63 protein-coding genes and 1 pseudogene (1 of these 64 only partly in view) are annotated in these 55,959 nt (G+C 71.4%); 60 read left to right on the top strand and 4 right to left on the bottom strand.

Annotation, left to right across the window (positions count from 1 at the left end; translation table 11 throughout):
• The 15 genes from RF644_RS11655 to tuf all read left to right on the top strand — a co-directional run.
• Positions 1–617 carry the 3' portion of an IclR family transcriptional regulator gene (locus tag RF644_RS11655; RefSeq protein WP_368796634.1) on the top strand. It extends 148 nt beyond the left edge of the window, so 617 of the gene's 765 nt are visible here — the last part of the coding sequence; its start codon lies off the left edge, out of view; the stop codon is at positions 615–617.
• 134 nt (positions 618–751) lie between these two features.
• Complete coding sequence (locus tag RF644_RS11650) at positions 752–1,951, top strand: 4-hydroxybenzoate 3-monooxygenase (RefSeq protein ID WP_368796633.1); 1,200 nt, start codon at positions 752–754, stop codon at positions 1,949–1,951.
• Between the two features lie 257 nt (positions 1,952–2,208).
• Positions 2,209–2,931 carry a protocatechuate 3,4-dioxygenase subunit beta gene (gene pcaH, locus RF644_RS11645; protein ID WP_109222055.1) on the top strand — a complete coding sequence of 241 codons (723 nt, stop codon included), beginning with the start codon at positions 2,209–2,211 and terminating at the stop codon, positions 2,929–2,931.
• The gene (pcaG, locus tag RF644_RS11640; protein ID WP_017833283.1) at positions 2,924–3,508 is read left to right on the top strand and encodes a protocatechuate 3,4-dioxygenase subunit alpha; all 585 of its coding nucleotides are present in this window, start codon (positions 2,924–2,926) and stop codon (positions 3,506–3,508) included. The genes pcaH and pcaG overlap by 8 nt, the downstream gene beginning before the upstream one ends.
• Positions 3,509–3,600: 92 nt before the next feature.
• Positions 3,601–5,046, top strand: a complete 1,446-nt coding sequence (locus tag RF644_RS11635) for a lyase family protein (RefSeq protein WP_368796632.1) — start codon at positions 3,601–3,603, stop codon at positions 5,044–5,046.
• On the top strand, positions 5,043–5,876 hold the full coding sequence (locus RF644_RS11630; RefSeq protein ID WP_368796631.1) for an alpha/beta fold hydrolase: 834 nt from the start codon (positions 5,043–5,045) through the stop codon (positions 5,874–5,876). The genes RF644_RS11635 and RF644_RS11630 overlap by 4 nt, the downstream gene beginning before the upstream one ends.
• Positions 5,873–6,307 carry a 4-carboxymuconolactone decarboxylase gene (gene pcaC / locus RF644_RS11625; protein ID WP_109268118.1) on the top strand — a complete coding sequence of 145 codons (435 nt, stop codon included), beginning with the start codon at positions 5,873–5,875 and terminating at the stop codon, positions 6,305–6,307. The genes RF644_RS11630 and pcaC overlap by 4 nt, the downstream gene beginning before the upstream one ends.
• A 71-nt stretch (positions 6,308–6,378) precedes the next feature.
• Positions 6,379–7,572: an acetyl-CoA C-acyltransferase gene (locus RF644_RS11620; RefSeq protein WP_368796630.1), complete on the top strand. Its 1,194-nt coding sequence runs from the start codon at positions 6,379–6,381 to the stop codon at positions 7,570–7,572.
• 50 nt (positions 7,573–7,622) lie between these two features.
• A complete protein-coding gene (locus RF644_RS11615) occupies positions 7,623–8,315 on the top strand; it encodes a 3-oxoacid CoA-transferase subunit A (RefSeq protein ID WP_368796629.1) in 693 nt (230 codons plus the stop codon).
• Between the two features lies 1 nt (position 8,316).
• Positions 8,317–8,994, top strand: a complete 678-nt coding sequence (locus RF644_RS11610) for a 3-oxoacid CoA-transferase subunit B (RefSeq protein ID WP_368796628.1) — start codon at positions 8,317–8,319, stop codon at positions 8,992–8,994.
• A gap of 76 nt (positions 8,995–9,070) precedes the next feature.
• The gene (locus RF644_RS11605) at positions 9,071–9,883 is read left to right on the top strand and encodes an IclR family transcriptional regulator C-terminal domain-containing protein (protein WP_368796627.1); all 813 of its coding nucleotides are present in this window, start codon (positions 9,071–9,073) and stop codon (positions 9,881–9,883) included.
• Positions 9,884–10,197: 314 nt separating this feature from the next.
• Positions 10,198–10,572, top strand: a complete 375-nt coding sequence (rpsL, locus tag RF644_RS11600; RefSeq protein WP_017833291.1) for a 30S ribosomal protein S12 — start codon at positions 10,198–10,200, stop codon at positions 10,570–10,572.
• Positions 10,572–11,042, top strand: a complete 471-nt coding sequence (gene rpsG, locus RF644_RS11595; protein ID WP_017833292.1) for a 30S ribosomal protein S7 — start codon at positions 10,572–10,574, stop codon at positions 11,040–11,042. Before rpsL ends, rpsG begins: the two co-directional genes overlap by 1 nt.
• Before the next feature lie 69 nt (positions 11,043–11,111).
• Positions 11,112–13,226 carry an elongation factor G gene (gene fusA / locus RF644_RS11590; protein ID WP_133409338.1) on the top strand — a complete coding sequence of 705 codons (2,115 nt, stop codon included), beginning with the start codon at positions 11,112–11,114 and terminating at the stop codon, positions 13,224–13,226.
• Between the two features lie 159 nt (positions 13,227–13,385).
• Entirely contained in the window at positions 13,386–14,576 is a 1,191-nt protein-coding gene (gene tuf, locus RF644_RS11585; protein WP_368796626.1) for an elongation factor Tu, read from the top strand.
• An 88-nt stretch (positions 14,577–14,664) separates the two neighbouring features.
• On the opposite strand, the gene RF644_RS11580 is transcribed toward tuf, so the two are convergent.
• Positions 14,665–15,048 carry a VOC family protein gene (locus tag RF644_RS11580; RefSeq protein ID WP_368796625.1) on the bottom strand — a complete coding sequence of 128 codons (384 nt, stop codon included), beginning with the start codon at positions 15,046–15,048 and terminating at the stop codon, positions 14,665–14,667.
• Positions 15,049–15,539: 491 nt separating this feature from the next.
• Between RF644_RS11580 and rpsJ the strand changes: the two genes are divergently transcribed.
• From rpsJ to glmM, 34 genes are all read left to right on the top strand, one after another.
• Complete coding sequence (rpsJ, locus tag RF644_RS11575) at positions 15,540–15,848, top strand: 30S ribosomal protein S10 (RefSeq protein ID WP_003803825.1); 309 nt, start codon at positions 15,540–15,542, stop codon at positions 15,846–15,848.
• A gap of 16 nt (positions 15,849–15,864) precedes the next feature.
• Positions 15,865–16,521, top strand: coding sequence for a 50S ribosomal protein L3 (rplC, locus tag RF644_RS11570; protein ID WP_017833296.1), 657 nt, complete (start codon positions 15,865–15,867; stop codon positions 16,519–16,521).
• A gap of 7 nt (positions 16,522–16,528) precedes the next feature.
• Complete coding sequence (gene rplD, locus RF644_RS11565) at positions 16,529–17,152, top strand: 50S ribosomal protein L4 (RefSeq protein WP_017833297.1); 624 nt, start codon at positions 16,529–16,531, stop codon at positions 17,150–17,152.
• Entirely contained in the window at positions 17,149–17,454 is a 306-nt protein-coding gene (gene rplW / locus RF644_RS11560) for a 50S ribosomal protein L23 (RefSeq protein ID WP_017833298.1), read from the top strand. Before rplD ends, rplW begins: the two co-directional genes overlap by 4 nt.
• 30 nt (positions 17,455–17,484) lie before the next feature.
• Complete coding sequence (gene rplB / locus RF644_RS11555; RefSeq protein WP_017833299.1) at positions 17,485–18,324, top strand: 50S ribosomal protein L2; 840 nt, start codon at positions 17,485–17,487, stop codon at positions 18,322–18,324.
• A 12-nt stretch (positions 18,325–18,336) separates the two neighbouring features.
• Complete coding sequence (gene rpsS, locus RF644_RS11550; RefSeq protein WP_017833300.1) at positions 18,337–18,618, top strand: 30S ribosomal protein S19; 282 nt, start codon at positions 18,337–18,339, stop codon at positions 18,616–18,618.
• A 53-nt stretch (positions 18,619–18,671) separates the two neighbouring features.
• The gene (gene rplV / locus RF644_RS11545) at positions 18,672–19,037 is read left to right on the top strand and encodes a 50S ribosomal protein L22 (RefSeq protein WP_017833301.1); all 366 of its coding nucleotides are present in this window, start codon (positions 18,672–18,674) and stop codon (positions 19,035–19,037) included.
• A complete protein-coding gene (rpsC, locus tag RF644_RS11540; RefSeq protein WP_368796624.1) occupies positions 19,038–19,886 on the top strand; it encodes a 30S ribosomal protein S3 in 849 nt (282 codons plus the stop codon).
• Entirely contained in the window at positions 19,887–20,303 is a 417-nt protein-coding gene (gene rplP / locus RF644_RS11535) for a 50S ribosomal protein L16 (protein ID WP_017833303.1), read from the top strand. It begins immediately after the preceding gene.
• 2 nt (positions 20,304–20,305) lie between these two features.
• On the top strand, positions 20,306–20,581 hold the full coding sequence (gene rpmC, locus RF644_RS11530) for a 50S ribosomal protein L29 (RefSeq protein ID WP_017833304.1): 276 nt from the start codon (positions 20,306–20,308) through the stop codon (positions 20,579–20,581).
• Entirely contained in the window at positions 20,578–20,868 is a 291-nt protein-coding gene (rpsQ, locus tag RF644_RS11525) for a 30S ribosomal protein S17 (protein WP_017833305.1), read from the top strand. Before rpmC ends, rpsQ begins: the two co-directional genes overlap by 4 nt.
• A gap of 354 nt (positions 20,869–21,222) precedes the next feature.
• Entirely contained in the window at positions 21,223–21,591 is a 369-nt protein-coding gene (gene rplN / locus RF644_RS11520; RefSeq protein WP_017833306.1) for a 50S ribosomal protein L14, read from the top strand.
• A 2-nt stretch (positions 21,592–21,593) separates the two neighbouring features.
• On the top strand, positions 21,594–21,938 hold the full coding sequence (gene rplX, locus RF644_RS11515; RefSeq protein WP_109268117.1) for a 50S ribosomal protein L24: 345 nt from the start codon (positions 21,594–21,596) through the stop codon (positions 21,936–21,938).
• Positions 21,938–22,507 (top strand): 50S ribosomal protein L5, encoded by a 570-nt coding sequence (gene rplE / locus RF644_RS11510; RefSeq protein ID WP_017833308.1) that lies wholly within the window; start codon positions 21,938–21,940, stop codon positions 22,505–22,507. Before rplX ends, rplE begins: the two co-directional genes overlap by 1 nt.
• A gap of 85 nt (positions 22,508–22,592) precedes the next feature.
• Positions 22,593–22,991 (top strand): 30S ribosomal protein S8, encoded by a 399-nt coding sequence (gene rpsH, locus RF644_RS11505; RefSeq protein ID WP_017833309.1) that lies wholly within the window; start codon positions 22,593–22,595, stop codon positions 22,989–22,991.
• A gap of 23 nt (positions 22,992–23,014) precedes the next feature.
• Positions 23,015–23,551, top strand: a complete 537-nt coding sequence (rplF, locus tag RF644_RS11500; protein ID WP_031282950.1) for a 50S ribosomal protein L6 — start codon at positions 23,015–23,017, stop codon at positions 23,549–23,551.
• 2 nt (positions 23,552–23,553) lie between these two features.
• Positions 23,554–23,925, top strand: coding sequence for a 50S ribosomal protein L18 (gene rplR / locus RF644_RS11495; RefSeq protein WP_017833311.1), 372 nt, complete (start codon positions 23,554–23,556; stop codon positions 23,923–23,925).
• Positions 23,922–24,653 (top strand): 30S ribosomal protein S5, encoded by a 732-nt coding sequence (gene rpsE / locus RF644_RS11490; protein ID WP_017833312.1) that lies wholly within the window; start codon positions 23,922–23,924, stop codon positions 24,651–24,653. The genes rplR and rpsE overlap by 4 nt, the downstream gene beginning before the upstream one ends.
• On the top strand, positions 24,653–24,862 hold the full coding sequence (gene rpmD / locus RF644_RS11485; protein WP_017833313.1) for a 50S ribosomal protein L30: 210 nt from the start codon (positions 24,653–24,655) through the stop codon (positions 24,860–24,862). The genes rpsE and rpmD overlap by 1 nt, the downstream gene beginning before the upstream one ends.
• Positions 24,863–24,864: 2 nt before the next feature.
• Positions 24,865–25,353 carry a 50S ribosomal protein L15 gene (rplO, locus tag RF644_RS11480; protein ID WP_133409341.1) on the top strand — a complete coding sequence of 163 codons (489 nt, stop codon included), beginning with the start codon at positions 24,865–24,867 and terminating at the stop codon, positions 25,351–25,353.
• Between the two features lie 268 nt (positions 25,354–25,621).
• Entirely contained in the window at positions 25,622–26,932 is a 1,311-nt protein-coding gene (secY, locus tag RF644_RS11475) for a preprotein translocase subunit SecY (RefSeq protein ID WP_031282952.1), read from the top strand.
• A gap of 85 nt (positions 26,933–27,017) precedes the next feature.
• Positions 27,018–27,581: an adenylate kinase gene (locus RF644_RS11470; RefSeq protein ID WP_133409342.1), complete on the top strand. Its 564-nt coding sequence runs from the start codon at positions 27,018–27,020 to the stop codon at positions 27,579–27,581.
• A 117-nt stretch (positions 27,582–27,698) separates the two neighbouring features.
• On the top strand, positions 27,699–28,535 hold the full coding sequence (gene map / locus RF644_RS11465; RefSeq protein WP_368796623.1) for a type I methionyl aminopeptidase: 837 nt from the start codon (positions 27,699–27,701) through the stop codon (positions 28,533–28,535).
• 59 nt (positions 28,536–28,594) lie between these two features.
• Positions 28,595–29,758: a 23S rRNA (adenine(2503)-C(2))-methyltransferase RlmN gene (rlmN, locus tag RF644_RS11460; RefSeq protein ID WP_368796739.1), complete on the top strand. Its 1,164-nt coding sequence runs from the start codon at positions 28,595–28,597 to the stop codon at positions 29,756–29,758.
• A 262-nt stretch (positions 29,759–30,020) separates the two neighbouring features.
• Positions 30,021–30,242, top strand: a complete 222-nt coding sequence (gene infA, locus RF644_RS11455) for a translation initiation factor IF-1 (RefSeq protein ID WP_017833319.1) — start codon at positions 30,021–30,023, stop codon at positions 30,240–30,242.
• Positions 30,243–30,297: 55 nt separating this feature from the next.
• Positions 30,298–30,411 carry a 50S ribosomal protein L36 gene (gene rpmJ / locus RF644_RS11450; protein ID WP_017833320.1) on the top strand — a complete coding sequence of 38 codons (114 nt, stop codon included), beginning with the start codon at positions 30,298–30,300 and terminating at the stop codon, positions 30,409–30,411.
• A gap of 168 nt (positions 30,412–30,579) precedes the next feature.
• Positions 30,580–30,948, top strand: a complete 369-nt coding sequence (rpsM, locus tag RF644_RS11445) for a 30S ribosomal protein S13 (protein ID WP_017833321.1) — start codon at positions 30,580–30,582, stop codon at positions 30,946–30,948.
• Positions 30,949–31,030: 82 nt separating this feature from the next.
• Positions 31,031–31,435 carry a 30S ribosomal protein S11 gene (rpsK, locus tag RF644_RS11440; RefSeq protein WP_017833322.1) on the top strand — a complete coding sequence of 135 codons (405 nt, stop codon included), beginning with the start codon at positions 31,031–31,033 and terminating at the stop codon, positions 31,433–31,435.
• 137 nt (positions 31,436–31,572) lie between these two features.
• Entirely contained in the window at positions 31,573–32,580 is a 1,008-nt protein-coding gene (locus tag RF644_RS11435; protein WP_017833323.1) for a DNA-directed RNA polymerase subunit alpha, read from the top strand.
• A gap of 67 nt (positions 32,581–32,647) precedes the next feature.
• A complete protein-coding gene (rplQ, locus tag RF644_RS11430) occupies positions 32,648–33,409 on the top strand; it encodes a 50S ribosomal protein L17 (RefSeq protein WP_031282955.1) in 762 nt (253 codons plus the stop codon).
• Between the two features lie 103 nt (positions 33,410–33,512).
• Positions 33,513–34,481 carry a tRNA pseudouridine(38-40) synthase TruA gene (locus RF644_RS11425; protein ID WP_109222015.1) on the top strand — a complete coding sequence of 323 codons (969 nt, stop codon included), beginning with the start codon at positions 33,513–33,515 and terminating at the stop codon, positions 34,479–34,481.
• A 294-nt stretch (positions 34,482–34,775) separates the two neighbouring features.
• Positions 34,776–35,219: a 50S ribosomal protein L13 gene (gene rplM, locus RF644_RS11420; protein ID WP_017833326.1), complete on the top strand. Its 444-nt coding sequence runs from the start codon at positions 34,776–34,778 to the stop codon at positions 35,217–35,219.
• A 33-nt stretch (positions 35,220–35,252) separates the two neighbouring features.
• Positions 35,253–35,759: a 30S ribosomal protein S9 gene (gene rpsI, locus RF644_RS11415; RefSeq protein WP_031282957.1), complete on the top strand. Its 507-nt coding sequence runs from the start codon at positions 35,253–35,255 to the stop codon at positions 35,757–35,759.
• A 132-nt stretch (positions 35,760–35,891) separates the two neighbouring features.
• On the top strand, positions 35,892–37,247 hold the full coding sequence (glmM, locus tag RF644_RS11410; RefSeq protein WP_368796622.1) for a phosphoglucosamine mutase: 1,356 nt from the start codon (positions 35,892–35,894) through the stop codon (positions 37,245–37,247).
• Between the two features lie 73 nt (positions 37,248–37,320).
• On the opposite strand, the gene mscL is transcribed toward glmM, so the two are convergent.
• From mscL to coaA, 3 genes are read right to left on the bottom strand one after another with little or no spacing between them, the layout of a single operon-like run.
• Positions 37,321–37,686 (bottom strand): large conductance mechanosensitive channel protein MscL, encoded by a 366-nt coding sequence (gene mscL / locus RF644_RS11405; protein ID WP_368796621.1) that lies wholly within the window; start codon positions 37,684–37,686, stop codon positions 37,321–37,323.
• Between the two features lie 36 nt (positions 37,687–37,722).
• Positions 37,723–38,565 (bottom strand): M15 family metallopeptidase, encoded by an 843-nt coding sequence (locus RF644_RS11400; RefSeq protein WP_368796619.1) that lies wholly within the window; start codon positions 38,563–38,565, stop codon positions 37,723–37,725.
• On the bottom strand, positions 38,565–39,521 hold the full coding sequence (gene coaA / locus RF644_RS11395) for a type I pantothenate kinase (protein WP_031282962.1): 957 nt from the start codon (positions 39,519–39,521) through the stop codon (positions 38,565–38,567). Before coaA ends, RF644_RS11400 begins: the two co-directional genes overlap by 1 nt.
• Positions 39,522–39,693: 172 nt before the next feature.
• Between coaA and RF644_RS11390 the strand changes: the two genes are divergently transcribed.
• The 11 genes and pseudogenes from RF644_RS11390 to RF644_RS11340 form a co-directional block, all read left to right on the top strand.
• Entirely contained in the window at positions 39,694–41,775 is a 2,082-nt protein-coding gene (locus RF644_RS11390) for a PTS mannitol transporter subunit IICBA (RefSeq protein ID WP_368796618.1), read from the top strand.
• Complete coding sequence (locus RF644_RS11385) at positions 41,775–42,920, top strand: mannitol-1-phosphate 5-dehydrogenase (RefSeq protein WP_368796617.1); 1,146 nt, start codon at positions 41,775–41,777, stop codon at positions 42,918–42,920. The genes RF644_RS11390 and RF644_RS11385 overlap by 1 nt, the downstream gene beginning before the upstream one ends.
• A gap of 124 nt (positions 42,921–43,044) precedes the next feature.
• Positions 43,045–44,937 (top strand): glutamine--fructose-6-phosphate transaminase (isomerizing), encoded by a 1,893-nt coding sequence (gene glmS, locus RF644_RS11380; protein ID WP_368796616.1) that lies wholly within the window; start codon positions 43,045–43,047, stop codon positions 44,935–44,937.
• A gap of 77 nt (positions 44,938–45,014) precedes the next feature.
• A complete protein-coding gene (locus RF644_RS11375; protein ID WP_368796615.1) occupies positions 45,015–45,386 on the top strand; it encodes a holo-ACP synthase in 372 nt (123 codons plus the stop codon).
• Entirely contained in the window at positions 45,383–46,951 is a 1,569-nt protein-coding gene (locus tag RF644_RS11370; RefSeq protein WP_368796614.1) for an NAD(P)H-hydrate epimerase, read from the top strand. The genes RF644_RS11375 and RF644_RS11370 overlap by 4 nt, the downstream gene beginning before the upstream one ends.
• A 135-nt stretch (positions 46,952–47,086) precedes the next feature.
• On the top strand, positions 47,087–49,273 hold the full coding sequence (gene glgX, locus RF644_RS11365; RefSeq protein WP_368796613.1) for a glycogen debranching protein GlgX: 2,187 nt from the start codon (positions 47,087–47,089) through the stop codon (positions 49,271–49,273).
• 84 nt (positions 49,274–49,357) lie between these two features.
• The gene (treY, locus tag RF644_RS11360) at positions 49,358–51,715 is read left to right on the top strand and encodes a malto-oligosyltrehalose synthase (RefSeq protein WP_368796612.1); all 2,358 of its coding nucleotides are present in this window, start codon (positions 49,358–49,360) and stop codon (positions 51,713–51,715) included.
• 5 nt (positions 51,716–51,720) lie between these two features.
• Positions 51,721–53,595 (top strand): malto-oligosyltrehalose trehalohydrolase, encoded by a 1,875-nt coding sequence (treZ, locus tag RF644_RS11355; RefSeq protein WP_095650577.1) that lies wholly within the window; start codon positions 51,721–51,723, stop codon positions 53,593–53,595.
• Between the two features lie 107 nt (positions 53,596–53,702).
• A complete protein-coding gene (locus RF644_RS11350; protein WP_368796738.1) occupies positions 53,703–54,728 on the top strand; it encodes an aldo/keto reductase in 1,026 nt (341 codons plus the stop codon).
• 19 nt (positions 54,729–54,747) lie between these two features.
• Complete coding sequence (locus RF644_RS11345; RefSeq protein ID WP_368796610.1) at positions 54,748–55,425, top strand: LysE family translocator; 678 nt, start codon at positions 54,748–54,750, stop codon at positions 55,423–55,425.
• A gap of 116 nt (positions 55,426–55,541) precedes the next feature.
• Positions 55,542–55,959, top strand: a pseudogene (locus tag RF644_RS11340) (inositol-3-phosphate synthase); the annotation flags it as partial.

The following is a 55,959-nucleotide window of genomic DNA, read 5'->3' as shown; positions in this document are numbered from 1 at the left end:
ACATGGCCCGCCAGGGCTGGCTCGAGCGGGTGGAGGGCGGGCACTACGTGGTCGGCACCCGGCTGTGGGAGCTGGTCAACCGCTCCTCGCGCGAGCTCGGCCTGGCGCGCGCCGCCCGCCCCTTCATGGGCGACATCCACGCGGTGCTGCGCCAGCACGTGCAGCTCGGCATCGTGGAGGGCCGCGAGGTGCTGCTCGTGGAGCGGCTCTCCCACCCCCGGGCGGTGCCCGTCCGGTCGGAAGTGGCCGGCCGGCTGCCCCTGCACCTGTCGGCCACGGGCCTCGTGCTGCTGGCGCACGCCCCCCAGGACTACCAGGAGGAGTACCTGCAGGGGCCCCTCACCGCGTTCACCGAGCTCTCGCCGACCGACCCCGCGGTGCTGGCGGCGGAGCTCGAGCGGATCCGCGGCGCGGGCCACGCCCTGCAGACCGGCTATCTCGAGGCCGGCACGGCGGGCATCGCCGTCCCCGTGCGGGGGCGCGGCGACCAGGTGGTGGCGGGCCTGGGCGTCATCACCCCGGCGGGCGACCCGGCCGCGCGGGCAGGGGCGATCGTCCAGGCGCTGCACACCGCGGCGCACGGCATCCGCCGGACCCTGCGGGACGCCCCCCGCTGAGACGGGCCGCGGCACCGGCTCCCGGGCTCACCGCGCCCGTCGCCCCCGCGTCCCGTTCAACGGGACGACTGTGGTGCCGCCCACAGGCCGCTGAGACACTGGACACGATTCCCGTCGTATCACCAGGAGCACTCATGAGCGCACAGCGCACCGTTCTCAGCACGCAGGTCGGCATCGTGGGCGGCGGCCCGGCCGGGCTGATGCTGGCCCACCTGCTCGGCCGCGCCGGCATCGACAGCATCGTGGTCGAGAAGCGCGACAAGGACACCATCCACGCCACCCACCGGGCGGGCATCCTCGAGGCGCCCACGGTGCGGATGCTGACCGACTCCGGCGTCGACGGGCGGGTGCTCACGGAGGGCCACGAGCACGAGGGCACCGTGCTGCGCTTCGAGGGGGAGAGCCACCGGATCGACTTCAAGGAGCTCGTCGGCGAGTCCGTGTGGCTCTACCCGCAGAACGAGGTGTTCCTTGACCTGGCCGACGCCCGGGAGCGCGACGGCGGCGACGTCCGCTGGTCCGTCACGGACACGGAGGTGGTCGACCTGACCACCGACCGGCCGGGCATCCGCTTCACCGACGCCGCGGGCGAGGACTTCGAGATCCGCTGCGAGATCCTCGTGGGCGCCGACGGCTCGCAGAGCATCTGCCGCCGCGCCATCCCGGAGCAGGAGCGCACCGACAACTTCATCGAGTACCCCTTCGCCTGGTTCGGCATCCTCGCCGAGGCCCCGCCGAGCGCCCCGGAGCTCATCTACTCGAACTCCGAGCACGGCTTCGTCCTCATCTCCCAGCGCAGCGGGACGGTCCAGCGGATGTACTTCCAGTGCGACCCCGAGGAGGACGTCGACGACTGGGACGACGAGCGGATCTGGGCCGAGCTCCAGCGCCGGGTCGAGGGCCCCGACGGGCTCCGGCTCCAGGAGGGCCCCATCTTCGACAAGACCGTGCTGAAGTTCCGCTCCTACGTCTGCGAGCCCCTGCGCCACGGCAACCTGTTCCTCGTCGGCGACGCCGGCCACACCGTCCCCCCGACCGGCGCCAAGGGCCTGAACCTCGCGTTCTGCGACGTCCGCGTGCTCGCCCCGGCGATCGTCGAGTTCCTCCGCTCGGGCGACGGCACCGGGCTGGCCGGGTACTCGGCCACGGCGCTGGAGCGGGTGTGGAAGGCGCAGAACTTCTCCTACTGGGCCACCCACCTCATGCACACCCAACCGGGGGAGAACCCCTTCAATCAGAAGCGCCGGCGCGGCGAGTTCAAGGCGATCACCGGCTCCGAGCGCGGCGCCGCCTACTTCGCGGAGTCCTACACCGGCTGGCCCGACGACCGCTGACCCCCGGCCCCGCCGGAGCCCTCCACTGTGACCTCACAATAAGTTCGCACAGTGAACACATGTGCGAATGCTGCACCGAATGCGCTAGCCTCGGAGAGTTCGCCGTGGGCACCACGCCCGCCGGTGCGGCAGCCACCTCGCAACAAAGGAGCTGAACCATGACCGACCAGGACCAGGGGCCGGAGGAGTCCTTCGTGCACCTCACCCCGAAGGGCCCCGACGACGCGGCGGACACGCAGGCCGACCTCGACCGCGAGATGGCCGGCATCAGCGCCGACTACAGCGCGTCCGGCCGCACCGAGACGCAGCCGCGGCTGGACTACGCGCCCTACCGCAGCTCGATCCTGCGGCACCCCACCAAGGACCTGCACCACGCGGACCCGGAGACCATCGAGCTGCACGCCCCCGCCTTCGGCGAGCGGGACGTGCACCGGCTCGAGTCGGACCTGACCATCCAGTCCGGCGGGGAGCCCATCGGCGAGCGGATCAAGATCCGTGGCCGGGTCCTCGACGGCGACGGCCGGCCCGTGCGCCGCCAGCTCGTGGAGATCTGGCAGGCCAACGCGGCCGGACGGTACATCCACAAGCGGGACCAGCACCCGGCCCCCATCGACCCGAACTTCACCGGCGTGGGGCGCTGCCTGACCGGCGACGACGGCTCCTACGAGTTCGTCACCATCAAGCCCGGGCCGTACCCCTGGAAGAACCACCACAACGCCTGGCGGCCCGCGCACGTGCACTTCTCCCTGTTCGGCACGGACTTCACCCAGCGGATGATCACCCAGATGTACTTCCCCTCGGACCCGCTGTTCGCGCTGGACCCGATCTTCCAGTCCATCGTGGACCCCGAGGCCCGCCGCCGGCTCGTGGCCGACTACGACCACGAGGCGTCCGAGCACGAGTGGCTGCTCGGCTACACCTGGGACATCGTGCTCAGCGGCTCGAACCGCACCTGGACGGAAGGCGACTCCAATGTCTGAGACCCCCGCGACCCCCGCACTCCCGGCCACCCCCGGCCAGACCATCGGGCCGTTCTTCGGCTACGCGCTGCCCTACGACAAGGGCGAGCTGCTCGTCCCGCTCGGGCACCCGCAGGCGGTGCGCCTGCACGGCACGGTGACCGACGGCCACGGCGACCTCGTGCCGGACGCCATGCTCGAGATCTGGCAGGCCGACGGCAACGGCGACGTCCCCACCGCGACCGGCTCGCTCGTGCGCGACGGCTACACCTTCACCGGCTTCGGCCGCGCGTCCGTCGACAACGAGGGCCACTACACCTTCACCACCGTGGACCCGGGGCCGACCGAGCCCGGCAAGGCGCCGTTCATCACGCTGACCGTCTTCGCCCGGGGCGTGACGAACCGGCTGTTCACCCGCATCTACCTGCCGGAGGACACCGAGGCCCTCGCGAACGACCCGCTGCTGCGCTCCCTGCCCGAGGACCGCCGCCGCACCCTGGTCGCCGAGCGGGAGGCCGACGGCTCCCTGCGCTTCGACCTCCGGCTCCAGGGCGAGGGCGAGACCGTCTTCCTCACCTACCCGAACCTCCAGGCGTGACCGCTGCCGTGCGGGGGCCCCGGCCGCCCCGGGGCCCCCGCACGGCACCACCCCGTCACGGACGACCCGACGACCACCGAAGGAGGACGCGCATGACCGACGCCGGGCTGCTCCGCCCCGGAGCCCACCGGGGTGACGCGCACACGGACGACACCGCGGTGCTCCAGGCGCTGCTCGACGTCGAGGCCGCCTGGGTCGCCGCGCAGGCGGACGCCGGGCTCGCCCCGCGCGCCGCCGCGGCGTCCGCGCGTGCGGCCGCCCGCGCCGCCGACTACGACGCCGGGGACATCGCCCGGCGCGCCGAGGGCGGCGGCAACCCCGTCATCCCGCTCCTCGCCGACTACCGGCGCCGGCTGGGGGAGCTCGACCCCGGCGCCGTGCGCTTCGTGCACCGCGGCCTGACCAGCCAGGACGTCATGGACACCGCCATGATGCTGCTGGCCCGGCGCGCCGCCGTCCCCCTCGCCGAGCAGCTGTCCGACACCGCCGACGCCCTGGCCCGGCTGGCGGACGCCCACCGCGGCACCGTCCAGGCCGCCCGCACCCTGACCCAGCACGCGCTGCCCACCACCTTCGGGCTCAAGGCCGCCGGCTGGCTGGCCGGGCTGCAGGACCTCGAGGCGGACCTCGCCGGGCTCGCCCGGCTCCCGGTGTCCTGCGGAGGCGCCGCCGGCACCCTCGCCGGCAGCCTCGCGCTCTTCCCGGGCGCCCCCGACGCCGCCGAGCAGGCCCTCGAGCTCGCCCGCCGCTGGGCCGACGAGCTCGGCCTGAGCCTGCCGCCGCACGTGTGGCACGCCACCAGGCGGCCGGTGCTGCGCACCGGCGAGACCTTCGCGGCGGTCTGCGCGGCCCTCGGCCGGATCGCCAACGACGTCCTGCTGCTGTCCCGCCCCGAGCTCGGCGAGCTGCGCGAACCGGCCGCCGAGGGGCGCGGGGTGTCCTCGGCGATGCCGCAGAAGCAGAACCCGGTGCTGTCCGTGCTGCTCAAGCGCACCGCCCTGACGGCGCCGCAGCTCGTGGCCCAGCTCCACGTCGCCGCCTCCCAGTTCGTCGACGAGCGCCCCGACGGCGCCTGGCACACGGAGTGGCCGGCGCTGCGGGGGCTCGCCCGGCTCGCCGTCGCGGCGTCGTCGCACGCGGCCGAGCTCACGGCCGGGCTCACCGTGCAGAGCGCCCGGATGCGGGCCAACCTGGACGCGTCGGGCCCCGCTGTGCTCGCCGAGCGGATCAGCGCGGAGCTCGCGCCCCTGCTGCCGCCCGCCGCCGACGGCGCCACGGGGCGGCAGCGCGTGCAGGCGGTCGTGCGCGAGCACGCGACCGACGGGCCGGGCATGCTCGACGCCCTCGTGGGCCTCGCCGCCGGCACCGCCCTGGCCGACGGCACCCCCGTGGACCGGGACGTCGTGGCCGGGCTGCTCGACCCCGCCGGGTACCTCGGGGCCAACGACCTGCTGATCGACCGCGTGCTCGCGCAGCACCGCCGGTCCGCGAACGACCGTCCGTCCAGCGCCCGGACCAGCCCAGGAGCACCCGCATGACCGTCCCCGTCCTGACCCTCGTCGAGTTCTCGACCCGCCGGGCCCCGTCGCCGCGGGCGCCCCTGCTGGTGCTGGGCCCGGGGCTCGGCACCTCCGCCGCCTCGCTGTGGTCCGCCGCGGCGCACCTGCTGGAGGCCGACCTGCGCGTGGTCGGCTGGGACCTCCCCGGCCACGGCGGCTCTGCGCCCGCCGACGAGCCGTTCGGCACCGCCGAGCTGGCCCGGGCCGTGCTCGACGCCGTGGACGGGTACCAGGAGGCCGCGGGCCTCGAAACCGGAGGTCCGTTCTACTACGCGGGCACCTCCCTCGGCGGCTGCGTCGGCCTCCAGCTGCTGCTCGACGCGCCGCACCGGCCGGCGGCGGCCGTGCTGGTGGGCACCGCCGCCCGGGTGGGGGAGCCCGCCGCGTGGTCCGAGCGCGCCCGGCTCGTGGCCGCCGCCGGCACCCCGACCCAGATCGTGGGCTCCGCGCAGCGGTGGTTCGCCCCGGGCTTCATCGAGCGGGACGCGGTCACGACCACCGGGCTGCTGCACGCCCTCCAGGACGCGGACCGGTTCTCCTACGCCCGGGCCTGCGAGGCCCTCGCCGGCTTCGACGCGACCGGGCGCCTCGGCACCGTCGACGTCCCCGTGCTCGCCGTGGTCGGCGCGCAGGACGCCGCCACGCCGCCCGGCGCCGCGGCGGAGCTGGCCGGGGCGACCGGCGGCCGCCTCGTGGTCGTCGAGGGCGCGGGCCACCTCGTGCCCGCCGAGGCCCCGCAGGACGTGGCGCGCCTGCTGGACGAGCACATCGGCGCCCACCCACCCCACCACGAAGGAGCACGAGCATGAGCGGCAACCCCCGGCGCACCGAGCAGGAGGCCCACGCGGACGGCATGGCCGTGCGCCGCGAGGTGCTCTCCGACGCCCACGTGGACCGCGCCGAGGCCGGCAAGGACGCCTTCACCGCCGAGTTCCAGGACTTCATCTCCCGCTACGCGTGGGGCGAGATCTGGACCCGGCCGGGACTGGACCGGCGGATGCGCAGCGCCGTGACCCTGACCGCGCTGATCGCCGCCGGGCACTGGGAGGAGTTCGAGATGCACGTGCGCGCCGCCCTGCGCAACGGCCTGGAGCGGGACGAGATCAAGGAGATCCTGCTCCAGTCGGCGATCTACCTCTCCGTGCCCTCCGCCAACAACGCCTTCAAGCACGCCAAGCAGGTCCTCGACGCCCTCGACGCCCTCGACGCCGAGGACTCCGCGGCGCCCCCGGCCCCCTGACCTGCCGGCCCTCCGACCACCCCATTCCGGCACCCCGTGACCGACGTGCAACGACGCAAGTGAGGAACACCATGACCGAGGCCTACATCTACGACGCCGTGCGGACCCCCTTCGGCCGCTTCGGCGGCGCCCTGGCGGGCGTGCGCCCCGACGACCTGGCCGCCCTGGTGATCGGCGAGCAGGTCCGGCGCGCGTCCGCGCTGGACCCCGCCGCGATCGACGAGGTCGTGCTCGGCAACGCCAACGGCGCCGGCGAGGAGAACCGCAACGTCGCCCGCATGGGCGCGCTGCTGGCCGGCCTGCCCGTCGAGCTCCCCGGCACCACCGTCAACCGCCTGTGCGGGTCGTCCCTGGACGCCGCGATCATCGCGTCCCGGCAGATCAACGCGGGCGAGGCCGACCTGATACTCGTCGGCGGCGTGGAGTCCATGAGCCGGGCCCCCTGGGTGCTCCCGAAGACGGAGAAGCCCTATCCGGCCGGCGACCTGACCCTCGCCTCCACCACGCTGGGCTGGCGCCTCGTGAACCCGAGGATGAACCCGGAGTGGACCGTGTCCCTGGGCGAGGCCACCGAGCAGCTCGCCGAGCGCCACGGCATCACCCGCGAGCGGATGGACGAGTTCGCGTTCCGCTCCCACCAGCTCACCCAGCAGGCGTGGGACGAGGGCTTCTACGACGACCTCACCGTCCCGGTCCCCGGCACCGAGCTGACCCGGGACGAGTCCGTCCGCGCGTCCTCGACGGTCGAGAAGCTGGGCGGGCTCAAGACCGTCTTCCGCCCCGCGGACCAGGGCGGCACCGTCACCGCCGGCAACGCCTCGCCCCTCAACGACGGCACCTCCGCGGCGCTGCTGGGCTCCGAGCGGGCCGCCGAGCTGACCGGCCTGCAGCCTCTCGCCCGCATCGCCGGGCGGGCCGCCGCGGCCAACGAGCCGCAGTTCTTCGGCTTCGCCCCGGTCGAGGCCGCGAACCTGGCGCTGCGCCGCGCCGGGATCACGTGGGACGACGTCGCCGCCGTCGAGCTCAACGAGGCCTTCGCGGCCCAGTCCCTCGCCTGCGTCGACGCGTGGGGGATCGACCCCGCGATCGTCAACCCGCACGGCGGCGCCATCGCCATCGGCCACCCCCTCGGGGCGTCGGGCACCCGCATCCTCGGCACGCTCGCGAAGTCCCTGCGGGCCTCCGGGGCCCGCTGGGGCGTGGCGGCCATCTGCATCGGCGTGGGCCAGGGCCTCGCCGTCGTGCTCGAGAACCAGAACGCCTGAGACCCGTGCGGGACCCGGGCGGAGAAGACCACCGAAGGAAGGCACAACGCATGCTGAACATCGCAGAGAGCTGCGCGCAGGCCGTGGCCCCGATCCACGACGGCGCCGTCGTCATGATCGGCGGCTTCGGCGTGGCCGGCCAGCCCGTCGAGCTGATCGACGCGCTCATCGAGCACGGAGCCACCGACCTGACGGTCGTGAACAACAACGCCGGCAACGGCGACGTGGGCCTGGCCCGGCTGATCCAGCTCGGCCGCGTGCGGAGGATCATCTGCTCCTTCCCGCGCCAGTCCGACTCCTGGCACTTCGACGAGAAGTACCGCGCCGGGCAGATCGAGCTCGAGGTCGTCCCCCAGGGCAACCTCGCCGAGCGGATCCGCGCCGCCGGCGCCGGCATCGGGGGGTTCTTCACCCCCACCGGCTACGGCACCCTGCTCGCGGAGGGCAAGGAGGTCCGCGAGATCGACGGCCGCCACTACGTGCTCGAGCACCCCATCAAGGCCGACTTCTCGCTGACCAAGGCGCACGTCGCCGACCGGGCCGGCAACCTCGTCTACCGCAAGACGGCCCGCAACTTCGGCCCGATCATGGCCGCCGCCGCCGCCACCTCCGTCGTGCAGGTCGCGGAGGTCGTGGAGCGCGGCGGGCTGGACCCCGAGGCCGTCGTGACCCCCGGCATCTACGTGGACACCGTCGTGCGGATCGACGCACCCGCCCAGACCGACCCCCGAGAGGACATCTGAGATGAGCGAGAACACCGTGGACACCGTGCCCAGGACCTCCGAGACGCCCCTCGCCCCGGAGGAGCTGGCCCGCGTGGTGGCCCGCGACATCCCCGCCGGCTCCTACGTCAACCTCGGCATCGGCCAGCCCACCCTGGTCTCCAACTACCTGAGCGCCGAGGACGACGTCACCCTGCACACCGAGAACGGGATGCTCGGCATGGGCCCCGAGGCCCACGGCGACGAGGTCGACGCCGACCTCATCAACGCCGGCAAGATCCCCGTGGTGGAGACGCCGGGCTGCTCCTACTTCCACCACGCGGACTCCTTCGCCATGATGCGCGGCGGGCACCTGGACTACTGCGTGCTCGGCGCCTTCCAGGTGGACCGGACGGGCAACCTCGCCAACTGGCACACCGGCAGCCCGGACGCGATCCCCGCCGTGGGCGGGGCCATGGACCTGGCCACGGGTGCGAAGATGACCTTCGTGATGATGTCCCTGCTGACCAAGAAGGGCCGGTCCAAGCTCGTGGAGCAGTGCACCATGCCGCTCACCGGCGTCGGCTGCGTCTCCCGGGTCTACACCGACCAGGCCGTGTTCCTCCTCGAGGAGGACGGCGTGACGGTGCGCGAGACCTTCGGCACGAGCTTCGAGGAGCTCCAGCAGGTCGTCGACGTCCCGCTGCGGCCCGCCCGCTGAGCCCAGCACCGCTCCCGGGGCGCGGCGGGCCGGCACCGGCCGCCGCACCCCGGACGAGGCCCGCAGGAGGCCACCGATGACCGAGCAGGACCCGACCGCCCCGGCGGGGGAGCGGGGCACCCCCGGACAGTTCGTGCAGTCCCTGGCGCGCGGGCTCGGCGTGATCACGGCCTTCGACGCCCGGCACCCCCGGATGACCCTCAGCGACGTGGCCCGGCGCACCGGGCTGACCCGCGCCACCGCGCGCCGGTTCCTGCTCACGCTCGAGGAGCTGGGCTACGTCCGGACCGACGGGCGGCTCTTCGAGCTCACCCCCGTGGTCCTCCAGCTCGGCTACTCCTACCTCTCCTCGCAGCCGCTGCCCGCCCTGGCCGCCCCGCACCTCGAGACCCTCTCGGCGCAGGTCGAGGAGTCCACGTCCGCCTCGGTGCTGGACGGCTCCGACATCGTCTACGTCGCCCGCGTCTCCACGCACCGGATCATGACCGTGGCGATCGCCGTGGGCACCCGGTTCCCCGCCCACGCCACGTCCATGGGCCGGGTGCTGCTGGCCGGGCTGGACCCGGAGGAGCTCGACGAGTACTTCCGCACGGCGCGGATCGAGCGCCTCACCGAGCACACCCTCACCGACCGCGCGGCCCTCGAGGCCGACCTGCGCCGGGTCCGCGCCCAGGGCTGGGCGCTCGTCGACCAGGAGCTCGAGGTCGGGCTGCGCTCGGTCGCCGCCCCCGTCACCGACGGCACCGGGCGCACGGTCGCGGCCGTGAACGTCTCCATGCGCGTAGGGATGCCCGGCGCCAGCGCCGGGGACCCCGTGGACGACGTCGTGCCGCCCCTGCTCGAGTGCGCCCGGAGGATCTCCGCCGACCTCGCCGCGACCGGGCGCTGAGCGGGGCCGGCCCGGCCCCGTTTCCCCGCCCCGGCCGGGGTCTGATAGGCTGTCGAGGAATTGAACGGTCATCCCTCGGCGCCCGCGCCCCTGGAGGCCGAAGAAATCATGGCAGAACGGACTCGGTCCTCCGGTACGCGTTGTGTACCGAAATGCCATCCTTTTCGTCTGCCCAGCTACCTTCGGCGCGGCGACCGTGGTGCCCGCCCGCCGGGCCCACGACAGGCGCCGCACCCGCTCCCGGCCCCGGCCGGACGCGGGGGAGCCGAACACCCAGCGGGCCGCTGACGCGTCCCGTCCGATCAGGAGACACTGTGCCTACAATCCAGCAGCTGGTCCGCAAGGGCCGGACCCCGAAGGTCGTCAAGACCAAGGCGCCCGCACTCAAGGGCAGCCCCATGAAGCGCGGCGTGTGCACCCGCGTCTACACCACCACCCCCAAGAAGCCGAACTCCGCGCTGCGCAAGGTCGCCCGCGTGAAGCTCAACGGCGGCGTGGAGGTCACCGCCTACATCCCCGGTGAGGGCCACAACCTGCAGGAGCACTCCATCGTGCTCGTCCGCGGCGGTCGCGTGAAGGACCTCCCCGGTGTCCGCTACAAGATCGTCCGCGGCGCGCTCGACACCCAGGGTGTCAAGGGCCGCCAGCAGGCCCGTTCCCGTTACGGCGCCAAGAAGGAGAAGAAGTAATGCCTCGTAAGGGTCCCGCTCCCAAGCGCCCGCTCGTCGTCGACCCGGTCTACAGCTCCCCGGTCGTCACGCAGCTGATCAACAAGGTCCTCCAGGACGGCAAGAAGTCCACCGCCGAGCGCATCGTCTACGGTGCCCTCGAGGGCGTCCGCGCCAAGTCCGGTGCCGACCCCGTCGCCACCCTCAAGAAGGCCCTGGAGAACGTCAAGCCGGCCCTCGAGGTGAAGTCCCGCCGCGTCGGCGGCGCCACCTACCAGGTGCCCGTTGAGGTCAAGCCGGGCCGCGCCCAGGCGCTGTCCCTGCGCTGGCTCGTCGGCTACTCGAAGATCCGTCGTGAGAACACCATGACCGAGCGTCTGCAGAACGAGATCCTGGACGCGTCCAACGGTCTCGGTGCCGCCGTGAAGCGCCGGGAGGACACCCACAAGATGGCGGAGTCCAACAAGGCCTTCGCCCACTACCGCTGGTAGAATCTTCCAGGCCTGTCGGCCCCACCCGGGCCGACAGGCCGCCGGCACCATCTCCGAAAGGGAACCACCGTGGCACTTGACGTGCTTACCGACCTCAAGAAGGTCCGCAACATCGGCATCATGGCGCACATCGATGCCGGGAAGACCACCACCACCGAACGCATCCTGTTCTACACCGGTATCTCCCACAAGATCGGCGAGACCCACGATGGTGCCTCCACCATGGACTGGATGGCGCAGGAGCAGGAGCGCGGCATCACGATCACGTCCGCCGCGACGACCTGCTACTGGCACGACAACCAGATCAACATCATCGACACCCCGGGCCACGTGGACTTCACGGTCGAGGTCGAGCGCTCCCTGCGCGTGCTCGACGGCGCCGTGGCGGTCTTCGACGGCAAGGAGGGCGTCGAGCCCCAGTCGGAGACGGTCTGGCGCCAGGCCGACAAGTACGACGTCCCCCGCATCTGCTTCGTCAACAAGATGGACAAGCTGGGCGCCGACTTCTACTTCACCGTCGACACCATCATCAACCGCCTCGGCGCGAAGCCGCTGGTCATGCAGCTGCCGATCGGCTCCGAGTCCGAGTTCACCGGCGTGGTCGACCTGCTCACCATGAAGGCCTTCGTCTGGCCGGGCGACTCCAAGGGCGACGTCTCCCTCGGCGCCAAGTACGAGATCGAGGAGATCCCCGCCGACCTGCAGGAGCGGGCCGAGGAGTACCGCAACCAGCTGGTGGAGTCCGTCGCCGAGGCCGACGACGAGCTCATGGAGAAGTACCTGGGCGGCGAGGAGCTCACCCTCGAGGAGCTCAAGGCCGGCATCCGGAAGCTCACCATCACCTCGCAGGCGTACCCCGTGCTGTGCGGCTCCGCGTTCAAGAACCGCGGCGTGCAGCCGATGCTCGACGCCGTCATCGACTTCCTGCCGTCCCCGCTGGACGTCCCGAACGTCGAGGGCCACGCGCTGAACAACGAGGAGGAGATCCTCTCCCGCCCGGTCGACTCGACCGCGCCGTTCTCCGCGCTCGCCTTCAAGGTGGCCAACCACCCGTTCTACGGGCAGCTGACCTACATCCGCGTGTACTCCGGCAAGGCGTCCAACGGCGACCAGGTGCTCAACTCCACCAAGGGCAAGAAGGAGCGCATCGGCAAGCTGTTCCAGATGCACTCCAACAAGGAGAACCCGGTCGACACCGTCCAGGCCGGGCACATCTACGCCGCGATCGGGCTCAAGGACACCACCACGGGCGACACCCTGTGCGACCTGCAGAAGCCGATCGTGCTCGAGTCCATGTCCTTCCCGGCCCCGGTCATCTCGGTGGCCATCGAGCCGAAGACCAAGGGCGACCAGGAGAAGCTCTCCATCGCGATCCAGAAGCTCTCCGCCGAGGACCCCACGTTCACCGTGTCCCTCAACGAGGAGACCGGCCAGACCGAGATCGGCGGCATGGGCGAGCTCCACCTGGACATCCTGGTGGACCGCATGAAGCGCGAGTTCAAGGTCGAGGCGAACGTCGGCAAGCCGCAGGTGGCCTACCGCGAGACGATCAAGAAGGCCGTCGAGAAGATCGACTACACGCACAAGAAGCAGACCGGCGGCTCCGGCCAGTTCGCCAAGGTGCAGATGGCGTTCGAGCCGATCCCGCTGGACGCCGAGGAGCTCTACGAGTTCGACAACAAGGTCACCGGCGGCCGTGTCCCGCGCGAGTACATCCCCTCCGTGGACGCCGGCATCCAGGACGCCATGCGTCTCGGCATCCTCGCCGGGTACCCGGTCGTGGGCGTCAAGGCCACCCTGCTCGACGGCGCCTACCACGACGTCGATTCCTCCGAGATGGCGTTCAAGATCGCCGGCTCGATGGTGTTCAAGGAGGGTGCCCGCAAGGCGCAGCCCGTCCTCCTCGAGCCGCTCATGGCGGTCGAGGTGCGCACCCCCGAGGAGTACATGGGCGAGGTCATCGGCGACCTGAACTCCCGCCGCGGCCAGATCCAGTCGATGGAGGACGTGAGCGGCATCAAGCTGGTCAGCGCCCTCGTCCCGCTGTCCGAGATGTTCGGCTACATCGGCGACCTCCGGTCCAAGACCCAGGGCCGCGCCGTGTACTCGATGCAGTTCGACAGCTACTCGGAGGTCCCCAAGGCCGTCGCCGAGGAGATCGTCCAGAAGAACCGCGGCGAGTAGGCACCACCCCTCGGCCCCGGCCGGGAATTTCATCAATCACGTACAGCCAAAGTAGACTTGCAGAGGTTTCAGTACTGCTGAGCGCCTCAAGCTCCCCCCGGAAACACGCGGTGGGGTAGTGCTGAGCAAGTTTCGACAAATGTTCTAGGAGGAACAACCATGGCGAAGGCCAAGTTCGAGCGCACCAAGCCGCACGTCAACATCGGCACCATCGGCCACGTCGACCACGGCAAGACGACGCTCACGGCTGCCATCTCCAAGGTCCTGGCCGACAAGTACCCGGACCTGAACGAGAAGCGCGACTTCGGCGCCATCGACTCCGCTCCGGAGGAGAAGCAGCGCGGCATCACCATCAACATCGCGCACATCGAGTACCAGACGGAGAAGCGCCACTACGCGCACGTCGACGCCCCGGGTCACGCGGACTACGTCAAGAACATGATCACCGGTGCGGCGCAGATGGACGGCGCCATCCTCGTGGTCGCCGCCACGGACGGCCCCATGGCCCAGACCCGCGAGCACGTGCTGCTCGCCCGCCAGGTGGGCGTGCCCTACCTGCTGGTGGCCCTGAACAAGTCCGACATGGTCGACGACGAGGAGCTGCTGGACCTCGTCGAGATGGAGGTGCGCGAGCTCCTCTCCGACCAGGGCTTCGACGGCGACAACGCGCCGGTCGTCCGCGTCTCGGCGCTGAAGGCCCTCGAGGGTGACCCCGAGTGGGTCGCCAAGGTCGAGGAGCTCATGGAGGCCGTCGACGAGAACGTGCCCGACCCCGTCCGTGAGATGGACAAGCCGTTCCTCATGCCCATCGAGGACGTCTTCACCATCACCGGTCGCGGCACCGTGGTGACCGGCCGTGCCGAGCGCGGCACGCTGCCGATCAACTCCGAGGTCGAGATCGTCGGCATCCGTCCGGTCCAGAAGACCACGGTCACCGGCATCGAGATGTTCCACAAGCAGATGGACGAGGCCATGGCGGGCGAGAACTGCGGCCTGCTGCTGCGCGGTCTCAAGCGTGACGACGTCGAGCGCGGCCAGGTCGTGTGCAAGCCGGGTTCCATCACCCCGCACACCGACTTCGAGGCCAACGTCTACATCCTCTCCAAGGAGGAGGGCGGGCGTCACAACCCGTTCTACTCGAACTACCGTCCGCAGTTCTACTTCCGGACCACCGACGTCACCGGCGTCATCACGCTGCCCGAGGGCACCGAGATGGTCATGCCGGGCGACAACACCGAGATGACGGTCGCGCTGATCCAGCCGATCGCCATGGAGGAGGGCCTCGGCTTCGCCATCCGCGAGGGTGGCCGCACCGTGGGCTCCGGCCGCGTGGTCAAGATCAACAAGTAGTCCCGGACTGCTCGATCTGCGCAGGACCCCCCCGTCGCTCCCGGAGCGGCGGGGGGTTCCGCGCGTTCCGGGGGCTCGACGACGGGGCTCAGCCCGTGAGCTGGTGCAGGCACAGGACGTTGCCCTCGGAGTCGGTGAACCACGCCGCGCGCATCCCGTCGGCGGTGAGGACGTGGTCGACGGTGCGCAGGCCGGGCAGGTCGTAGTCCTCGAAGCGCACGCCCCGGCCCTCGAGCTCCCGGACCGCGGCCTCGACGTCGGGGACCTCGAAGCTGACCTGCGTCAGCTCGGACGCCGGCGCGTCCGGGCGCAGCAGCAGCTGCAGGCCGGTGTGCCCGTCCTCGCTGAACAGGACGCTGTCCGGCTCGGGGGCGTCGGCGGGGGAGAGGCCCAGCGTCTCCTGGTAGAACCGGCGGGCGCGGTCGAGCTCCCGGACGGGGACGATCGCGACCAGTCTCGCGGTGGACAGCATGGGACCCATCTCCTGGGACGTCGGGGTACGGACGAGGCCAGGATACGACCGTGGGCGCCGGCGCCGGTCGCGGTCGGCTCACGGTTCCGGCACGGTTGCGCACGGCCCGCCTCCGGCCGTGCGTTTGCACCGGTCTGCCATCTCTGGCAGGATGGAGGACGTTGTTCAAGCGCCGACGCGTGCTCCCAACGGTTCGAACCGGCAGACCCCAGGACACCATCGGGTTCCGAAGCAGAACCGGGGTCAGCAGCTCCTGGAAGCTGCCACGCACGGACCACATACAGCCCGCCCCGAGAAACGGAATCGGTGTGCCCCCGTGCCAGCACGGGACGACACGCCCGAGTTCGGGGGTCGGAGCTCCAGCAGGGTGAGGAACCCGGATCCTTCCGGATTCAGCCTGCGTGGAGGGGCGCCCACCAGGTGGCGCCATGCACAAGGAGCCCTCGGCTCCGTCACAGGGAAGATCGTTCAAGAAAGAGAGTCACGACGCCATGGCGGGACAGAAAATCCGCATCCGGCTGAAGTCTTATGACCACGAGGTCATCGACGTCTCGGCCCGGAAGATCGTTGAGACGGTGACGCGCGCAGGCGCCACGGTGGTCGGCCCCGTGCCGCTGCCCACGGAGAAGAACGTGTACTGCGTCATCCGCTCGCCGCACAAGTACAAGGACAGCCGTGAGCACTTCGAGATGCGCACGCACAAGCGGCTGATCGACATCATCGACCCCACGCCGAAGGCCGTCGACTCGCTCATGCGCCTCGACCTGCCGGCTGACGTGAACATCGAAATCAAGCTGTAAAGAGGATCGCATCCCAATGACTACCACTTTCGAACGCCAGGTGAAGGGCCTGCTGGGCACGAAGCTCGGCATGACCCAGGTCTGGGACGAGAACGGGAAGTTCGTGCCGGTGACCGTCGTCAAGGCGGACTCCAACGTCGTGACCCAGCTGCGCAACCAGGACCGTGACGGCTACTCGGCCGTCCAGATCGGGTTCGGTGCGATCGACCCCCGCAAGGTCACCCAGCCGCTGGCCGGCCACTTCGAGAAGGCCGGCGTCACGCCGCGCCGCCACGTCGTGGAGCTGCGCACGGCCGACGCCGACACCTACGAGCTGGGCCAGGAGCTCTCCGTCGAGCTCTTCGAGGCCGGCCAGAAGGTCGACGTGATCGGCAAGACCAAGGGCAAGGGCACGGCCGGTGTGATGAAGCGTCACGGCTTCTCCGGCGTCGGCGCCTCCCACGGTGCCCACAAGAACCACCGCAAGCCGGGATCCATCGGCGGCGCGTCCTACCCCGCTCGCGTGTTCAAGGGCATGCGCATGGCGGGCCGCATGGGCGCCGTCCGTCACACGACGCAGAACCTCACCGTTCACGCCGTGGACGCCGAGAACTCCCTGCTGCTCATCAAGGGTGCCCTGCCGGGCCCCAAGGGTTCGGTCGTCCTCGTCCGCACCGCAGTGAAGGGAGCCTGATCAGACCATGGCAACTCAGACCGTCAACGTCGACCTGCCCGCCGAGATCTTCGACGTCCAGACCAACGTGCCCCTGCTGCACCAGGTCGTCGTCGCTCAGCTGGCCGCGGCCCGCCAGGGCACGCACAAGACCAAGAACCGCGCCGAGGTCTCCGGCGCCGGCCGCAAGCCCTTCAAGCAGAAGGGCACCGGCCGCGCGCGCCAGGGCTCGATCCGCGCCCCGCACATGACCGGCGGCGGCGTGGTGCACGGCCCGACCCCGCGCGACTACAGCCAGCGCACCCCCAAGAAGATGAAGGCCGCCGCCCTGCGCGGAGCCCTCTCGGACCGGGCGCGCAACAACCGCATCCACGTCGTGGAGGCACTCGTCGAGGGCACCGTCCCCAACACGAAGGCCGCCCAGGCGACGCTGCGCGGGCTCTCCGACCGCAAGAACCTGCTGGTCGTCCTGCACCGCTCGGACGACGTGGCCGCGCTGTCGGTGCGCAACCTCGACGACGTGCACACCCTCTACGCGGACCAGCTCAACACGTACGACGTGCTGGTCTCCGACGACGTGGTCTTCACCAAGGACGCGTTCGAGTCCTTCGTGGCGGCCGCCAGCAAGAAGAAGCAGGAGGACGCCAAGTGAGCGCGACCACCATCAAGGACCCCCGGGACGTCATCATCGCGCCGGTCGTCTCGGAGAAGTCCTACGGGCTCATCGACGAGGGCCGCTACACGTTCTTCGTGGCGCCCGACTCGAACAAGACCCAGATCAAGTACGCCGTCGAGCAGATCTTCGGCGTCAAGGTCGAGTCCGTGAACACCATCAACCGTGCCGGGAAGCGGAAGCGCACGCGCTTCGGCTGGGGTCAGCGCAAGGGCACCAAGCGTGCCGTTGTGACCCTCAAGGAAGGCACCATCGACATCTTCGGCGGTCCGCTCGCCTGAGCGGAGACCACTTTAACGAGGAACTGACACATGGCTATCCGTAAGCACAAGCCGACAACCCCGGGCCGTCGCGGCTCCTCCGTTGCCGACTTCGCAGAAATCACGCGCACGACCCCCGAGAAGTCGCTGGTCCGGCCGCTGCCCAAGAAGGGCGGGCGGAACAACACCGGCCGCATCACCACCCGGCACAAGGGTGGCGGGCACAAGCGCCAGTACCGCGTCATCGACTTCCGTCGCCACGACAAGGACGGCGTCGACGCCAAGGTCGCGCACATCGAGTACGACCCGAACCGCACGGCGCGCATCGCGCTGCTGCACTTCGTGGACGGCTCCAAGCGCTACATCATCGCGCCGAACAAGCTGTCCCAGGGCGACGTCGTCGAGTCGGGCCCCGGCGCCGACATCAAGCCCGGCAACAACCTGCCGCTGCGCAACATCCCCGTCGGCACCGTGATCCACGCCGTCGAGCTCCGTCCGGGCGGCGGCGCCAAGCTCGCCCGCTCCGCCGGCGCGTCGGTGCAGCTCGTCGCCAAGGAGGGCAAGTACGGCCAGCTCCGGCTGCCCTCCGGCGAGATCCGCAACGTCGACGTGCGCTGCCGCGCGACGGTCGGCGAGGTCGGCAACGCCGAGCAGTCGAACATCAACTGGGGCAAGGCCGGCCGCAACCGCTGGAAGGGCGTCCGCCCGACCGTCCGCGGTGTGGTCATGAACCCCGTCGACCACCCGCACGGTGGTGGCGAGGGCAAGACCTCCGGTGGCCGTCACCCGGTCAACCCGAACGGCAAGCCCGAGGGCCGCACCCGCCGCCCCAACAAGGAGAGCGACAAGCTCATCGTCCGCCGTCGTCGCACCGGCAAGAACAAGCGCTAAGGAGCCTGACACATGCCACGCAGCCTGAAGAAGGGCCCTTTCGTCGATCAGCACCTTTTCCTGAAGGTCGCCAAGGAGAACGACAAGGGCACCAAGAACGTCATCAAGACGTGGTCCCGCCGCTCGATGATCGTCCCCGACATGCTCGGGCACACGATTGCCGTGCACGACGGACGCAAGCACATCCCCGTGTTCATCACCGAGTCGATGGTCGGGCACAAGCTCGGCGAGTTCGCCCCCACGCGGACCTTCCGCGGCCATGTGAAGGACGACAAGAAGGGCAAGCGCCGCTGATCCTCCGGGATCCCGCAGCGTGAGCACTTCGAGAAGACGAGAGAAGGAAAGCAATGGAAGCCAAGGCATCTGCGCGCTACATCCGCGTGACGCCTATGAAGGCCCGGCGCGTCGTCAACCTGATTCGTGGCCAACAGGCGAATGAGGCTCTGGCGATTCTGAAGTTCGCCCCCCAGGGTGCTTCGGAACCGGTGTTCAAGGTCCTCCAGTCGGCGGTCGCCAACGCGCGCCAGCTGGCGGACCGCGACGGCCTGCCGTTCAAGGAGGAGGAGCTCGTCGTGAGCGAGGCCTTCGTCGACGAGGGTCCGACCATGAAGCGGTTCCAGCCGCGGGCCCAGGGCCGCGCCTACCGCATCAACAAGCGCACGAGCCACATCACCGTGATCGTGGCGAGCCCTGACAGCGAGGAGGTCCGCTAAGTGGGACAGAAGATCAACCCGCACGGGTTCCGGTTGGGCATCACCACCGACCACGTGTCGCACTGGTACGCGGACTCCACCAAGGAGGGCCAGCGCTACAAGGACTACGTCCGCGAGGACATCAAGATCCGCAAGCTCATGTCCACGGGCATGGAGCGGGCCGGCATCTCCAAGGTCGAGATCGAGCGGACCCGGGACCGCGTGCGCGTGGACATCCACACCGCCCGCCCCGGCATCGTCATCGGCCGCCGCGGCGCCGAGGCCGACCGCATCCGCGGCGAGCTCGAGAAGCTCACCGGCAAGCAGATCCAGCTGAACATCCTCGAGGTCAAGAACCCCGAGGTGGACGCCCAGCTGGTCGCCCAGGGTGTCGCCGAGCAGCTCGCCTCCCGCGTGGCCTTCCGCCGCGCCATGAAGAAGGCCATCCAGTCGGCGCAGCGCGCCGGCGCGAAGGGCATCCGCATCCAGTGCGCCGGCCGCCTCGGCGGCGCCGAGATGAGCCGCTCGGAGTTCTACCGCGAAGGCCGTGTGCCCCTGCACACCCTGCGCGCGAACATCGACTACGGCTTCTTCGAGGCCAAGACCACCTTCGGCCGCATCGGCGTGAAGGTCTGGATCTACAAGGGCGACCTCACCGCCAAGGAACTGGCGGCCCAGCAGGCCGCCGCTCCCTCGCGCGGCCGCGGCGGCGACCGTGACCGTCGCGGCGGTCCGGGCGAGCGTCGTGGAGGCGGCGGCGACCGTCGTCGTCCCGACCGTAACGACCGTGGCGGACGCCGTGAGCGCAACGACTCCGCCGCCTCCCCGGCTCCGGCCGCGGGAGCGACCAACGCAGAGGGTGGTAAGTAAATGCTCATCCCACGTCGTGTGAAGTTCCGCAAGCAGCACCACCCGAAGCGGTCGGGCGCTGCCAAGGGCGGCACCACTGTCGCCTTCGGCGAGTGGGGCATCCAGGCGCTCACGCCGGCCTACGTGACGAACCGTCAGATCGAGGCCGCCCGTATCGCCATGACCCGCCACATCAAGCGTGGCGGCAAGGTCTGGATCAACATCTACCCGGACCGCCCCCTGACCAAGAAGCCCGCCGAGACCCGCATGGGCTCCGGCAAGGGCTCCCCCGAATGGTGGGTCGCCAACGTCAAGCCCGGGCGCGTGATGTTCGAGCTCTCCGGTGTCTCCGAAGAGGTCGCCCGCGAGGCCCTGCGCCTGGCGATCCACAAGCTCCCGATGAAGGCACGCATCGTGCGTCGCGAAGGTGGTGAATGAGAATGGCTGTTGGATCCAAGGATCTGAGCATCGAGAACCTCGCGGCCCTCGACAAGGACTCTCTGGGTGAGGCGCTGCGCAAGGCCAAGGAGGAGCTGTTCAACCTCCGCTTCCAGTCCGCAACCGGTCAGCTCGAGAACAACGGCCGCCTCAAGGCCGTCAAGCGCGACATCGCGCGCATCTACACGGTGCTGCGCGAGCGCGAGCTCGGCATCCGGCCCCAGGCGGGCTCCGCCGAGACCACCGCCGAGACCACCTCCGAGGAGGACGCCAAGTGACCGAGCAGATCAACAACGAGGCCGAGCAGGCCGACGAGCGCGGTGACCGCAAGAGCCGTCGTGGCTACGTGGTCTCCGACAAGATGGACAAGACCGTCGTGGTGCAGCTGCAGGACAACGTCAAGCACTCGCTGTACGGCAAGGTCATGCGCCGCTCCTCGAAGGTCAAGGCCCACGACGAGCAGAACGCCGCCGGCGTCGGCGACCTCGTCCTGATCTCCGAGACCCGCCCGCTGTCCGCGACCAAGCGGTGGCGGATCGTGGAGATCCTCGAGAAGGCCAAGTGACCCGAGCTCGCTAGAGCCGGCCACGGCCCCGACGGCCCGTCCCCTCCACGAGGGGACGGGCCGTCGCCCGTTCACCGCCCGCACGGACGTCGCCCCGCCTGTGCTAGGCTGGTGAGCTTGTATGGGCGGAAATCTCTGCCCGTGCAATCCACAGCTCTTCGTGCCAGCGCATAATGACCGCGTGCAGGGCGCCCCGTGCCACTTGGTGGCGGGTTCAGATGCTCCTGGCATGGAGGGCTGGGCCCGGTCCGGCGTGCGCGCCGGGGGAGGGCACATCATCCGACAAGCTGTTCCGCAAGGCCCGCACCGTGCTCTCGATCGGTGTTGGAACCGGCGTGACGACAGGAGTAATCAGTGATTCAGCAGGAGTCGCGACTGAAGGTCGCCGACAACACGGGTGCGAAGGAAATCCTCACCATCCGTGTTCTCGGTGGATCCGGACGTCGCTACGCAGGCATCGGCGACATCATCGTCGCCACCGTCAAGGACGCGATCCCCGGCGGGAACGTGAAGAAGGGCGACGTGGTCAAGGCCGTGATCGTCCGTACCAAGAAGGAGCGCCGTCGTCCGGACGGCTCCTACATCAAGTTCGACGAGAACGCCGCAGTGATCCTGAAGAACGACGGTGACCCCCGTGGTACCCGCATCTTCGGCCCCGTGGGCCGTGAGCTGCGCGACAAGAAGTTCATGAAGATCATCTCGCTGGCCCCGGAGGTGCTCTGACCATGGCGAAGTTCAAGATCAAGACCGGCGACCTGGTGCAGGTCATCTCCGGCAGCAAGGACAACAAGGGCAAGCAGGGCAAGGTCCTGCGCGTGATCCCCGAGACCTCCCGCGTGGTCGTGGAGGGCATCAACGTGATCACCCGCCACCGCAAGGCCTCCATGCAGGGCGAAGCCGGCGGCATCGACAAGGTCGAGGCCCCGATCCACGTGTCCAACGTGGCGCTCGTGGACCCGGAGACCAACAAGCCGACCCGCGTCGGCCACCGCACCGAGACCGTGGAGCGCGACGGACGCCAGAAGACCGTCCGCGTCCGCGTCTCCAAGAGCACCGGCAAGGACCTGTGATGACCGAAACCACCGAGATCAGCGTGTCCCCGCGCTTCAAGGACAAGTACCAGGAGACCGTCGTGCCCGCGCTGCAGGAGCAGTTCGGCTACGGCAACGTCATGGAGATCCCGCGCGTCGTCAAGGTCGTCGTGAACATGGGTGTCGGTGACGCCGCGAAGGACTCGAAGCTCATCGACGGCGCCGTCCGCGACCTCACCGCCATCACGGGCCAGAAGCCGCTCGTGACCCGGGCGAAGAAGTCCATCGCGCAGTTCAAGCTCCGCGAGGGCATGCCGATCGGCGCGCACACCACGCTGCGCGGCGACCGCATGTGGGAGTTCCTCGACCGCCTGGTGACCCTGGCCCTGCCGCGCATCCGTGACTTCCGCGGTCTGTCCGACCGCCAGTTCGACGGCAACGGCAACTACACCTTCGGCCTCACCGAGCAGTCCATGTTCCACGAGATCGACCAGGACCGTATCGACCGGGTCCGCGGCATGGACATCACGGTGGTCACCACCGCGAAGACCGACGACGAGGGCCGCGCGCTGTTGAAGGCGCTCGGCTTCCCCTTCAAGACCAACTAATCTCGCTACGTTCCAGGTCCGGCCGGGCGCCCACGGGCGCCGCCAGGTGCGGAAACCGGGACGAGGAAGGGCACGTGCCCCCAAAATGACAATGACAGATCCTGTCGCGGACATGCTGACGCGTCTGCGCAACGCCAACTCCGCCTACCACGACTCCGTGAGCATGCCGTACTCGAAGCTCAAGGCTCGCGTGGCGGACATCCTCAAGGCCGAGGGCTACATCGCGGACTACAAGGAAGAGGCGGCGGAGGTCGGCAAGACCCTCACGCTCTCCCTGAAGTTCGGCCCCAACCGGGAGCGCTCCATCGCGGGCGTCCGGCGCATCTCCAAGCCGGGCCTGCGCGTCTACGCCAAGTCCACCAACCTCCCCAAGGTCCTGGGCGGCCTGGGCATCGCCATCCTGTCCACCTCTTCCGGGCTGCTGACCGACAAGCAGGCCGCGAAGAAGGGCGTGGGCGGCGAAGTCCTCGCGTACGTCTGGTAACCCGGAACAGAAAGGAAGAGAACATGTCACGTATCGGACGTCTCCCCATCTCTGTGCCGGCCGGTGTGGAGATCAAGATCGACGGCAACGTCGTCTCCGTCAAGGGCGCCAAGGGCGAGCTGCAGCACACCGTTGCCAGCCCGATCACCGTCGCGCTCGACGACAGCACCCTCACCGTCACCCGACCCGACGACGAGCGCGAGTCCCGCTCGTTGCACGGTCTCACCCGCACCCTGATCGCCAACATGATCCAGGGCGTCACCCAGGGCTACACCAAGGGCATCGAGATCGTCGGCACCGGTTACCGCGTGCAGGCCAAGGGCCAGGACCTCGAGTTCGCCCTCGGCTACAGCCACCCGATCACCTTCAAGGCGCCGGAGGGCATCTCGTTCGCCGTCGAGGGCGTCAACAAGCTCTCGGTCAACGGCATCGACAAGCAGCAGGTCGGCGAGGTCGCCGCCAAGATCCGCAAGCTCCGCGCCCCCGAGCCCTACAAGGGCAAGGGCGTGCGGTACGCCGGCGAGCAGATCCGCCGCAAGGCCGGAAAGGCTGGTAAGTAACCATGGCTCTGAAGATCAAGGGCAAGTCCAAGGCCGCGGCCCGCAGCCGCCGCCACGTCCGGGTGCGCAAGCACCTGGCCGGCACGGCCGCGCGCCCGCGCCTGGTCGTCAACCGCTCGGCCCGCCACGTGTTCGTCCAGGTCGTCGACGACACCAAGGGTGTCACCGTCGCCTCGGCCTCCACCATGGAGGCCGACCTGCGCGGCGCCGACGCGGACAAGACCGCCAAGGCCAAGCGCGTGGGTGAGCTCGTGGCCGAGCGCGCCAAGGCCGCCGGTGTCGAGTCCGTCGTGTTCGACCGCGGCGGCAACAAGTACCACGGTCGCGTGGCGGCTGTCGCCGACGGCGCCCGCGAAGGAGGTCTGGCACTGTGAGCGAGCAGAACAACGAGAAGGAAACCCAGGTGACCGAAGCCAGCACTGCCTCCACGGAGGCGACCGGGGCCCAGCAGACCACCGAGGCCAACCGCTCCCAGGACTCCCGCGGCGACCGCGGGGGCCGTGGCGAGCGCGGCGGCCGCGGTGAGCGCGGGGGCCGTGGCGAGCGCGGCGGCCGCGGTGGCCGCGGGGGCCGCGACGAGGAGAAGGACAAGTTCCTCGAGCGCGTCGTGACCATCAACCGTGTCTCCAAGGTCGTCAAGGGTGGTCGTCGCTTCAGCTTCACCGCCCTCGTCGTCGTCGGCGACGGCAACGGCATGGTCGGCGTCGGCTACGGCAAGGCCAAGGAGGTGCCGGCGGCGATCTCGAAGGGCGTCGAGGAGGCGAAGAAGAACTTCTTCCGCGTCCCGCGCATCGAGGACCGCACGATCCCGCACCGCGTGCAGGGCGAGGCCGCCGCAGGCGTCGTCATGCTGCGCCCGGCGACCCCGGGTACCGGTGTGATCGCCGGTGGTCCGGTCCGCGCCGTGCTCGAGTGCGCCGGCATCCACGACGTGCTGTCGAAGTCCCTCGGCTCGTCGAACCAGATCAACATCGTGCACGCAACCATCGAGGCGCTCCGCCAGCTCGAGGAGCCGGCGGCCGTCGCGGCCCGTCGTGGGCTCCCGATGGACGAGGTCGTCCCCGGTCCGTTGCTGCGCTCGATCCAGAAGGCAGGTGCCTGATGTCCGGCAAGCGTATCCAGCCCGACGGCACGGAGCTGCGCATCACGCAGGTCCGGTCGGTGGTCGGCCAGAAGCAGAACATGCGCAACACCCTGCGGTCCCTCGGCCTCAAGCGGCCGGGCAACGTCGTGGTCCGCAAGGCCGACGGCGTGACCGCGGGCATGGTCAACACCGTCGCCCACCTGGTCAAGGTCGAGGAGGCCAAGTAACCATGGCAGAGAACACTGCTGAGAACACCGCTCAGAGCAACGAGAAGGTGCACGCGCTCAAGGTGCACCACCTGCGTCCGGCCCCCGGCGCGAAGACCGCCAAGACCCGCGTGGGTCGCGGTGAGGGCTCCAAGGGCAAGACCGCCGGCCGCGGCACCAAGGGCACCAGTGCCCGGTACCAGGTCAAGGCGGGCTTCGCGGGCGGGCAGCTTCCGCTGCACATGCGCCTGCCCAAGCTGCGCGGGTTCAAGAACCCGTTCCGCGTGGAGTACCAGGTCGTCAACCTGGACAAGCTCACCGAGCTCTTCCCGGAGGGCGGCGAGGTGACCGTGGAGTCGCTCGTGGCCCGGGGCGCCGTGCGCAAGAACCAGCCCGTCAAGGTCCTGGGCTCCGGCGAGATCGCGGTCGCGGTCGACGTGAAGGCGCACGCCTTCTCGGGCTCCGCCGCGGAGAAGATCGCCGCCGCCGGCGGCAGCACCACCGCGCTGTGAGCGCGGGCCGCGGGGCCGGGCGCACGCCCGGCCCCGCGGCACCCACGGATCAGGCCCCGTCCACGCCAGCGTGGGCGGGGCCTGATCCGTCGGCGGGCACGAGCCCGCCCCGTCGTCGCGCGCCCCCGGTGAGTCCCGGGCGGGCCGCGTTCGCTAGACTTGCCGGAGTCGCCCGCGCCCACCGGGCGCGGGGACCCCGGACCGAGCTCCCGCACCACCACACCCCCCGCCACCGGATGCCGGTCGGACCCAGTTTCTAGGAGGACATGTGCTCAGCGCTTTCGGACGGGCGTTGCGAACCCCCGACCTGCGACGCAAGCTGGGGTTCACCCTCGCCCTCATCGTGCTCTACCGCCTGGGCACGTTCATCCCGGCGCCGGGCGTCGACTACGGCAACGTGCAGCAGTGCCTGGCCCTCGGGACCACCACGGGCGGCGTGTACGACATGGTGAACCTCTTCAGCGGCGGCGCGCTGCTGCAGCTGTCGGTCTTCGCCCTGGGCGTCATGCCCTACATCACCGCGAGCATCATCGTGCAGCTGCTGCGCGTGGTCATCCCGCGCTTCCAGGAGCTGCACGAGGAGGGGGCGCAGGGGCAGACGCAGCTGACCCAGTACACCCGCTACCTCACCATCGGCCTCGCGCTGCTCAACGCCACCACGGTGGTCTCGCTCGCCCGGTCCGGCGCCCTGCTGGGGGACTGCCCCCTGCCGATCATCCCGAACGACACCTGGCTGACCGTGCTGATCATCATCATCACGATGACCGCCGGCACGGCGATCATCATGTGGCTGGGGGAGCGGATCACGGAGAAGGGCGTGGGCAACGGCATGTCGCTGCTCATCTTCACCTCCATCGCCGCGACCTTCCCCTCCGCGCTGGGCGAGATCCTCCGCACCCGGGGCTGGGGCGTGTTCCTCTCCGTGCTGGCCGTGGGGCTCGTGGTGATCACCTGCGTGGTGTTCGTGGAGCAGTCCCAGCGCCGCGTGCCCGTGCAGTACGCCAAGCGGATGGTGGGCCGGCGCACGATCGGCGGGACCACCACCTACATCCCGCTCAAGGTCAACATGGCCGGTGTCATCCCCATCATCTTCGCGTCCTCGATGCTGATGCTCCCCGGCATGCTCGCCCAGTTCGGCATGCCGGACGACGGCACGGACATCCCCGGCTGGGTCAACTGGATCAACACCTACCTCGTCACCGGCGACCACCCCGTGTACATGGCGATGTACTTCCTGATGATCGTGTTCTTCACGTACTTCTACGTGTCGATCACGTTCAACCCGGAGGAGGTCTCCAACAACATGAAGCGCTACGGCGGTTTCATCCCGGGGATCCGCGCGGGACGGCCCACCGAGAAGTACCTCGCCTACGTGCTCAGCCGGATCACGTTCCCGGGCGCCCTCTACCTGGGCATCGTGTCGATGATCCCCCTCGTGGCGCTCGTGCTGATCGACGCGAACCAGAACTTCCCCTTCGGCGGTCCGTCGCTGCTGATCATGGTGGGCGTCGGCCTGGACACGGTGAAGCAGATCGAGGCCCAGCTGCAGCAGCGCAACTACGAGGGCCTGTTGCGCTGACCCCTCCCCGCCGTCCCCCGCCGGGGACGGCGGGCACGCCCCGGTAGACTGGGACCGCAGCCACCACCGACCGCAAGGAGACTTCATGACCCGCATGCTCATCATCGGACCCCCCGGCGCAGGCAAGGGCACGCAGGCCGTGCGCATCTCGGAGCGGCTCGGCATCCCGGCGATCTCCACCGGCGACATCTTCCGGGCCAACATCAAGGGCCGGACCCCCCTGGGGCAGGAGGCCAAGAGCTACATCGACGCCGGCGACCTCGTCCCGGACTCCGTGACCAACCGGATGGTCCGCGACCGCCTCGCCGAGACGGACACCGCCGACGGCTTCCTGCTCGACGGCTACCCGCGCAACGCCGCGCAGGTGGACGAGCTCGATGCCATCCTCGCCGAGCTGGGGCAGGAGCTCGACGTGGTGCTGAAGCTGACCGCCGACCGCGACGAGCTCGTCCAGCGGCTCCTCGGGCGGGCCCAGAAGGAGGGGCGCACCGACGACACGGAGGCGGTCATCCGGCACCGCCTCGACGTGTACGACGCCGAGACCGCCGTGGTCGTCGACGTCTACGACCGGCGCGGCATCGTCCGCGAGGTCGACGGGCTCGGGACCGTCGACGAGGTCTCCCAGCGGATCATGACAGCGCTGTCCTGACGCACCGTCCCGCACCGCGCACGCCGTGACACCCCCGGACACCCCCGGGGGTCTCACGTTTAACCCACGACAGCCGCGAGCTCCCCGACCGGGGGAGCGGCTCGGAAGGAAGACCGCATGTTCGGCCGCCGCCGGATCGAGTACAAGACCCACGCCCAGCTGCGCACCATGCAGCGCGCCGGGGTGGTGACCTCCCGCGCCCTCGACGCCGCCGTGGCGGCCGCCGTGCCCGGCGCGACCACCGCGTCCCTCGACGACGTCTTCCGCTCCGTCCTCGACGAGCACGGGGCGAGCTCCAACTTCCTCGGCTACTTCGGCTACCCCGCCGCCGTGTGCGTGTCCGTCAACGAGGTGGTCGTCCACGGCATCCCGGGGGACCAGGTGCTGCAGGAGGGGGACATCCTCTCCGTGGACGGCGGGGCCGTGGTCGAGGGCTGGCACGGGGACTCCGCGCGCACCGTGCTCCTGGGCCGCCCGGACCCCGCGGACGCCGAGCTCTCCGACGTCACCCGCAACGCCATGTGGCACGGCATCGCGGCGGCGGCCACCGGCACGCACGTCGGCGACATCGGCGCGGCCGTGGAGGACTACGTGCGCAAGGCCTCCGGGCACCGCTTCGGGATCCTCGAGGAGTACGTGGGCCACGGGATCGGCTCCAAGATGCACATGGCCCCCGACGTGCTCAACTTCCGCAGCACCGACCGCGGGCCCCGCCTGCGCGCCGGGATGGCGCTGGCCATCGAGCCGATGCTCGTCCGCGGCGGGATCGGCACCCGCGTGCTCGACGACGAGTGGACCGTGGTCACCACCGACGGCGCCCGCTCCAGCCAGTGGGAGCACTCCGTGGCCCTGCACGCCGACGGCGTCTGGGTGCTCACCGCCGAGGACGGCGGGGCCTCGGAGCTCGAGCCCCTCGGCGTGCGCCCCGTCCCGATCCCGGAGGACCTGCCGTGACCCGGCAGCCCTCCACCACCCCGGACCCGCGACACCGCGAGGAGAACACCGTGGCCCAGCTGCCGCAGCAGAGCACCACCAGCACACCCGTCGAGCTCACCGTGAAGCCCCGGCCCGGTCAGCTGACCTTCGCCGCGCCGCGGCGCGGCAAGCCCCCGCGCCACCTCGCCGACTTCGACATGGCGGGCCGCCGGGAGTTCCTCGCCGAGCTGGGGCACCAGCCCTTCCGGGCGGGACAGCTCTCCCGCCACTACTTCGACCGGTTCGCCACGGCCCCCGAGGACATGACCGACCTGCCCGCGGCCGGCCGGGAGGAGCTCGTCTCCCAGGCCCTGCCCACGCTGCTGACGACCGTGCGCAGCCTCGAGGCCGACCAGGGGGACACCGTCAAGAACGTGCACCGCTGCTTCGACGGCGCCACCGTGGAGTCCGTGCTCATGCGCTACACCCACCGGGTGACCATGTGCATCTCCTCCCAGGCCGGCTGCGGGATGAACTGCCCCTTCTGCGCGACCGGCCAGGCGGGCCTGACCCGCAACCTCTCGACCGCGGAGATGGTCGAGCAGGTCGTGCAGGGCGCGCGGATGCTCCGCGGCGGCAGGGTGGGCCGGGCGGAGCAGGAGCCGCTGCGCATCTCCAACATCGTGTTCATGGGCATGGGGGAGGCCCTCGCCAACTACAAGGCCTCGATCGGGGCGATCCACCGGCTCATCGACCCCTCCCCGGAGGGCCTCGGCATCTCGGCCCGCGGCATCACCATGTCCACGGTGGGCCTGGTGCCCGGGATCCGGAAGTTCACGCAGGAGAAGCTGCCGGTCACCCTGGCGCTGTCCCTGCACGCCCCGGACGACGAGCTGCGCGACGAGCTCATCCCGATCAACACCCGCTGGAAGGTCGACGAGGCCCTCGACGCCGCCTACGACTACTACCAGGCCACCGGCCGGCGGGTCTCGATCGAGTACGCCCTGATCCGCGACATCAACGACCACGGCTGGCGGGCCGACCTCCTCGGCGAGAAGCTCAACGCCCGCGGCGGAGGATGGGTGCACGTGAACCCCATCCCGCTCAACCCGACCCCCGGCTCCAAGTGGACCGCGTCGCGGCCCGGCGTGGAGCAGAACTTCGTGGAGCGGCTCCGCGCCCACGGCATCCCCACCACCGTGCGGGACACCCGCGGCTCCGACATCGACGGGGCCTGCGGGCAGCTCGCCGCGACCGTCTGAGCGCCGTCGTCCCCGGCGGCGGCCCCGGCACCCCTCCGCGGGGGCGCCTCCCGCGTTGCGGGAGGCGCCCCCGATCCCGTAGAGTGTCCTGTTGGTTGTCTGTGCTCCAGCGATTCCGCACACTTCGGACCACGCCGACCTCACCGTGCACCACGAACGGTGATGGTGCGCGCGTACGGGTCCGCTGCGGCGTTTAACGACGATGTACACCCGAAACCCTGCTCGCCGCCCCGGCGGGGGGCACCTGAAGTTAGCGGAGGATATGGCCAAGAAAGACGGAGTCATCGAGATCGAAGGCACTGTGGTCGAGGCTCTGCCCAACGCGATGTTCCGCGTTGAGCTGAACAACGGTCACCTGGTCCTCGCCCACATCTCCGGGAAGATGCGACAGCACTACATCCGGATCCTCCCCGAGGACCGCGTGGTGGTGGAGCTGAGCCCGTACGACCTCACCCGCGGTCGTATCGTCTACCGCTACAAGTAGGACCGGCGGCCGTCCGGGCCGCACACCACTCGAGAGAACGACGCGAAGGAATGCGATGAAGGTCCAACCGAGCGTGAAGCCGATCTGCGACAAGTGCAAGGTGATCCGCCGCAACGGGCGGGTCATGGTGATCTGCGAGAACCCGCGCCACAAACAGCGTCAGGGCTGACCCGCCCCGAGCTGCCCACGCAAGTGGATCCACAAAGGCACCGCTCCCGACCGGAGAGATCCAGGCGGGCGCCCCCGGTACAGAGGCCGGGGACCGGAGGGGACATGACGTCCCCGACCGGACAGCGATGCTCCAGACCTCTGGAACACCACAAGGAGAACCGCCGATATGGCTCGTCTCGCAGGCGTCGACCTTCCCCGCGAAAAGCGGCTGGAAATTGCGCTCACCTACATCTACGGCGTGGGTCGCACCCGCGCGCTCGCCACCCTGGACGCCACCGGCATCTCGGGCGACCTGCGCGTGCGCGAACTCACCGATGCCCAGCTCGTGGAGCTGCGCGACTACATCGAGGACAACTACAAGGTCGAGGGTGACCTCCGCCGCGAGGTGGCCGCCGACATCCGCCGCAAGGTCGAGATCGGCAGCTACCAGGGCATCCGGCACCGCCGCGGCCTGCCCGTGCACGGTCAGCGCACCAAGACCAACGCCCGCACCCGCAAGGGTCCGAAGCGCACGGTCGCCGGCAAGAAGAAGTAGCCCGCTGCCGCTCGTGCGCCAGGACCCCGTGGTCCCCCGAGCGGCCCACCACCACTCTTCCCGAACTTTGTAGGAGATCTCCATGCCCCCGAAGACTCGCGCAGCGGCTGCCCGCAAGCCCCGCCGCAAGGACAAGAAGAACGTCACCCAGGGCCAGGCCCACATCAAGTCGACGTTCAACAACACCATCGTCACCATCACCGACCCCTCCGGCGCCGTCCTCTCCTGGTCGTCCGCCGGCGAGATGGGTTTCAAGGGCTCTCGCAAGTCCACCCCCTTCGCGGCCCAGATGGCCGCCGAGGCCGCCGCGAAGCGCGCGCAGGAGCACGGCATGCGCAAGGTCGACGTGTTCGTCAAGGGCCCCGGCTCCGGGCGCGAGACCGCCATCCGCTCCCTGCAGGCCACCGGCCTCGAGGTCGGCTCCATCTCGGACGTCACCCCGAGCGCGCACAACGGTTGCCGCCCGCCGAAGCGCCGCCGCGTCTGATGTGAGCACGCCCACCGGGACCCTGCGGGGTCCCGGTGCGCGTGCCGACAACGGACCGGGCACCGGTCCGCACCCATCAACTGTTTTCCACCATTTGCGCGCGTCATATAGCGGATGCCCGCTGAAAGGAAACATCAGTGCTCATCGCACAGCGCCCCACCCTCTCTGAAGAGGTCGTGGCCGACAACCGGTCCCGCTTCGTGATCGAACCGCTCGAGCCCGGCTTCGGCTACACCCTCGGCAACTCCCTCCGCCGCACCCTCCTGTCCTCGATCCCCGGTGCCGCCGTGACCAGCATCCGGCTCGACGGGGTGCTCCACGAGTTCTCCACCGTGGAGGGCGTGAAGGAGGACGTCTCCGAGGTCATTCTCAACATCAAGAAGCTCGCCGTCTCCTCGGAGCAGGACGAGCCCGTCGTCGCCTACCTGCGCAAGCAGGGCCCCGGCGTCGTCACCGCCGCGGACATCACGGCCCCGGCCGGTGTGGAGATCCACAACCCGGACCTGCACATCGCGACCCTCAACGCGAAGGGCCAGCTCGAGCTCGAGCTGACCATCGAGCGCGGGCGCGGGTACGTCTCCGCCGCCCAGAACAAGGCCGGGGACGCGGAGATCGGCCGCATCCCGGTCGACTCGATCTACTCGCCCGTCCTGAAGGTGACCTTCCGCGTGGAGGCCACCCGTGTGGAGCAGCGCACCGACTTCGACAAGCTGGTCCTGGACGTGGAGACCAAGGAGGCCATCACCCCGCGTGACGCCGTGGCCTCCGCCGGCACCACCCTGGTCGAGCTGTTCGGTCTCGCCCGGGAGCTCAACACGGCCGCCGAGGGCATCGAGATCGGGCCCTCGCCGACGGACGCCGCGATGGCCGCCGACATGGCGCTGCCCATCGAGGACCTCGAGCTCACCGTGCGGTCCTACAACTGCCTCAAGCGCGAGGGCATCCACACCGTGGGTGAGCTCGTGGGCCGTTCCGAGGCGGACCTGATGGACATCCGCAACTTCGGCGCCAAGTCGATCGACGAGGTCAAGGCCAAGCTCGTCGACCTCGGGCTGTCCCTCAAGGACTCGCCCCCCGGTTTCGACCTCGCCGCTCGCGCCGCCGCGATCGACGACGAGAACCCGTTCGACGACGACGACCACTAGTCCTTCCCGCTGACGTCCCGACGGGTGCCCGCCCGGGCCGGGACACACTTCCAGGAGATCAACAACCATGCCTACTCCCACCAAGGGACCCCGCCTCGGAGGCGGACCCGCGCACGAGCGCCTGATGCTGGCGAACCTGTCGCAGCAGCTGTTCGAGCACAAGCGCATCACCACCACCGTGACCAAGGCGAAGCGGATGCGTCCCTACGCCGAGCGCCTGATCACCTTCGCCAAGCGCGGTGACCTGGCCGCCCGCCGTCGCGTGCTGGCGCAGCTGACCGACAAGTCCGTGGTGCACGAGCTGTTCACCACCATCGCCTCGGCGATGGAGGACCGCAACGGCGGCTACACCCGCATCACCAAGATCGGCAACCGCAAGGGCGACAACGCCCCCATGGCGGTCATCGAGCTCGTGATGGAGCCCGTCGCGACCAAGGCCACCGTGGCCGAGGCCGAGCGCGCCACCGAGAAGGCCGCCCCGGCCCCCGCCGCCCCGGTCGACACCCCGGCGGACTCCACCGCCGGTGAGGTCGCCGCCGAGGAGATCCCCGCCGACGAGCAGGCCCCCGAGGTCGGCTCGGAGCAGGCCGCCGAGGTCGCCGCCGAGAACTCCGACGCCGAGTTCCCCGGTTCACGCGCCCCGCTCGAGTCCGGCGAGGCCCCCGAGGGCTTCGAGGTCAAGGGCAACAAGAACTCGATGAAGTACCACGTGCCCGGCTCCCGCTGGTACGCGGGCACCACCGCCGAGATCTGGTTCGACTCGCCGGCCAACGCCGAGGCCGCCGGCTTCCAGCCGGCCGGCGGCGCCGCCGCGCAGAAGTTGCGCTGACCGGACGACGCACGGACGGACACCGCGACGCCGCCGGGGACCTGGTCCCCGGCGGCGTCGTCGTGCCCGCCGCACCCCCACCACCCCCTCCCAGGAGCTGACCATGAGCCCGTCCGATTCCCCCGTGCGCGTGCGGATCGACCTGGCCTACGACGGCGCGCCGTTCGCCGGGTGGGCCCGTCAGCCGGGCCTGCCCACCGTGCAGGGGGCCGTGGAGGACGCCCTCGCCGTGCTGGTCCGCCGGGACGTGCGGGTCGCGGTGGCCGGCCGGACGGACACCGGGGTGCACGCCCGCGGCCAGGTGGCGCACCTGGACCTGGCCCCGGCGGAGTGGACCGGTCTCGCCCGCGGCCGGGACGAGGACCCGGGGCGTGCGCTCGAGCGTCGCCTCACCGGGGCCCTGGCCCACGTCCTGGGCCGCGGCCGCCGCGCGCAGGGCCTGCCCGAGTGCCCGGGCGCGGTCGTGGTCCGCCGCGCGGGCGCCGCCCCGGCCGGCTTCGACGCCCGATTCTCCGCCGTCTCCCGCCGCTACAGCTACCGGATCGACGACGGCGCGGCGGGCCGGGACCCGCTGACCCGGCACCTGACGTGGTGGTCGAAGGACGTGCTCGACGTCCCTGTCATGGCCCGGGCGGCGCAGGAGCTGGTGGGGCTGCACGACTTCCTGTCCTTCTGCCGCCCCCGGGAGGGCGCCACGACGGTGCGGGAGGTCCTGGACGTGTCCGTCGAGCGGGACCGGGACGGGCTCGTGCTGCTGGGCATCGAGGCGGACGCCTTCTGCCACCACATGGTCCGCTCGGTCGTGGGCGCGGCCGCCCGCGTGGGCGCGGGCCGCGAGGACCCCGACTGGCTCGGCCGCCGGCTCGCGGAGCGGGTCCGGGACGCCAAGGCGCTGATGGCCCCGCCGCACGCCCTCGTGCTCGAGGAGGTCCGCTATCCCGGGGACGCCGCCCTGGGGGAGCGGGCCGAGCGCACCCGGGCGCGGCGCGCCCCGCTCGGCGACCCCGCCCGCGAGGAGCTCCGAGGAGATCCCCGCGACGCTCCCCGGGCGCCCCGGCACGGCGGAGCGTGAACCGCCGCGGGCCCGGGCGCCCGCGGGGAGATTGACCGCCGCACCCTCCGGGTGTATGGCCGAGTGGTCTTTGGCCGCTCCATCCGGTACCGTGGGGTGCTGTTGTGCGTGTCCCGCCTCGGTTCACGTGTACCCGGATCCGCTGTCCCGTTGCAGGACGCCTGGCGGTCCGGTGCACCGGGGTCTCGGGCACCGGATGCAGCTCGGCCCTCACCCGAGCCCCGGACGGCACACCGAGAAACGGCGTGATCCCAACTAGCGCCACCGAGATAACCCGAACGAAGGCAAACTAACGTGCGTACGTACACCCCGAAGCCCGGTGACATCCAGCGCCAGTGGCACGTCATCGATGCCACCGACGTCGTCCTGGGTCGCCTTGCCAGCCAGACCGCAACGCTGCTGCGCGGAAAGCACAAGCCGACCTTTGCTCCCCACGTGGACGCCGGTGATTTCGTCATCATCATCAACGCCGAGAAGGTGGCCCTGACCGGCTCCAAGCTCGAGAAGAAGCGGGCCTACCGCCACTCCGGCTACCCGGGCGGGCTCAAGTCCAGCTCCTACGCCGAGCTGCTGGAGAAGCACCCGGTCCGCGCCGTGGAGAAGGCCATCCGTGGCATGCTCCCGAAGAACAAGCTGGCCGCCCAGCAGATGTCCAAGCTCAAGGTCTACGCCGGCCCGGAGCACCCCCACGGTGCCCAGCAGCCGCAGACCTTCGAGTTCACCCAGGTCGCCCAGTAACCGGGCCTACGACAGAAACGAGCGAGGAAAATCGTGGCTCAGAATACTGAAGAGCAGAACATCGTGGACGGCGAGGAGCAGCTGAGCAGCTACACCTCCGAGTCCTCCCCCGCGGAGGAGACCGAGGCCGCCGCCGAGCGCCCGGCCCTCACCGTCTCCGGCCAGGCCGTCGGCCGCCGCAAGGAGGCCGTCGCCCGCGTGCGCGTCGTCCCCGGCTCCGGCCAGTGGACCGTCAACGGCCGCACCCTGGAGAACTACTTCCCGAACAAGCTGCACCAGCAGGAGGTCAACGACCCCTTCAAGGTGCTGGAGCTCGAGGGCGCCTACGACGTCATCGCCCGCATCCACGGCGGTGGCCCCTCCGGCCAGGCCGGTGCCCTGCGCCACGGCGTGGCGCGCGCCCTGAACGAGATCGACCTCGAGAACAACCGCCCGACCCTCAAGAAGGCCGGCTTCCTGACCCGCGACCCGCGCGTCATCGAGCGCAAGAAGGCCGGTCTCAAGAAGGCCCGCAAGGCTCCGCAGTACTCGAAGCGCTGATCGGAGGGCCTCCCGGCCCGCCCCCAGCGTCACGGACCCTGTCCGACCCGGTGCACACCGGTGTCGGACGGGGTCCCGTCGTTTCTGCCCGCCTGCCGGTGTCCGGGCCGCGGGGAACGTAGGATGGGGGCGATGTCTAGATTATTCGGAACGGACGGCGTGCGCGGGCTCGCGAACGACCTCCTCACAGCCAACATGACCCTGGACCTGGCCCAGGCCGCCGCGATCGTGCTCGGCCACGGCCACGCACGCGAGGGGCGGCGCCCCACGGCGGTCGTCGCCCGGGACGGTCGGGCCAGCGGAGAGTTCCTCAGCGCCGCCGTGACCGCGGGTCTCGCCGGCTCGGGCGTGGACGTCCACGACGCCGGGGTCCTGCCGACCCCCGCGCTGGCCTACCTGGTGGCCGACCTCGACGCCGACTTTGGCGTGATGATCTCCGCCTCGCACAACCCGGCCCCCGACAACGGGATCAAGTTCCTGGCCCACGGCGGGCGGAAGCTCCCGGACCGGGTGGAGGACGAGATCCAGCAGGTCTTCGAGTCCGGCGACTTCCAGCGCCCCACCGGCGCCGGGGTCGGGCGCATCCACCTGCTCACGGACGCCGAGGACCGCTACGTCCTGCACCTGGTGGGGGCCATCCCGCACCGGCTCGAGGGGATGCGCGTGGTCCTGGACTGCGCCAACGGCGCCGCCAGCGGGGTCTCGCCGGACGCCTTCCGCGGCGCGGGCGCCGACGTGCACGTCATCGGCGCGGAGCCCGACGGCCTGAACATCAACGACGGCTGCGGCTCGACCCACCTGGAGCCCCTCCAGCGGGCCGTCGTCGAGCTCGGGGCCGACCTCGGGATCGCCCACGACGGCGACGCCGACCGCTGCCTCGCCGTGGACGCCACCGGCCGCGAGGTCGACGGGGACCAGATCATGGCGATCCTCGCCCTGGCGCTCAAGGACGCGGGCCGGCTCGTCGAGGACACGCTCGTGGCCACCGTGATGAGCAACCTGGGCCTCAAGCTGGCCCTGCGGGACGCGGGCATCGACGTGCGGGAGACCGCCGTGGGGGACCGCTACGTCCTCGAGACGATGACCGAGCACGGGTACAACCTGGGCGGCGAGCAGTCCGGCCACGTGATCATGTCGGACTACGCCACGACGGGCGACGGGCTGCTGACCGGGCTGATGCTGGCCTCGCGCGTGGCCCAGACCCGTGCACCGCTCGCGGAGCTGGCCCGCGTGATGACGCGGCTGCCGCAGGTGCTGCTCAACGTGCGCGGGGTGGACCGCACCGCGGTGGGCTCCAATCCCGGGGTGCAGGCGGCCGTCGCGGAGGTCGAGCAGCGCCTCGGCGAGACGGGCCGCGTGCTGCTGCGCCCCTCGGGGACCGAGCCGGTGGTCCGCGTGATGGTCGAGGCGGCCTCCGAGGAGATCGCCCGGGCCGAGACGGAGTTCCTCGCGTCCGTCGTGGAGCGCGAGCTGGCCCTCACCGTCTGAGCCGGCCCCGCCGGACGCCGGAGGCCCGCACCGTGCGCACGGTGCGGGCCTCCGGCGTCCGGCGGGACCGGGATCAGGTGCGCCGGCGCAGGGCGTCGCGGATCTCGGTGAGGAGCTGCACCTGGGCGTCGGCCTCCTCCTCGGTGGGATCGACGCCGAGCCGGCGGTTGCGGGCCTCGATCATCTTGTTCATCGGCAGCACGATGGCGAAGTACACGGCGGCGGCCACGAGCAGGAAGTTGACGAGCGCGGTGAGCAGCACGCCGAACCTGATGTCGTTGCCGTTGACGGTGAGCACCGCGAACGAGTCGAAATCGGGCGAGCCGACCAGCGCGGAGATGAGCGGCATGAGCACCGCCTCGACCATGGCGTTGACGACCTGGGCGAACGCCGCGCCGATGATCACGGCGACGGCGAGATCGAGCACGTTGCCCTTCATGATGAATTCCCGGAATCCCTTGAGCATGGCCACAGACTAGCCGGGCGCGGGCGGCCCGTAGTCCGGGGCCGGCGGCAGGCCGGAGAACTCCTCGAGCGTCGCGGCGCCCGAGCGCGCGAGCTCCTGGGCCCGCTCCGGGCCGAGGTAGCGCAGGTGCCACGGCTCGTACCAGTAGCCGGTGGTGCCGTGCTCGCCCCAGGGGTAGCGGACCACGAAGCCGTGCTCCGGCCCGTGCTCGGCCACCCACGCGGCGGTGGCCGTCCCGTCGAAGCACACGCGCAGGTCGCACCCGGAGCCGTCGCCGACGTCCACCGCCAGCCCCGTCTGGTGCTCCGAGTGGCCCGGGCGGGCGGACGCCGTGTCGGCGGCCTCCGGGCCCTTCTGCGCCACCCACCCGGCGTACGTGCGGGACTGCTCGGCGAAGGAGCGGTAGCCCGACACGATCCGGACCGGCACGCCGTCCGCCCGGGCCGCGGCCAGCAACGTGCGCGCCGCGGCGGCCGCCTCGGGGCGCAGCAGGTGCCCCTCGACGTCCTCGAGGGCGGCGGGTGCCCAATCCTGCGGGTCCAGGGGCCGCCGCTTGTTGACCACCACGGCGAGCGAGGCGGGGTCGTCCAGCTCCGGGCGCGGTCCCGGCCCCCGGCCGGGGGTGGGCGCCGGTGCCGGCGACGCCGTGCCGGAGGCGGACGCCGGCCCGGACGGGGACGCCGGAGCCGGCACGGACGCAGGACCGGACCCGGGCGGGGCGGGCGCGGCCGGTGCCGTGGTGGTGCCGGAGGGTTCCGGCGGGGCCGGGGGAGCGTCCCCGGGATCAGGTGCGCACCCGGCCACGAGCACCGCGGCGGCGAGCAGGAGGGCGCCGGCGCGCAGGGCGTCCATCAGTTCTTGCGCAGCAGCACGCGCCGGATCGAGTGGTCGGAGTCCTTGGAGAGGATCAGCCGGGCGCGGCCGCGCGTCGGCTGCACGTTCTCGATCAGGTTGGGCTCGTTGATCCGCCGCCAGATGCCGGTGGCGGTGGCCACGGCCTTCTCGTCCGAGAGGTCGGCGTAGCGGTGGAAGTAGGAGCCGGGGTCGGCGAACGCGGACGAGCGCAGGGCCTGGAACCGCTCCACGTACCAGCGCTCGATGTCCGCGGGCCGGGCGTCCACGTAGATCGAGAAGTCGAAGAAGTCGCTCAGGGCGAGGGCGGCCCGGTCCCCGGGGCCCACCTTGGCGGGGGCGAGCACGTTGAGCCCCTCGATGATGACCACGTCCGGGCGGGTCACCACGACCTCCTCGCCGGGCAGGATGTCGTAGCTGTGGTGCGAGTACTTGGGCGCCCGCACCTCGGGGGCGCCCGACTTGATCTTGGCGACGAAGCGCAGCAGGGCGCGGCGGTCGTAGGACTCCGGGAAGCCCTTGCGGTCCATGAGCCCGCGGCGCTGCAGCTCCGCGTTGGGGTACAGGAACCCGTCCGTGGTGATGAGCTGCACGTGGGGGGTGGACGGCCACCGGGACAGCAGCTCGCGCAGGAGGCGGGCCGTGGTGGACTTGCCGGCGGCCACGGAGCCGGCGATGCCGATCACGAACGGGGTCCGGGCGTGCTCCTCGCCGAGGAACGCGTTGGTCGAGGCGTTGAGCCGGTTCGACGACTCGTCGTAGAGGGTCAGCAGCCGCGAGATGGGGAGGTACACCTCGCGGACCTCCGCGACGTCGAGCCGGTCGCCGAGGCCGCGCAGGTTCTCGATCTCCCGAGAGGTGAGGGGAACGTCGATCTCGTGGGAGAGTCTCGACCAGGTCTGCCGGTCGAGCTCCACGAAGGGCGAGGCGCGTTCGCTCAGCGTAGATGCGGTCATCGACCACAGTCTAGACCGCACCCCGGCGCCCGAGGTGTACCGGAGACAGGCCCCGTACCCGGGTGTAGATTTGGTCTCGATCCGGTATTCGCCGTGAGAGAACTCACAGCAGTGCACGGCGCGTGCGCTCCGCCGGTGGAGGACCACCCCGCTCGAGAGTCAGGACAGGACCATGGCGACGGCAACGACCTCAGAGACCACAGCACCGGCGGGAGGGCGATCGACGGCGGCCCGCGCGCACGTGCAGCGTTTCGGCACGTTCCTCTCGGGGATGATCATGCCCAACATCGGGGCGTTCATCGCCTGGGGGCTGATCACCGCGTTCTTCATCGAGGCGGGCTTCACCCCCTTCGGCCCGCTGGGCGGGTTCGGCGAGAACGCCGAGGGCGAGCCGTACACGGGCCTGGTCGGCCCGATGATCACCTACCTCCTGCCGCTGCTCATCGCCTACACGGGCGGGCGGATGGTCTACGACGTCCGCGGCGGCGTGGTCGGGGCGATCGCCACGATGGGCGTGATCGTGGGCACCGACATCCCCATGTTCATCGGGGCGATGCTCATGGGCCCGCTGACCGCGTGGGTGATGAAGAAGGTCGACGCCATCTGGGACGGGAAGATCAAGCCCGGCTTCGAGATGCTCGTGAACAACTTCTCCGCCGGCATCCTGGCCGCGGCCATGGCCATCTTCGGCTTCTTCCTGATCGGCCCCGCCGTGCTGGCCTTCTCCAACGCGGCCGCCTCGGCGGTGGACTTCCTGGTCACCCGGGGGCTGCTCCCGCTGACCTCGATCCTCATCGAGCCCGCGAAGGTGCTGTTCCTCAACAACGCGATCAACCACGGCATCCTCACCCCCCTGGGCACCGCCCAGGCCCTGGAGGAGGGAAAGTCGATCCTCTTCCTGCTCGAGGCCAACCCCGGCCCCGGTCTGGGCATCCTGCTGGCCTACACGGTCTTCGGCCGCGGCGCCGCGCGCGCCTCGGCTCCCGGCGCGGCCCTGATCCACTTCGTGGGCGGCATCCACGAGATCTACTTCCCGTACGTGCTGATGAAGCCGGCGCTGATCCTGGCGGCGATCGCGGGAGGCATGACGGGCATCTTCACGCTGACCCTCTTCGACGCGGGCCTGCGCGCCCCGGCCGCCCCGGGCTCGATCATCGCCGTCTTCGCCCAGGCCACCACCGACAGCTACGTGGGCGTAGCCCTCGCGGTGACGGCCGCGACCGCCGTGTCCTTCTTCGTGGCCTCGATCATCCTCAAGGCCTCCAAGGACAAGGGCGAGGGAGACCTCACCGAGGCCACCTCCCGGATGGAGGGGATGAAGGGCAAGAAGAACTCCGTGTCCTCCGCGATCGTCGGCACCAGCGGCGGTGCGGACACCGGCGGGACCCCCGCCCGTGAGCTGGCCGACGGCGGACCGGTGCAGCGCATCGTGTTCGCGTGCGACGCCGGCATGGGCTCCTCCGCGATGGGCGCCTCCGTGCTGCGGAACAAGGTCAAGGCGGCCGGGTTCGCCGACGTCAAGGTCACGAACGCGGCGATCGCCAACCTCACCGACGACTTCGACATCGTGGTCACCCACCAGGACCTGGCCACGCGGGCCCGGCCGAAGGTGCCCAGCGCCTCGGTGGTGACCGTCGACAACTTCATGGGCAGCCCCCGCTACGACGAGATCGTCGAGGCCGTGCAGCAGCGCAACGGCGCCGCCGTCCCGGCGGGCGGCGGCGCGGCGGCGGCCACGGCCACGGCCGGCGGCGGGGGAGCGGCCTCCGGTGGCGACACCGTGGCCGCGGACCCGGGCGAGGGCGCCGGGACGTCCGGGGACGCCACCATCCTCACCAGGGACCGGATCGTCATGGACGGCGGCGCGCGCAACGCCGCGCAGGCCATCGACGAGGCCGGCGGCCTGCTGGTGGCGGCCGGTGCCGTGACCGACGCGTACGTGGCCTCCATGCACGAGCGCGAGGAGTCGGTGTCCACCTTCATGGGCAACGGCCTGGCCATCCCGCACGGCACCAACCAGGCGAAGGACAGCATCCGCTCCTCGGCCCTGTCGGTCGTGCGCTACCCCGAGGGCCTGGACTGGAACGGCAAGCCCGTCACCTGGGTGATCGGCATCGCCGGCAAGGACAACGAGCACCTCGCGATCCTCTCCCGGGTCGCGAAGATCTTCGGCAACAAGGAGAAGGTGCGCCAGCTGGACGAGGCGAGGACCGCCGACGAAGTGCTCGACCTGCTGGGGAAGGTGAACGACTGATGAAGTGCGTCCACTTCGGGGCGGGCAACATCGGCCGCGGCTTCGTCGGCCTGCTCATGCACCGCTCGGGCTACGAGGTCGTGTTCGCCGACGTGGCGGCCCCGCTGATCGACGCGCTGGCGTCGACCCCCAGCTACACCGTGCACGAGGTCGGCGCCGGCTCCCGCGACACGGTCGTCGAGGGGTACCGGGCGCTCAACTCGGCGGACGACCCGGAGTCCGTGGTCGCCGAGATCGCCACGGCGGACGTGGTCACCACGGCCGTGGGCGCGCACATCCTCCGGTTCGTGGCGCCGCTCGTGGCGCGCGGCATCGCCGCGCGCCCGGACGGCGCCGCCCCCGTGGCGGTCATGGCGTGCGAGAACGCCCTGTCCGCCACGGACCTGCTCGCCGAGGCCGTCCGCGCCGAGTACGGCGGCGAGGACCTCGACCGCCGGGCCGTGTTCGCCAACACCGCCGTCGACCGGATCGTGCCCCAGCAGGACGGCGGCGGGCTCGACGTGGTCGTGGAGCAGTTCCACGAGTGGGTCATCGACCGCACCCCGTTCGCGGGGAGCGAGCCGGCCATCGAGGGCGCGACCTACGTCGACGACCTCGTGCCCTACATCGAGCGGAAGCTGTTCACGGTCAACACCGGCCACGCCGCGTGCGCGTACTTCGGCTACCGGGCCGGCCGGCACCGCATCGCGGAGGCGATCGCCGACCCCGGGATCCGGGAGCGGGTCGCGGCGGCGCTCGCGGAGACGCAGGCGCTGCTCGTGGCCAAGCACGGGTTCGACGAGCAGGAGCACGGGCGCTACGTCGCGAAGATCCTCGACCGCTTCGCCAACGAGCACCTCCCCGACACCGTGGAGCGCGTGGGCCGCGCCCCGCTGCGCAAGCTCGGCCGGCACGAGCGGTTCGTGGGCCCGGCGGCCGAGCTGGCCGAACGGGGCCTCGGCACCGACGGGCTGCAGGCGGCCGTAGGGGCCGCCCTGCGCTTCGACCCGGCCGACGACCCGGAGGCCGTCCGGCTGGGCGAGCTCCTCGACACCCTGGAGCCGGCCGACGCCCTCCGGGAGATCACGGGGCTGGACGCCGGGCACCCGCTCTTCCCGCCGCTCGAGGCGCTGGTGGCCGACGCCGTCCGGGAGCGCCGGGGCTGATCGAGCCCCACGGAAGGGCCCACAGGCGGGCCGGGCCGTGTCCCCAGAAGAGGCGGGAACACGGCCCGGTCCGCCGGGTCCGGCGCGCCCGGCCGGGCGAGATCCATGCGGTACTGTGAAGCGCATGTGTGGAATTGTTGGATATGTGGGCCCCTCCTCCCAGCGCTCGGACGTGCCCGGCACCGGCTCCGGGCACGACGCCCTGGACGTCCTCGTCGAGGGCCTCCGGCGCCTCGAGTACCGCGGCTACGACTCCGCGGGCGTGGCCGTCGTCGCGGACGGCACCGTCGGCTTCCGCAAGAAGGCCGGCAAGCTGCTCAACCTCGAGCAGGAGCTGCGCGACAGCCCGCTGCCCCGCTCCACCACCGGCATCGGGCACACCCGCTGGGCCACCCACGGCGGACCGTCGGACGTCAACGCCCACCCGCACGTCGTCGGCGGCGGCCGGCTCGCCGTGATCCACAACGGCATCATCGAGAACTTCGCCGAGATCAAGCGCGAGCTGATCGAGAAGGGCCACGAGTTCCGCTCGGAGACCGACACCGAGGTCGCCGCCGTGCTCCTGGCCGACACCTACAACGACCTCGGCGACCAGGACCTCACCGCGGCCATGCAGGTCGCGTGCCGCCGGCTCGAGGGCGCGTTCACGCTCCTCGCCGTGCACGTCGACCACCCCGGCCGCGTGGTCGCCGCCCGCCGCAACTCGCCGCTGGTGCTCGGGCTGGGCGAGGGCGAGAACTTCCTCGGCTCCGACGTCTCCGGGTTCATCGACTACACCCGCAGCGCCGTGGAGCTGGGGCAGGACCAGGTCGTGTCCATCACGGCCGACGACTACGAGATCACCGACTTCCACGGCAACCGCGCCGACGGCAAGCCCTTCCAGGTGCTGTGGGACGCGGCCGCCGCCGAGAAGGGCGGCTTCCCGTCCTTCATGGAGAAGGAGATCAACGAGCAGCCCGCCGCCGTGGAGCAGACCCTCATGGGCCGCACCGACCCGGACGGGAACCTGGTCCTCGACGAGCTCAAGATCGACGAGGCGGTGCTCCGCGCCGTGGACAAGATCGTCGTCGTGGCCTGCGGCACCGCCGCCTACGCGGGGCAGGTCGCCCGGTACGCGATCGAGCACTGGTGCCGGATCCCCACCGAGGTCGAGCTCGCCCACGAGTTCCGCTACCGGGACCCGATCGTCAACGAGCGGACCCTGGTGGTCGCCCTGTCCCAGTCCGGCGAGACCATGGACACCCTCATGGCGGTCCGGCACGCCCAGGAGCAGGGGGCCAAGGTCGTGGCGATCTGCAACACCAACGGCTCCACGATCCCGCGCGAGGCCGACGCCGCGCTCTACACGCACGCCGGCCCCGAGATCGCCGTCGCCTCGACCAAGGCCTTCCTGGCCCAGATCACCGCCGCCTACCTCCTGGGCCTCTACCTGGCCCAGCTGCGCGGCAACAAGTACAAGGACGAGATCGGGGAGATCCTCGCCGAGCTGGAGGCCATGCCGGCCAAGATCCAGCAGGTCATCGACGCGCAGGCCGCGGTCAAGGATCTCGCGCAGTCCATGAAGGACGCCTCGTCCGTGCTCTTCCTGGGCCGCCACGTCGGCTTCCCGGTGGCCCTCGAGGGCGCGCTCAAGCTCAAGGAGATCGCCTACATCCACGCCGAGGGCTTCGCCGCCGGCGAGCTCAAGCACGGGCCGATCGCCCTCATCGAGGAGGGCCAGCCGGTGTTCGTCATCGTCCCCTCCCCGCGCGGGCGGGACTCGCTGCACGCGAAGGTGGTCTCCAACATCCAGGAGATCCGCGCCCGCGGGGCCGTGACCATCGTCATCGCGGAGGAGGGGGACGAGTCGGTCGCCGACTACGCGAACCACATCTTCCGCGTGCCGCAGTCCCCGGTGCTGCTCCAGCCGCTGCTGACCACGGTCCCGCTGCAGATCTTCGCGTGCGAGCTGGCCACGGCGAAGGGCTACGACGTCGACCAGCCCCGCAACCTCGCGAAGTCCGTCACCGTCGAGTAGTCCGCGCCCGCCGCTGCGCCGGCCCGCCGCCCCGGATCCTCCCGGGCGGCGGGCCGGCGGTCGTTAGGCTGGGGACCATGATCATCGGCACCGGCATCGACGTGGTGGACATCGCCCGCTTCGAGGAGCAGATCGCCCGCACCCCCGGCCTCGTGGCCCGGCTGTTCACCCCGCTCGAGCGCGACCTGCACGTGCGCTCGCTCGCCGCGCGCTTCGCCGCCAAGGAGGCGGCGGCGAAGGCGCTCAAGGCGCCGCCCGGGATGATCTGGCAGCACTGCTGGATCGAGAAGGACCCCTCCGGCGCCCCGCTGCTGTGCACCGAGGGGACGGTGGCGGAGGAGGCGCGCCGGCAGGGCATCGACAGGTGGCACCTCACCATGACGCACGACGGCGGGATCGCCATGGCCATGGTCATCGCCGAGCGCACCGGGGACGGGGGGCCGGCGTGATCGCCGCCTGGACCGGGGCGCAGGTGCGCGCGGCCGAGACGCCCTTCCTCGAGCGCGGGGAGGGCCCCGCGCTGATGCGGCGCGCCGCCCACGGCCTGGCCCTCGCCGGCGCGCAGCGCGTGCGCGGGCGCCGGGGGCGGGTCGCCGGAGCGCGCGTGGTCGTGCTCGCCGGCACCGGCAACAACGGCGGGGACGGGCTGTGGGCGGGGGCGGAGCTGGCGGGCCGCGGCGCCTCCGTGCTCGCCGTGGCGGTCGGCGACCGGCTGCACCCCGAGGGCGGGGCCGCCCTCGAGGCCGCGGGGGGACGGGTGCTGCGCGCCGGGGACGGCGGGCCCGCCCTCGAGGAGGCGGCCGAGCACGTGCTCCGCGCCGACCTCGTGCTCGACGCCGTGCTGGGCACCGGCGCCCGGGGCGGGCTGCGCGGGCCGGCGGCGGAGCTCGTCCGCGCGGTCCTGGACCGGTGGCCCCCGGACGGGGGCCCCGCGGTCGTGGCGTGCGACGTCCCCTCGGGCGTCTCGGCGGACACGGGCGCGGTGGCCGGGCCGGTCCTGGCCGCGGACGTCACCGTGACGTTCGGCGGGGCCAAGGCCGGGCTGTTCCTGCCGCCGGGGGACCGGTGGTGCGGCGAGGTGCGGACCGTGCCCCTCGGGATCGAGCACGCCCTGCCCGCCCCCGCGCTGCGGCGCCTGGAGCCCGACGACGTCGCGGCGCTGTGGCCGCGCCCGGGGGCGGCCTCCCACAAGTACTCCCGGGGCGTGGTGGGGGTCGTGGCCGGCTCCCCGACCTACCCCGGGGCGGCGCTGATGTGCACGCGCGCCGCCGTGGACGCCGGCGCCGGCATGGTCCGCCACCTCGGCGACGCCGCCACCCGCTCCCTCGTGTGCCTGACCAGCCCCGAGGTGGTCGCCTCCGAGGACCACCCCGACGACGTCCACGTCCAGGCGTGGGTCGTGGGCCCCGGCGCGGTGGGCGACGCGGCCCAGGAGTCCCGGATCGGCGCCGTGCTCGCGGGCCCGATCCCCGCCGTCGTCGACGCCGGCGCCCTCGACGCGGCGGCCCGGGCGGCCGCCGACGGCGCCCTCGGCCCCGGCAAGGTCCTCACCCCGCACGCCGGGGAGCTCGAGCAGGTGCTCGCCTGGCTCGCCGCCCTCGGCGGCGGCGGGCAGGCGCCGGACCGGGCGGCGATCGAGGCCGAGCCCGCCCGGTGGGCGCGCGCGGCCGCGGAGGCGACCGGCGCCGTCGTCGTCCTCAAGGGCGCCACCACCCTGGTGGCGTCCCCAGACGGGACGCTGCTCTCCCAGGCCGACGGCAGCCCGTGGCTGGCGACCGCCGGCAGCGGGGACACCCTCGCGGGCATCATGGGCGCAGCGCTCGCGGGCAGCGCCGAGGACCCGGACGCGTTCGCCGCCGCGGGGGACTGGGCCCGCGGGGACGCCCGCCGCGCGGTGGCCGCCGCCCTCGCCGTGGCCGTGCACGGCTACGCCTCCCGGCTGGAGGGCCTCGGCCCCGTGCCCCCCACGGCGCTGTCCGCGAACGTGCGCACGGTCCTGCGCCGGGACCGCTGAGCCGGCGGTCCCGGGCCCGGCGGACCGCCCCGGGGACACGGGCGCCTCCGGTCCGGGCTAAGATCGATCCCACTTGCCCCAAAACCCAGCCCGCTGACGGTGACCCCTGCCCGGCGGTACGACAGGAGATCCCCCATGGAAGTCTGGCCAGGTCAGCCCTATCCCCTCGGAGCCACCTTCGACGGGACCGGCACGAACTTCGCCCTCTTCAGCGAGGGCGCCGAGAAGGTCGAGCTGTGCTTGTTCGACGAGCTCGGCACCGAGACCCGCATCGACGTCGCGGCCCAGGACAGCTACGTCTGGCACTGCTACCTCCCGACCGTCCAGCCCGGGCAGCGCTACGGCTACCGCGTGCACGGACCGTGGAACCCCGCCGAGGGCCAGCGCTTCAACTCCGCCAAGCTGCTGCTCGACCCCTACGCCAAGGCCGTCTCCGGCCAGATCGACTGGGACCAGGCGCTGTTCTCCTACGACTTCGGCGACGAGGACTCGTTCAACGACGAGGACTCCGCCCCCCACATGATGATGGGCGTGGTGATCAACCCGTTCTTCAACTGGGAGGGCGACCGCACCCCCCGCACGCCGTACCACAAGTCCGTGATCTACGAGGCCCACGTCAAGGGCCTCACCCAGCAGCACCCCGAGGTCCCCGAGGACCAGCGCGGCACCTACGCCGGCGTGGCCCACCCCGCGGTGATCGCGCACCTGCAGAAGCTCGGCGTCACCGCCATCGAGCTCATGCCCGTGCACCAGTTCGTGCAGGACAGCACCCTGCTCGACCAGGGGCTGCGCAACTACTGGGGCTACAACACCATCGGGTTCTTCGCCCCGCACAACGAGTACCACTCCACCAACGACCTCGGCGGCCAGGTCCAGGAGTTCAAGGCCATGGTGCGCGCCCTGCACCAGGCCGACATCGAGGTGATCCTCGACGTGGTGTACAACCACACGGCCGAGGGCAACCACATGGGCCCCACGCTGTCCATGAAGGGCATCGACAACCAGGCCTACTACCGGACGGTGGAGGGCGACCAGAAGTTCTACATGGACTACACGGGCACCGGCAACACCCTCAACGTCCGCCACCCCCACTCGCTGCAGCTCATCATGGACTCCCTGCGCTACTGGGTGACCGAGATGCACGTGGACGGCTTCCGCTTCGACCTCGCCTCCGCCCTGGCCCGCGAGTTCTACGACGTGGACAAGCTGGCCACGTTCTTCGAGCTCGTCCAGCAGGACCCGGTCGTGTCCCAGGTGAAGCTCATCGCCGAGCCGTGGGACGTGGGCCCCGGCGGCTACCAGGTGGGCAACTTCCCGCCCCAGTGGACGGAGTGGAACGGGAAGTACCGGGACACCGTGCGCGACTTCTGGCGCGGGGAGCCCGCGACCCTCGGCGAGTTCGCCTCCCGGATCACCGGCTCGGCGGACCTCTACGAGCACAGCGGCCGCCGGCCGTTCGCCTCGATCAACTTCGTCACCGCCCACGACGGCTTCACGCTGCGGGACCTGGTCTCCTACAACGAGAAGCACAACGAGGCCAACGGCGAGGGCAACAACGACGGCGAGTCCCACAACCGCTCCTGGAACTGCGGCGTGGAGGGCCCCACCGACGATCCCGAGGTGCTGGCCCTGCGCTCCCGCCAGCAGCGCAACTACCTCGCGACGCTGCTGCTGTCCCAGGGCACGCCCATGGTGCTGCACGGCGACGAGCTGGGCCGCACGCAGGACGGCAACAACAACACGTACTGCCAGGACAACGAGCTGTCGTGGATCAACTGGGACACCATGGACGGCCCGCTCACCGAGTTCGTCGCCGCCGTGACCCACCTGCGCCACGACCACCCGTCCTTCCGGCGCTCGGAGTTCTTCGACGGCCGTCCGGTCGAGATGGACGCGGACGACACCGGCCGCCCGATGCCCGACATCGCGTGGCTGACCACGGACGGCGCGCCGCTGAAGCCCGCCGACTGGGACGAGCCCCTGTCCCGCTCCTTCGGGATGTGGCTCAACGGCAACGGCATCGCCGGCGTGGACATGCGCGGGCGGCCCATCACGGACGTGAACTTCATCGTGTACTTCAACTCCAACCCGGAGCCCGTGAAGGTCAAGCTCCCGCCGGTGCGCTACGGCCGGCAGTGGGAGGAGGTCATCGACACCGCGGGCAAGTACGCCGACGGCCAGATCCGCAAGGCCCGCACCTCGATCACCCTGGACGGCAAGTCCATGGTCGTGCTGCGCGCCTACGAGGCCCCCGAGGAGGAGCCCGACGCGTCGGTCGCCGCCTCCGTGGCCGCGTACGCGAAGACGCCGCAGGACCAGTGAGCTGACGGCCCCGGCAGGCTGTCGACCCGGACACGGGTCGACAGCCTGCTGGCGTTTCCGGGGCCGGGCCGACAGACTGGTGCGGTGCGCACACCTATCTCGACCTACCGACTCCAGATCACCTCCGACCTGACGCTCGACCGCGCCGCGGGACTCGTGGACTACCTCCACGACCTCGGCGCGGACTGGGTCTACCTGTCACCGATCCTCCGGGCCGTCGACGGCTCCGACCACGGCTACGACGTCGCGTCCCCCGCCGAGGTGGACCCCGTCCGGGGCGGTGCCGCCGGGCTCAAGGCGCTCGCCGACGCCGCCCACGCCCGCGGCATGGGCGTGCTGGTGGACATCGTCCCCAACCACCAGGGCGTCGCCGCCCCGGAGCAGAACCCCTGGTGGTGGTCGCTGCTCGCGCAGGGCCAGGCCTCGCCGTACGCGAAGGCCTTCGACGTCGAGTGGGCGTCCGGCGGCGGCCGGGTGCTGATCCCCGTGCTGGGCGACGGCGACGACGAGCTCGCGCAGCTGGGGGTCGAGGACGGCACGCTGCGCTACTACGACAACGTCTACCCGCTGGCCGAGGGCACCTGGGCGGAGGGCGACGACCCGCAGGACGTCCACGACCGGCAGCACTACGAGCTGGTGAACTGGCGCCGCGGCGACGCCGAGCTCAACTACCGCCGGTTCTTCACCGTCGCCACGCTCGCGGGCGTGCGCGTCGAGGACCCGGAGGTCTTCGAGGAGTCCCACGCGGAGATCAAGCGGTGGATCGACGAGGGCCTCGTCGACGGCCTGCGCATCGACCACCCCGACGGGCTGCGCGACCCGCGGCAGTACCTCGAGCAGCTGAAGGAGCTCACGGGCGGCGCCTACGTCGTCGTCGAGAAGATCCTCGAGCCCGGCGAGCGGCTGCCCCGCGACTGGGCCACCGCGGGCACCACCGGCTACGACGCCCTCGGCGTGATCGACCGGCTGCTCACCGACCCGGCCGGGGAGTACGCGCTCACCAGCCTGGACGCCCGGCTGCGGGGCGGGGAGCCCGTGCACTGGGACGAGATGATCCACGGCACCAAGCGCGCCATGGCCGACGGCGCGCTGCTGGCCGAGGTCCGGCGCCTCGCCCGCCTCGTGCCCGAGGACGCCGGCCTGGACCGGGCCGTCGCCGAGGACGCCCTGGCGGAGATCCTCGCGAACTTCCCCGTCTACCGCAGCTACCTGCCCGAGGGCGCCGAGCACCTGCGGGCGGCCCTCGACGCCGCCCGGGAGCAGCGCCCGGACCTCGCCGGCGCGATCGGGACCCTGGGCGGGCTGCTCGGGGTCGACGCCACGGACGAGGCCGGGCTCGGGGAGCTCGCCCGCCGCTTCCAGCAGACCTCCGGGATGGTGATGGCCAAGGGCGTCGAGGACACCGCGTTCTACCGCTTCCCCCGCCTGACCTCGCTGACCGAGGTGGGCGGCGACCCGTCGCACTTCGCCGTGACCCCCGAGGAGGCGCACGCCGAGCTCGCCCGCCGGGCCGCCGAGGAGCCCCTCGCGATGACGACGCTGTCCACGCACGACACCAAGCGCTCCGAGGCGGTGCGGGCACGGATCACCGTGCTCGCCGAGGCGGGGGAGCAGTGGGCCGGCGTGGTCGGCACCGTCAAGAAGCTCGCCGAGCAGGCCGGGGCCCTCGTGGGCGACGGCCCGCTCGTGAACCTCGTGCTCCAGGCCGTGGTGGGCGCCTGGCCCATCTCGCAGGAGCGCGTGCTGGACTACGCCCTCAAGGCCGCCCGCGAGGCCGGCAACTCCACCGCCTGGGTCGACGGGGACGCCGGGTTCGAGCAGCGGCTCACCCGGTTCGTCGAGCTCGTCCACCACGACCCGCAGATGCGGGCCGTCGTCGAGGGCTTCGCCGAGCACGTCACCGCGGCCGGCTGGGCGAACGGGCTCGCCGCCAAGCTCGTCCAGCTCACGATGCCCGGCGTCCCGGACGTCTACCAGGGCTCCGAGCTGTGGGCGGAGTCCCTCGTGGACCCCGACAACCGCCGTCCCGTCGACTTCGGGGCCCGGGCCGCCGGGCTCGCCCGGCTGGACACCCCCGTGGGCGGCACCGCCGACGGGATCCCCGCCGTGGGACCGGACGGCGCGGCCAAGCTGCTCGTCACCAGCCGCGCCCTGCGGCTGCGCCGGGACCACCCCGAGCTGTTCACCGGCTACACCCCGCTGACCGCGTCCGGCCCGCTGGCCGGGCACGTGTTCGCGTTCGACCGCGGCGGCGCCGTGACCGTGGCCACCCGCCTGCCCCTCGGCCTCGCCGCCGCGGGCGGCTTCGACGGCGAGACCCTCGAGCTGCCCGCGGGCGGGTTCGAGGACCTGCTGACCCGCCGCACGCACTCGGGCACCGTGGCGCTGTCCCGGCTGCTCGCCGACTACCCCGTGGCGCTGCTGCGCCGGAAGGACTCCTGAGCCCCATGAACACCCGCGAGCACCTGAACCGCTTCGACGTCTGGGCCCCGCACGCCAGGACGGTGACCGTGCGGATCGAGGGCGACGACCACGACATGATCCCCGCCGCGGACCTGCCCGAGGACTCCCCGGCGGGCACGGCGGCGCGCCGCGACGGCTGGTGGACCCTGCCCGACGGCGCGGACGTCCCCGAGGGCACCGTGCGCTACGGCTACCTCCTGGGCAAGACCTTCGACGAGGGCACGGCGCAGGAGCGCTCGCAGGTCTCCGAGGTCCTGCCGGACCCGCGCTCCCGCCGCCAGCCGCAGGGCGTGCACGACCTCTCCTGCACGTTCGAGCCCTCCGCGCACCGGTGGGGGGACGCCGCGTGGACCGGGCGGACCCTGGCCGGGTCCGTCGTCTACGAGCTGCACCCCGGCACGTTCACCCCGGAGGGCACCCTCGACTCGGCGGTCGAGCGGCTCGACCACCTCGTGGAGCTCGGCGTGGACTTCGTGGAGCTGCTGCCCGTCAACGGCTTCAACGGCGAGCACAACTGGGGCTACGACGGCGTCCTCTGGTACACCGTGGACGAGTCCTACGGCGGGCCCGCGGCCTACCAGCGCTTCGTGGACGCGTGCCACCAGCGCGGGATCGGCGTGATCCAGGACGTCGTCTACAACCACCTGGGCCCGTCCGGGAACTACCTGCCCCTGTTCGCCGACTACTTCAAGCCCGGCTCCAGCACCTGGGGCGACCTCATCAACCTCGACGGCTGGGGCTCGGACGGCGTGCGGGACTACATCCTCGACAACGTCGAGATGTGGCTGCGCGACTACCACGTGGACGGGTTCCGCCTCGACGCGGTGCACGCCCTGCAGGACCACCGCGCCGTGCACATCCTCGAGGAGATCGCCGAGCTCGTGGAGCGCGTGGGCGTGGAGACCGGCAAGCCCCTGTTCACCGTCGCGGAGTCCGACCTCAACGACCACCGGATGATCACGCCGACCACGGCCCACGGCCTCGGCATGACCGGGCAGTGGCTCGACGACTTCCACCACGCCGCGCACGTCGCCCTCACCGGGGAGACACAGGGCTACTACGCCGACTTCGCCGCCCTCGGGACCCTCGACAAGGTGATGCGGGACGCGTTCTACCACGACGGCACCATGTCGGTGTTCCGCGGCCGCCACCACGGGCGGCCGGTCGACAAGCAGCGGGTGCGCCCGTGGCAGTTCGTCACGTGCATCCAGAACCACGACCAGATCGGCAACCGCGCCGCGGGGGACCGGATCAGCGCGAGCCTCACGCCGGACCAGCTCGTGCTGGGCGCCGCACTGCTCCTCACCCAGCCGTTCACCCCCATGCTGTTCATGGGGGAGGAGTGGGGCGCGTCCACGCCGTGGCAGTTCTTCACCGCCCACCCCGAGCCCGAGCTCGGGGAGGCCGTGGCCAAGGGCCGCAAGGCGGAGTTCGCGTCCATGGGCTGGGACGAGGACACGGTCCCGGACCCCCAGGACCCCAGCACGTTCACGAACTCGAAGCTCGACTGGGACGAGCTCGGCCGGGACGACCACGCGCGGGTGCTGAGCGCCTACCGCGAGCTCATCGCGCTGCGGCGCGCCGTGCCCGAGCTCACCGACCCGCGCTTCGACACGATCGGCACCGACCTCGACGAGGACGCCCGCTGGTTCGTGCTGCGCCGTGCCACGGCCCCGGGCTCCGACCACGGGGTCGCGGTGCTGCTGAACTTCGGCGCCGGGCCCGCGCAGGTCCCCTTCCCCGGCCGCCCGGACGCCGAGGTGCTCTACCGCTCCGGCGACGTGTCGCTGACCGCGGGCTCCGGCGGCGGCGGCGTCGCCGCGCTGCCCGCCCACGGCGCCGCCGTGGTGCGCTACTGAGCCCCCTCCGCCGTCCACCGAACGACCTCCCCGACCCACGAAAGGCCCCCGTGCGCACCTACGGACCCGACGTCCCCTACCTCCCGGCCGACGACCGCTACGAGACCATGCCCTTCCGCCGCGTGGGCGACTCCGGGCTGAAGCTGCCCGTGATCTCGCTCGGGCTGTGGCACAACTTCGGCGACGACAAGCCGCTCGCCACCCAGCGCGCCACGCTGCGCCGGGCCTTCGACCTCGGCGTGACCCACTTCGACCTCGCCAACAACTACGGCCCGCCGGCCGGCGCCGCGGAGCTGAACTTCGGGCGGATCCTGGCCCAGGACCTCGCGCCGTACCGGGACGAGCTCGTGATCTCCTCCAAGGCCGGCTGGACCATGGGCCCGGGCCCGTACCACTTCGGCGGCTCCCGGAAGTACCTCGTGTCCTCCCTGGACCAGTCCCTGCAGCGGATGGGCCTGGACCACGTGGACATCTTCTACCACCACCGCCCGGACCCGGACACCCCGCTCGAGGAGACGATGCGGGCCCTCGACCACATCGTGCGCTCCGGGCGGGCCCTGTACGTGGGGATCTCCTCCTACAACGCCGAGCTGACCCTGCGCGCCCAGCAGATCATGCGGGAGCTGGGCACGCCGCTGCTGATCCACCAGCCGTCCTACTCGATGCTCAACCGGTGGATCGAGTCCCCCGGACCGTCGGGGACCTCCCTGCTGGGCGCCCTGACGGAGGCGGGGATGGGCTCGATCGTGTTCTCCCCCCTGGCCCAGGGCATGCTCACGGACCGGTACCTGGACGGCGTCCCGGAGGGCTCCCGGGCCGCCGCGGAGAAGTCCCTGAACCCGGAGTGGCTGACCGGCACGACCCTGGAGAAGGTCCGCGGTCTGCACGAGATCGCCGCCGCCCGCGGGCAGAGCCTGGCCCAGATGGCGATCGCGTGGGTGCTGCGCGAGCAGGCGGACGGCCAGGTCACCACCGCGCTCGTCGGCGCGTCCTCGCCGGAGCAGCTCGAGGACAGCGTGGGCGCCGTGCACCACCTCTCCTTCACCCCGGAGGAGCTGGAGTCGATCGACCGGCTGGCCACGGACTCCGACATCAACATCTGGGCGGGCGCCCGCGACTCCAAGACCGCGTGAGCGGCGGGACCCGGTAGCCGTGGAGGCCTCGCAGTACCTCGCCCTGCTCGGGCTGTGGATCGCCGGGATCGTCGCCCCCGGCCCGGACGTCCTGGTGATCCTGCGCAACGCGTCGCTGGGCTCCCGGGCGGCCGGCGTGCTCACCGCGGTGGGGGTGATGGCCGGCAACCTCGTGTGGATCACGCTCTCCCTCACCGGGGTGACCGTCCTGATCGGCCAGGCGGACACGCTCCAGCGGCTCATCCAGGTGGCCGGGGCGCTGTTCCTCGGCTGGCTGGGGGTGAGCGGGATCCGGGCGGGTCTCGCCACCCGGGCCGTGCCGGACCGGGTGCCGAGCGCGGCGGGCGGCGGGCCCGGCGGCGTCCCGGGGGAGCCGCAGGCCCCGCCGGGGCGCTCCGTCACCCCCGGCCGGGCCTTCGTGCTCGGGCTCGTGACGAACCTCTCGAACGCGAAGGCCATCATCTTCTTCGTGGCGCTGTTCGCCAACGTGGTCCCGGCGGGCGCGCTGTGGTGGGAGACAGCCCTGGTCTTCGCGCTGCTCGTGGCCGTGGGCCTCGCCTGGTTCACCGCGGTCGCGTGGGTCGGCTCGGTCGAGCGGCTGGCCGCGGGCTTCCGGCGGCACGGGGCGGCCGTGGAGCTCGCCGCCGGCGTGCTGTTCCTCGTGCTCGCCCTCGGCCTGCTGCTCAGCGCGCTGTGAGCCCGCCGGCCGGCCCCCGGGCCGGGCCCGCCCCCGGCGGGCACTAGACTGGAGCGCTGGGTCCTGCCCGGCCGGGCGCCGGGGACGGGACCCAGACGACCAGACAAAGGAGTCCCTTGTCCCACCATCCCATTCGCGTGGCCGTCGCCGGTGTCGGCAACTGCGCCTCCTCGCTGATCCAGGGCGTGCACTTCTACGCCGGAGCCGACCCGGCCGCCACCGTGCCGGGGCTGATGCACGTGGTCTTCGGCGACTACCACGTGTCCGACATCGAGTTCGTGGCCGCCTTCGACGTCGACGCCGCCAAGGTCGGGCTCGACCTCTCCGAGGCGATCGGCGCCGGGCAGAACAACACCCTGGTCTTCGCCGACGTCCCGCCCACCGGGGTCACCGTCCAGCGCGGGCCCACCCTGGACGGGCTCGGGTCCTACTACCGGGAGGTGGTCCAGGAGTCGGCCGCCGCGCCCGTGGACGTGGTGGCCGCCCTGAAGGACGCGCAGGTGGACGTGCTGGTGTCCTACCTGCCCGTGGGCT

The organism is Kocuria sp. CPCC 205258 (genome assembly GCF_040981005.1).
GTDB lineage: Bacteria > Actinomycetota > Actinomycetes > Actinomycetales > Micrococcaceae > Kocuria > Kocuria rosea.
This window is presented reverse-complemented; position numbering and strand designations above follow the sequence as displayed.

Coding starts and splice junctions, on each gene's coding strand:
- RF644_RS11650 (WP_368796633.1), top strand. CDS start 752: ATGAGCGCACAGCGCACCGTTCTCAGCACGCAGGTCGGCATCGTGGGC.
- pcaH (WP_109222055.1), top strand. CDS start 2,209: ATGGCCGGCATCAGCGCCGACTACAGCGCGTCCGGCCGCACCGAGACG.
- pcaG (WP_017833283.1), top strand. CDS start 2,924: ATGTCTGAGACCCCCGCGACCCCCGCACTCCCGGCCACCCCCGGCCAG.
- RF644_RS11635 (WP_368796632.1), top strand. CDS start 3,601: ATGACCGACGCCGGGCTGCTCCGCCCCGGAGCCCACCGGGGTGACGCG.
- RF644_RS11630 (WP_368796631.1), top strand. CDS start 5,043: ATGACCGTCCCCGTCCTGACCCTCGTCGAGTTCTCGACCCGCCGGGCC.
- pcaC (WP_109268118.1), top strand. CDS start 5,873: ATGAGCGGCAACCCCCGGCGCACCGAGCAGGAGGCCCACGCGGACGGC.
- RF644_RS11620 (WP_368796630.1), top strand. CDS start 6,379: ATGACCGAGGCCTACATCTACGACGCCGTGCGGACCCCCTTCGGCCGC.
- RF644_RS11615 (WP_368796629.1), top strand. CDS start 7,623: ATGCTGAACATCGCAGAGAGCTGCGCGCAGGCCGTGGCCCCGATCCAC.
- RF644_RS11610 (WP_368796628.1), top strand. CDS start 8,317: ATGAGCGAGAACACCGTGGACACCGTGCCCAGGACCTCCGAGACGCCC.
- RF644_RS11605 (WP_368796627.1), top strand. CDS start 9,071: ATGACCGAGCAGGACCCGACCGCCCCGGCGGGGGAGCGGGGCACCCCC.
- rpsG (WP_017833292.1), top strand. CDS start 10,572: ATGCCTCGTAAGGGTCCCGCTCCCAAGCGCCCGCTCGTCGTCGACCCG.
- tuf (WP_368796626.1), top strand. CDS start 13,386: ATGGCGAAGGCCAAGTTCGAGCGCACCAAGCCGCACGTCAACATCGGC.
- RF644_RS11580 (WP_368796625.1), bottom strand. CDS start 15,048: ATGCTGTCCACCGCGAGACTGGTCGCGATCGTCCCCGTCCGGGAGCTC.
- rpsJ (WP_003803825.1), top strand. CDS start 15,540: ATGGCGGGACAGAAAATCCGCATCCGGCTGAAGTCTTATGACCACGAG.
- rplC (WP_017833296.1), top strand. CDS start 15,865: ATGACTACCACTTTCGAACGCCAGGTGAAGGGCCTGCTGGGCACGAAG.
- rplD (WP_017833297.1), top strand. CDS start 16,529: ATGGCAACTCAGACCGTCAACGTCGACCTGCCCGCCGAGATCTTCGAC.
- rplB (WP_017833299.1), top strand. CDS start 17,485: ATGGCTATCCGTAAGCACAAGCCGACAACCCCGGGCCGTCGCGGCTCC.
- rpsS (WP_017833300.1), top strand. CDS start 18,337: ATGCCACGCAGCCTGAAGAAGGGCCCTTTCGTCGATCAGCACCTTTTC.
- rplV (WP_017833301.1), top strand. CDS start 18,672: ATGGAAGCCAAGGCATCTGCGCGCTACATCCGCGTGACGCCTATGAAG.
- rplP (WP_017833303.1), top strand. CDS start 19,887: ATGCTCATCCCACGTCGTGTGAAGTTCCGCAAGCAGCACCACCCGAAG.
- rpmC (WP_017833304.1), top strand. CDS start 20,306: ATGGCTGTTGGATCCAAGGATCTGAGCATCGAGAACCTCGCGGCCCTC.
- rplX (WP_109268117.1), top strand. CDS start 21,594: ATGGCGAAGTTCAAGATCAAGACCGGCGACCTGGTGCAGGTCATCTCC.
- rplE (WP_017833308.1), top strand. CDS start 21,938: ATGACCGAAACCACCGAGATCAGCGTGTCCCCGCGCTTCAAGGACAAG.
- rpsH (WP_017833309.1), top strand. CDS start 22,593: ATGACAATGACAGATCCTGTCGCGGACATGCTGACGCGTCTGCGCAAC.
- rplF (WP_031282950.1), top strand. CDS start 23,015: ATGTCACGTATCGGACGTCTCCCCATCTCTGTGCCGGCCGGTGTGGAG.
- rplR (WP_017833311.1), top strand. CDS start 23,554: ATGGCTCTGAAGATCAAGGGCAAGTCCAAGGCCGCGGCCCGCAGCCGC.
- rpmD (WP_017833313.1), top strand. CDS start 24,653: ATGTCCGGCAAGCGTATCCAGCCCGACGGCACGGAGCTGCGCATCACG.
- rplO (WP_133409341.1), top strand. CDS start 24,865: ATGGCAGAGAACACTGCTGAGAACACCGCTCAGAGCAACGAGAAGGTG.
- RF644_RS11470 (WP_133409342.1), top strand. CDS start 27,018: ATGACCCGCATGCTCATCATCGGACCCCCCGGCGCAGGCAAGGGCACG.
- map (WP_368796623.1), top strand. CDS start 27,699: ATGTTCGGCCGCCGCCGGATCGAGTACAAGACCCACGCCCAGCTGCGC.
- infA (WP_017833319.1), top strand. CDS start 30,021: ATGGCCAAGAAAGACGGAGTCATCGAGATCGAAGGCACTGTGGTCGAG.
- rpmJ (WP_017833320.1), top strand. CDS start 30,298: ATGAAGGTCCAACCGAGCGTGAAGCCGATCTGCGACAAGTGCAAGGTG.
- rpsM (WP_017833321.1), top strand. CDS start 30,580: ATGGCTCGTCTCGCAGGCGTCGACCTTCCCCGCGAAAAGCGGCTGGAA.
- rpsK (WP_017833322.1), top strand. CDS start 31,031: ATGCCCCCGAAGACTCGCGCAGCGGCTGCCCGCAAGCCCCGCCGCAAG.
- rplQ (WP_031282955.1), top strand. CDS start 32,648: ATGCCTACTCCCACCAAGGGACCCCGCCTCGGAGGCGGACCCGCGCAC.
- RF644_RS11425 (WP_109222015.1), top strand. CDS start 33,513: ATGAGCCCGTCCGATTCCCCCGTGCGCGTGCGGATCGACCTGGCCTAC.
- glmM (WP_368796622.1), top strand. CDS start 35,892: ATGTCTAGATTATTCGGAACGGACGGCGTGCGCGGGCTCGCGAACGAC.
- mscL (WP_368796621.1), bottom strand. CDS start 37,686: ATGAAGGGCAACGTGCTCGATCTCGCCGTCGCCGTGATCATCGGCGCG.
- RF644_RS11400 (WP_368796619.1), bottom strand. CDS start 38,565: ATGGACGCCCTGCGCGCCGGCGCCCTCCTGCTCGCCGCCGCGGTGCTC.
- coaA (WP_031282962.1), bottom strand. CDS start 39,521: ATGACCGCATCTACGCTGAGCGAACGCGCCTCGCCCTTCGTGGAGCTC.
- RF644_RS11390 (WP_368796618.1), top strand. CDS start 39,694: ATGGCGACGGCAACGACCTCAGAGACCACAGCACCGGCGGGAGGGCGA.
- RF644_RS11385 (WP_368796617.1), top strand. CDS start 41,775: ATGAAGTGCGTCCACTTCGGGGCGGGCAACATCGGCCGCGGCTTCGTC.
- glmS (WP_368796616.1), top strand. CDS start 43,045: ATGTGTGGAATTGTTGGATATGTGGGCCCCTCCTCCCAGCGCTCGGAC.
- RF644_RS11375 (WP_368796615.1), top strand. CDS start 45,015: ATGATCATCGGCACCGGCATCGACGTGGTGGACATCGCCCGCTTCGAG.
- glgX (WP_368796613.1), top strand. CDS start 47,087: ATGGAAGTCTGGCCAGGTCAGCCCTATCCCCTCGGAGCCACCTTCGAC.
- treZ (WP_095650577.1), top strand. CDS start 51,721: ATGAACACCCGCGAGCACCTGAACCGCTTCGACGTCTGGGCCCCGCAC.
- RF644_RS11350 (WP_368796738.1), top strand. CDS start 53,703: ATGCCCTTCCGCCGCGTGGGCGACTCCGGGCTGAAGCTGCCCGTGATC.